The 56,936-nt window shown below is 65.7% G+C and carries 52 protein-coding genes and 4 tRNA genes (2 of these 56 cut by a window edge); 25 read left to right on the top strand and 31 right to left on the bottom strand.

The window, feature by feature from the left end; genetic code table 11:
- The 6 genes from RH857_RS02315 to RH857_RS02340 all read right to left on the bottom strand — a co-directional run.
- Positions 1-1,241: the 5' end (the start) of a lamin tail domain-containing protein gene (locus tag RH857_RS02315; RefSeq protein WP_310536365.1), read on the bottom strand. Its footprint begins 4,480 nt before the window's first position; 1,241 of the gene's 5,721 nt are visible here — the first part of the coding sequence; the start codon lies at positions 1,239-1,241; its stop codon lies off the left edge, out of view.
- 238 nt (positions 1,242-1,479) lie between these two features.
- On the bottom strand, positions 1,480-3,699 hold the full coding sequence (locus tag RH857_RS02320; protein WP_310536366.1) for an NADP-dependent isocitrate dehydrogenase: 2,220 nt from the start codon (positions 3,697-3,699) through the stop codon (positions 1,480-1,482).
- A gap of 108 nt (positions 3,700-3,807) precedes the next feature.
- Positions 3,808-5,142, bottom strand: a complete 1,335-nt coding sequence (mgtE, locus tag RH857_RS02325) for a magnesium transporter (protein ID WP_310536367.1) — start codon at positions 5,140-5,142, stop codon at positions 3,808-3,810.
- Between the two features lie 256 nt (positions 5,143-5,398).
- Entirely contained in the window at positions 5,399-7,033 is a 1,635-nt protein-coding gene (purH, locus tag RH857_RS02330) for a bifunctional phosphoribosylaminoimidazolecarboxamide formyltransferase/IMP cyclohydrolase (RefSeq protein ID WP_310536368.1), read from the bottom strand.
- 75 nt (positions 7,034-7,108) lie between these two features.
- On the bottom strand, positions 7,109-7,789 hold the full coding sequence (locus tag RH857_RS02335) for a response regulator (protein WP_310536369.1): 681 nt from the start codon (positions 7,787-7,789) through the stop codon (positions 7,109-7,111).
- Positions 7,786-8,994, bottom strand: coding sequence for a sensor histidine kinase (locus RH857_RS02340; RefSeq protein ID WP_310536370.1), 1,209 nt, complete (start codon positions 8,992-8,994; stop codon positions 7,786-7,788). The genes RH857_RS02335 and RH857_RS02340 overlap by 4 nt, the downstream gene beginning before the upstream one ends.
- Before the next feature lie 167 nt (positions 8,995-9,161).
- On the opposite strand from RH857_RS02340, the gene phoU reads away from it, so the two are divergent.
- Positions 9,162-9,818, top strand: a complete 657-nt coding sequence (gene phoU / locus RH857_RS02345; RefSeq protein ID WP_310536371.1) for a phosphate signaling complex protein PhoU — start codon at positions 9,162-9,164, stop codon at positions 9,816-9,818.
- 126 nt (positions 9,819-9,944) lie between these two features.
- Here the strand turns inward: phoU and RH857_RS02350 are convergent, their stop codons facing one another.
- The 3 genes from RH857_RS02350 to RH857_RS02360 form a co-directional block, all read right to left on the bottom strand.
- A complete protein-coding gene (locus RH857_RS02350; RefSeq protein WP_310536372.1) occupies positions 9,945-10,931 on the bottom strand; it encodes a hypothetical protein in 987 nt (328 codons plus the stop codon).
- A 252-nt stretch (positions 10,932-11,183) separates the two neighbouring features.
- Positions 11,184-11,930, bottom strand: coding sequence for a phosphoglyceromutase (locus RH857_RS02355; protein WP_310536373.1), 747 nt, complete (start codon positions 11,928-11,930; stop codon positions 11,184-11,186).
- Positions 11,931-12,008: 78 nt separating this feature from the next.
- Positions 12,009-12,338, bottom strand: a complete 330-nt coding sequence (locus tag RH857_RS02360) for a DUF2516 family protein (protein WP_310536374.1) — start codon at positions 12,336-12,338, stop codon at positions 12,009-12,011.
- Positions 12,339-12,386: 48 nt separating this feature from the next.
- On the opposite strand from RH857_RS02360, the gene tmk reads away from it, so the two are divergent.
- The 5 genes from tmk (at position 12,387) to RH857_RS02385 (ending at position 17,179) form a co-directional block, all read left to right on the top strand.
- Positions 12,387-13,028 carry a dTMP kinase gene (gene tmk, locus RH857_RS02365; protein ID WP_310536375.1) on the top strand — a complete coding sequence of 214 codons (642 nt, stop codon included), beginning with the start codon at positions 12,387-12,389 and terminating at the stop codon, positions 13,026-13,028.
- Positions 13,025-14,197, top strand: coding sequence for a DNA polymerase III subunit delta' (locus RH857_RS02370; protein ID WP_310536376.1), 1,173 nt, complete (start codon positions 13,025-13,027; stop codon positions 14,195-14,197). Before tmk ends, RH857_RS02370 begins: the two co-directional genes overlap by 4 nt.
- Positions 14,187-15,794 carry an alpha/beta hydrolase gene (locus RH857_RS02375; RefSeq protein WP_310536377.1) on the top strand — a complete coding sequence of 536 codons (1,608 nt, stop codon included), beginning with the start codon at positions 14,187-14,189 and terminating at the stop codon, positions 15,792-15,794. The genes RH857_RS02370 and RH857_RS02375 overlap by 11 nt, the downstream gene beginning before the upstream one ends.
- Positions 15,795-15,935: 141 nt before the next feature.
- Positions 15,936-16,991, top strand: coding sequence for a universal stress protein (locus RH857_RS02380; protein ID WP_310536378.1), 1,056 nt, complete (start codon positions 15,936-15,938; stop codon positions 16,989-16,991).
- A gap of 115 nt (positions 16,992-17,106) precedes the next feature.
- Positions 17,107-17,179: transfer RNA gene (locus tag RH857_RS02385), tRNA-Thr, on the top strand.
- A gap of 7 nt (positions 17,180-17,186) precedes the next feature.
- On the opposite strand, the gene RH857_RS02390 is transcribed toward RH857_RS02385, so the two are convergent.
- Positions 17,187-17,621, bottom strand: a complete 435-nt coding sequence (locus tag RH857_RS02390) for a hypothetical protein (protein WP_310536379.1) — start codon at positions 17,619-17,621, stop codon at positions 17,187-17,189.
- A 12-nt stretch (positions 17,622-17,633) separates the two neighbouring features.
- Entirely contained in the window at positions 17,634-18,620 is a 987-nt protein-coding gene (locus RH857_RS02395) for an NAD(P)H-quinone oxidoreductase (RefSeq protein WP_310536380.1), read from the bottom strand.
- A 66-nt stretch (positions 18,621-18,686) separates the two neighbouring features.
- Between RH857_RS02395 and RH857_RS02400 the strand changes: the two genes are divergently transcribed.
- Positions 18,687-18,772: transfer RNA gene (locus tag RH857_RS02400), tRNA-Ser, on the top strand.
- A gap of 131 nt (positions 18,773-18,903) precedes the next feature.
- Here the strand turns inward: RH857_RS02400 and RH857_RS13650 are convergent.
- The 4 genes from RH857_RS13650 to RH857_RS02415 form a co-directional block, all read right to left on the bottom strand.
- A complete protein-coding gene (locus tag RH857_RS13650) occupies positions 18,904-19,254 on the bottom strand; it encodes a DUF2752 domain-containing protein (protein ID WP_374761104.1) in 351 nt (116 codons plus the stop codon).
- A 69-nt stretch (positions 19,255-19,323) separates the two neighbouring features.
- Positions 19,324-19,509 (bottom strand): hypothetical protein, encoded by a 186-nt coding sequence (locus tag RH857_RS02405; RefSeq protein WP_310536381.1) that lies wholly within the window; start codon positions 19,507-19,509, stop codon positions 19,324-19,326.
- A 639-nt stretch (positions 19,510-20,148) separates the two neighbouring features.
- Positions 20,149-21,528, bottom strand: a complete 1,380-nt coding sequence (locus RH857_RS02410) for a hypothetical protein (RefSeq protein ID WP_310536382.1) — start codon at positions 21,526-21,528, stop codon at positions 20,149-20,151.
- 126 nt (positions 21,529-21,654) lie between these two features.
- The gene (locus RH857_RS02415) at positions 21,655-22,212 is read right to left on the bottom strand and encodes an acyl-CoA thioesterase (protein WP_310536383.1); all 558 of its coding nucleotides are present in this window, start codon (positions 22,210-22,212) and stop codon (positions 21,655-21,657) included.
- Positions 22,213-22,306: 94 nt separating this feature from the next.
- Here RH857_RS02415 and RH857_RS02420 point away from each other — a divergent pair, with 94 nt between their 5' ends.
- Positions 22,307-22,885, top strand: coding sequence for a cysteine hydrolase family protein (locus RH857_RS02420; protein ID WP_310536384.1), 579 nt, complete (start codon positions 22,307-22,309; stop codon positions 22,883-22,885).
- Between the two features lie 32 nt (positions 22,886-22,917).
- On the opposite strand, the gene RH857_RS02425 is transcribed toward RH857_RS02420, so the two are convergent.
- Positions 22,918-23,592, bottom strand: coding sequence for an HAD family hydrolase (locus RH857_RS02425; RefSeq protein WP_310536385.1), 675 nt, complete (start codon positions 23,590-23,592; stop codon positions 22,918-22,920).
- A gap of 2 nt (positions 23,593-23,594) precedes the next feature.
- Positions 23,595-24,086, bottom strand: coding sequence for an NUDIX hydrolase (locus RH857_RS02430; RefSeq protein WP_310536386.1), 492 nt, complete (start codon positions 24,084-24,086; stop codon positions 23,595-23,597).
- 48 nt (positions 24,087-24,134) lie between these two features.
- On the opposite strand from RH857_RS02430, the gene RH857_RS02435 reads away from it, so the two are divergent.
- The gene (locus tag RH857_RS02435; protein WP_310536387.1) at positions 24,135-24,617 is read left to right on the top strand and encodes a VOC family protein; all 483 of its coding nucleotides are present in this window, start codon (positions 24,135-24,137) and stop codon (positions 24,615-24,617) included.
- Between the two features lie 9 nt (positions 24,618-24,626).
- Here the strand turns inward: RH857_RS02435 and RH857_RS02440 are convergent, their stop codons facing one another.
- Both RH857_RS02440 and RH857_RS02445 read right to left on the bottom strand, forming a co-directional pair.
- Positions 24,627-25,076, bottom strand: coding sequence for an NUDIX hydrolase (locus RH857_RS02440; RefSeq protein ID WP_310536388.1), 450 nt, complete (start codon positions 25,074-25,076; stop codon positions 24,627-24,629).
- Complete coding sequence (locus RH857_RS02445; protein WP_310536389.1) at positions 25,066-25,512, bottom strand: RidA family protein; 447 nt, start codon at positions 25,510-25,512, stop codon at positions 25,066-25,068. Before RH857_RS02445 ends, RH857_RS02440 begins: the two co-directional genes overlap by 11 nt.
- 220 nt (positions 25,513-25,732) lie before the next feature.
- On the opposite strand from RH857_RS02445, the gene RH857_RS02450 reads away from it, so the two are divergent.
- Positions 25,733-26,122 (top strand): hypothetical protein, encoded by a 390-nt coding sequence (locus RH857_RS02450; RefSeq protein ID WP_310536390.1) that lies wholly within the window; start codon positions 25,733-25,735, stop codon positions 26,120-26,122.
- On the opposite strand, the gene RH857_RS02455 is transcribed toward RH857_RS02450, so the two are convergent.
- Positions 26,106-26,936, bottom strand: a complete 831-nt coding sequence (locus RH857_RS02455; protein WP_310536391.1) for a hypothetical protein — start codon at positions 26,934-26,936, stop codon at positions 26,106-26,108. The two genes, RH857_RS02450 and RH857_RS02455, sit on opposite strands and share 17 nt — an antisense overlap.
- Positions 26,937-26,979: 43 nt before the next feature.
- Between RH857_RS02455 and RH857_RS02460 the strand changes: the two genes are divergently transcribed.
- Positions 26,980-28,380, top strand: coding sequence for a phosphomannomutase/phosphoglucomutase (locus tag RH857_RS02460; RefSeq protein ID WP_310536392.1), 1,401 nt, complete (start codon positions 26,980-26,982; stop codon positions 28,378-28,380).
- A 104-nt stretch (positions 28,381-28,484) separates the two neighbouring features.
- Here RH857_RS02460 and RH857_RS02465 read toward each other — a convergent pair whose 3' ends face one another.
- From RH857_RS02465 to RH857_RS02495, 7 genes are all read right to left on the bottom strand, one after another.
- On the bottom strand, positions 28,485-29,846 hold the full coding sequence (locus RH857_RS02465) for a GntP family permease (RefSeq protein ID WP_310536393.1): 1,362 nt from the start codon (positions 29,844-29,846) through the stop codon (positions 28,485-28,487).
- A gap of 66 nt (positions 29,847-29,912) precedes the next feature.
- Positions 29,913-31,127 (bottom strand): glycerate kinase, encoded by a 1,215-nt coding sequence (locus tag RH857_RS02470; RefSeq protein WP_310536394.1) that lies wholly within the window; start codon positions 31,125-31,127, stop codon positions 29,913-29,915.
- Between the two features lie 93 nt (positions 31,128-31,220).
- Positions 31,221-32,330 (bottom strand): CdaR family transcriptional regulator, encoded by a 1,110-nt coding sequence (locus RH857_RS02475; RefSeq protein ID WP_310536395.1) that lies wholly within the window; start codon positions 32,328-32,330, stop codon positions 31,221-31,223.
- Positions 32,331-32,504: 174 nt separating this feature from the next.
- On the bottom strand, positions 32,505-34,391 hold the full coding sequence (locus tag RH857_RS02480; protein WP_374761105.1) for a phosphoenolpyruvate carboxykinase (GTP): 1,887 nt from the start codon (positions 34,389-34,391) through the stop codon (positions 32,505-32,507).
- A gap of 364 nt (positions 34,392-34,755) precedes the next feature.
- Positions 34,756-34,829, bottom strand: a tRNA-Arg gene (locus RH857_RS02485).
- Between the two features lie 103 nt (positions 34,830-34,932).
- Positions 34,933-35,460: an adenine phosphoribosyltransferase gene (locus tag RH857_RS02490; RefSeq protein ID WP_310536397.1), complete on the bottom strand. Its 528-nt coding sequence runs from the start codon at positions 35,458-35,460 to the stop codon at positions 34,933-34,935.
- A gap of 28 nt (positions 35,461-35,488) precedes the next feature.
- Positions 35,489-35,977, bottom strand: coding sequence for a nucleoside deaminase (locus RH857_RS02495; RefSeq protein WP_310536398.1), 489 nt, complete (start codon positions 35,975-35,977; stop codon positions 35,489-35,491).
- Positions 35,978-36,033: 56 nt separating this feature from the next.
- Between RH857_RS02495 and upp the strand changes: the two genes are divergently transcribed.
- The 3 genes from upp to RH857_RS02510 all read left to right on the top strand — a co-directional run bounded on the left by upp (position 36,034) and on the right by RH857_RS02510 (position 38,129).
- Positions 36,034-36,669, top strand: a complete 636-nt coding sequence (gene upp / locus RH857_RS02500; protein ID WP_310536399.1) for a uracil phosphoribosyltransferase — start codon at positions 36,034-36,036, stop codon at positions 36,667-36,669.
- A 139-nt stretch (positions 36,670-36,808) separates the two neighbouring features.
- Positions 36,809-37,612 (top strand): winged helix-turn-helix domain-containing protein, encoded by an 804-nt coding sequence (locus RH857_RS02505; RefSeq protein WP_310536400.1) that lies wholly within the window; start codon positions 36,809-36,811, stop codon positions 37,610-37,612.
- A 7-nt stretch (positions 37,613-37,619) separates the two neighbouring features.
- Entirely contained in the window at positions 37,620-38,129 is a 510-nt protein-coding gene (locus RH857_RS02510) for a SixA phosphatase family protein (protein WP_310536401.1), read from the top strand.
- Positions 38,130-38,140: 11 nt separating this feature from the next.
- On the opposite strand, the gene RH857_RS02515 is transcribed toward RH857_RS02510, so the two are convergent.
- Positions 38,141-38,686: an MFS transporter gene (locus RH857_RS02515; RefSeq protein ID WP_310536402.1), complete on the bottom strand. Its 546-nt coding sequence runs from the start codon at positions 38,684-38,686 to the stop codon at positions 38,141-38,143.
- A 222-nt stretch (positions 38,687-38,908) separates the two neighbouring features.
- On the opposite strand from RH857_RS02515, the gene RH857_RS02520 reads away from it, so the two are divergent.
- The 10 genes from RH857_RS02520 (at position 38,909) to RH857_RS02565 (ending at position 50,882) form a co-directional block, all read left to right on the top strand.
- Positions 38,909-38,996 (top strand) — tRNA-Ser (locus RH857_RS02520).
- A gap of 17 nt (positions 38,997-39,013) precedes the next feature.
- Positions 39,014-39,517 (top strand): 23S rRNA (pseudouridine(1915)-N(3))-methyltransferase RlmH, encoded by a 504-nt coding sequence (locus tag RH857_RS02525; protein ID WP_374761107.1) that lies wholly within the window; start codon positions 39,014-39,016, stop codon positions 39,515-39,517.
- Positions 39,510-40,196 carry an NADPH-dependent F420 reductase gene (locus RH857_RS02530; protein WP_310536403.1) on the top strand — a complete coding sequence of 229 codons (687 nt, stop codon included), beginning with the start codon at positions 39,510-39,512 and terminating at the stop codon, positions 40,194-40,196. Before RH857_RS02525 ends, RH857_RS02530 begins: the two co-directional genes overlap by 8 nt.
- 57 nt (positions 40,197-40,253) lie before the next feature.
- Complete coding sequence (locus RH857_RS02535; RefSeq protein WP_374761106.1) at positions 40,254-45,122, top strand: ATP-dependent helicase; 4,869 nt, start codon at positions 40,254-40,256, stop codon at positions 45,120-45,122.
- A 105-nt stretch (positions 45,123-45,227) separates the two neighbouring features.
- Positions 45,228-45,791, top strand: coding sequence for a VOC family protein (locus RH857_RS02540; RefSeq protein WP_310536405.1), 564 nt, complete (start codon positions 45,228-45,230; stop codon positions 45,789-45,791).
- A gap of 133 nt (positions 45,792-45,924) precedes the next feature.
- Positions 45,925-47,019: a pseudouridine synthase gene (locus tag RH857_RS02545; RefSeq protein WP_310536406.1), complete on the top strand. Its 1,095-nt coding sequence runs from the start codon at positions 45,925-45,927 to the stop codon at positions 47,017-47,019.
- A complete protein-coding gene (locus tag RH857_RS02550; RefSeq protein WP_310536407.1) occupies positions 47,000-47,596 on the top strand; it encodes a DedA family protein in 597 nt (198 codons plus the stop codon). The genes RH857_RS02545 and RH857_RS02550 overlap by 20 nt, the downstream gene beginning before the upstream one ends.
- Positions 47,597-47,663: 67 nt before the next feature.
- A complete protein-coding gene (locus RH857_RS02555) occupies positions 47,664-49,724 on the top strand; it encodes a TspO-related membrane protein (protein ID WP_310536408.1) in 2,061 nt (686 codons plus the stop codon).
- Between the two features lie 139 nt (positions 49,725-49,863).
- The gene (locus tag RH857_RS02560) at positions 49,864-50,403 is read left to right on the top strand and encodes an NUDIX hydrolase family protein (RefSeq protein ID WP_310536409.1); all 540 of its coding nucleotides are present in this window, start codon (positions 49,864-49,866) and stop codon (positions 50,401-50,403) included.
- Entirely contained in the window at positions 50,400-50,882 is a 483-nt protein-coding gene (locus RH857_RS02565) for a hypothetical protein (protein WP_310536410.1), read from the top strand. The genes RH857_RS02560 and RH857_RS02565 overlap by 4 nt, the downstream gene beginning before the upstream one ends.
- Before the next feature lie 255 nt (positions 50,883-51,137).
- Here the strand turns inward: RH857_RS02565 and RH857_RS02570 are convergent, their stop codons facing one another.
- Positions 51,138-52,316 carry a sensor histidine kinase gene (locus tag RH857_RS02570; RefSeq protein ID WP_310536411.1) on the bottom strand — a complete coding sequence of 393 codons (1,179 nt, stop codon included), beginning with the start codon at positions 52,314-52,316 and terminating at the stop codon, positions 51,138-51,140.
- A 117-nt stretch (positions 52,317-52,433) separates the two neighbouring features.
- Here RH857_RS02570 and RH857_RS02575 point away from each other — a divergent pair, with 117 nt between their 5' ends.
- Positions 52,434-53,150, top strand: coding sequence for a response regulator (locus tag RH857_RS02575; protein WP_310536412.1), 717 nt, complete (start codon positions 52,434-52,436; stop codon positions 53,148-53,150).
- An 82-nt stretch (positions 53,151-53,232) separates the two neighbouring features.
- Here the strand turns inward: RH857_RS02575 and gcvT are convergent, their stop codons facing one another.
- Together gcvT and gcvP are read right to left on the bottom strand one after the other, a co-directional pair.
- Positions 53,233-54,357, bottom strand: a complete 1,125-nt coding sequence (gene gcvT / locus RH857_RS02580; RefSeq protein WP_310536413.1) for a glycine cleavage system aminomethyltransferase GcvT — start codon at positions 54,355-54,357, stop codon at positions 53,233-53,235.
- Positions 54,358-54,482: 125 nt separating this feature from the next.
- A protein-coding gene (gene gcvP, locus RH857_RS02585) for an aminomethyl-transferring glycine dehydrogenase (protein WP_310536414.1) crosses the window boundary here: on the bottom strand, positions 54,483-56,936 show its 3' portion. 405 nt of this gene lie beyond the right edge of the window; 2,454 of the gene's 2,859 nt are visible here — the last part of the coding sequence; the start codon falls outside the window, past its right edge; the stop codon is at positions 54,483-54,485.

A 56,936-nucleotide genomic window follows, 5' to 3' on the forward strand; every position in this document is an offset into this window, starting at 1 on the left:
ACGAACGCTTCGGTGTTTTCGCCTTCGGCCGCGATGCGCTGATAGCTGTGCCCCGCGGAGACATCAAGGGTGTAGTGAGGCAGCGGCGCGCCGATCGCGCAGGCGCTGTGCTCGTTATCGGCCCAGGCGACGCCGTCCACGAGCTGGTCATCACCGTTGCGCAGCATCACGCCGGCATTGTTGCGGGACGTCACGAAGCCTTGGCTGGTCTCGACTACGTACGCTTCGCCGGGTTCGAGGTTCGCAGGGAGATCCCCGGAGAGCAGGTCCGCCGAGAAGCGCTGGCCCCATTCGTTGCACCGCCAGAGCTCCCACCCCTCGAGGTTGGCTGGCTCAGTGCCGTAGTTTCCGATCTCGACGAGGTGGTCGGCGTCGCCGTCAGCTCCTGCGTGCGCTACCTCGGAGATCAGGATCTCACCGCCCAGGGGCGCGGGTGAGGGCTCTTGGGCGTTGGGCTCCCCGGGGGTACGGGGGGCCTTCACAAAGTCAGCGAGGTTGTCGTCAGTGTCCGAGACGCGCTGCCAGCTTTCTCCACCCAGGGAGTCTGTGTCATTGGGCAGCGGCGTCCCCTCCACGCATGCGGCACCGGCGACGTTGGGGAACTTGGCACCGGCTCGATCCACGATCTCGCCGTCCGCGTCGCGGATGATGACGCCGTAGGACTCGTTGGCGAACGAGGTGCCGTAGCGATAGTCGACGATGTCGTTGCCGAGCTGCGACTGTGCATGCTGCCGGGCCAGGAGAATGTGCTCACCTGGCTCAAGGGTGCCTTCCAAGGTGGCCTGAGGATTCCCTCCGGCTTGGTTGCCGGCGCCGGTACAGCGATACACCGTCCAGCCGGTGACGTCCTGGGCGGCGTCGCCCCAGTTGGCGAGTTCGATGAAGTTGTCGTGATAGCCGCCCGGGCCGCCGTTGTTGAACTCGGAGACCACCACACGGGGTTCCCCCGCCTCGCCGGAAGACTCATCCTCATGCGCCGTGCTGCCCAGGTCCGCCGGGTCAGCGGGCCGGTCCCCGGGTGCCTCCTCGACGTCGTCGTCGGGCTGTGCGGCAGGGGTCTCGTCGACGTCGTCGGGACTCTCCTGCTCAGGAAGTTCGTGGGTGTCCTCTACCTCAGCAGAGGGTTCGGGTGATGGGGTCGCGGTCTCGACGGCCCACGCTGGTGGCAATGTGCTTCCCACCAGCGTGACCCCGAGCAGCGCAGACAGGCCCAACCGGGCGCTGTGCGGTATTCGTGGCACGAGTGATCCTTCCAGAGTGATTTCAGGCTCTGCGAGACAAGCACAGAAAAACTTCTGGATCGGCTCACCCTCGTGAACTCCCGGTGAACGAAGCAGTTCACCCTCTCGGGACTTTCCGCGTCTTCCCTGAGATGCATCGCTGCTGCATCGCTCCAGGTCAGAAACGCGCGGAACAGAAAAGTCCCCGGGAAGACTCGCTTCCCGGGGACTTTTCTAGGTCTGTCTCGTCAGAAGACCATTACTTCTTCAGGCCGTCGATCACGGCGTTGAAGGTCGGCGAGGGCCGCATGACGGCAGCAGTCTTGGCCTCATCGGGGCGGTAATAGCCGTCGATGTCCGCCTCGCTGCCCTGAACTGCCAGCAGTTCCTCGACAATCTTCTCCTCGTGGGAGGTCAGTGCCTCGGCAACGGGAGCGAAGGTGGAAGCCAGCTCGGTGTCCTCGGTCTGCTGGGCAAGTTCCTGCGCCCAGTACAGCGCCAGGTAGAAGTGCGAGCCCCGGTTATCGATGGTGCCCAGCTTGCGCCCCGGGGAGCGGTTCTCCATGAGGAACGTGGCGGTAGCACGGTCCAGCGCGCTGGCCAGGACCTTTGCCTTGGGCGCATCAGCCTGTTCAGCGTACTTCTGCAGGGAGGGCACCAGGGCGAAGAACTCACCCAGGGAGTCCCAGCGCAGATAGTTCTCGCTGACCAGCTGCTGTACGTGCTTAGGGGCGGATCCGCCGGCACCGGTCTCGAAGAGGCCGCCGCCCGCCATCAGCGGCACGATGGAGAGCATCTTGGCGGAGGTGCCCAGCTCCAGGATCGGGAAGAGGTCGGTGAGGTAGTCGCGCAGCACGTTACCGGTCACCGAGATGGTGTCCTCGCCGCGTCGGATGCGCTCGACCGAGTACTTGGTGGCCTCGACCGGGTTGAGGATCTCAATGGTCAGGCCCTCAGTGTTGTGGTCGGCCAGGTAGGTCTTGACCTTGGAGATGAGGTTCGCGTCATGGGCACGGTTCTCATCCAGCCAGAAGACTGCAGGCGCACCGGTCTCCCGGGCGCGGGTCACAGCCAGCTTGACCCAGTCCTGGATCGGGGCGTCCTTGGTCTGGCAGGCGCGCCAGATGTCGCCCGGCTCAACAGTGTGCTCAATGAGGACGTCACCGGCGGTGTTGATCACCTGCACGGTGCCGGCAGCGTCAATTTCGAAGGTCTTGTCGTGGGAGCCGTACTCCTCAGCCTTCTGCGCCATGAGTCCCACGTTGGGGACGGTGCCCATGGTGGTGGGGTCGAAGGCACCGTTGGCCTTGCAGTCGTCGATGACGGCCTGGTAGACGCCGGCGTAGCTGGAATCCGGAATCACGGCCAGGGTGTCATCGGTTTCACCGCTGGGGCCCCAGACTTTGCCGCCGTTGCGGATCATGGCGGGCATGGAGGCGTCCACGATGACGTCGGAGGGCACGTGAAGGTTGGTGATGCCCTTGGCGTCGTCGACCATGGACATGCGCGGGCCCTCTTCCAGAGCCTTCTTGTACTCAGCCTTGATGGCCTCGCCGGTCTCACCGAGCTTCTCAGCGCCGGTGAGGATGGAGGCCAGACCGTCGTTGGCAGAGAGGCCTGCCTCAGCCAGCTGGTCGCCGAACTTCTCGAACAGGGTGGGGAAGAAAGCCTTGACGATGTGACCGAAGATGATGGGGTCTGAGACCTTCATCATGGTGGCCTTCAGGTGTGCGGAGAACAGTACGTCGTTGTCCTTGGCGCGCTGGACCTGCTCGGCCAGGAAGCCGTCCAGGGCAGCGGCCCGCATCACGGTGCCGTCCACCACTTCACCGGCCTGGACCTTCAGCCCCTCCTTCAGGGCGGTGACCGTACCGTCAGCCGCCACGTGCTGGATGGTCAGGGTGTCCTCGGCCTCGAGGATCACCGACTGCTCGTTGGAGGCGAAGTCATCGGCACCCATGGTCGCGACCTCGGTCTTGGAGTCTGCACTCCACTCACCCATACGGTGGGGGTTGGCCCGGACGTAGGACTTGATGGACTCCGGCGCACGGCGGTCGGAGTTGCCCTCGCGCAGCACCGGGTTCACAGCGGAGCCCTTGACCTTGTCGTAGCGGGCGCGAATCTCGCGCTCCTCGTCAGTGGAGGGCGACTCGGGGTAGTCGGGCAGCGCGTAGCCCTTGGCCTGCAGCTCGGCCACGGCGGCCTTCAGCTGCGGCACGGAGGCGGAGATGTTAGGCAGCTTGATGATGTTGGCCTCGGGGGTCTTGGCCAGCTCACCCAGTTCGGCGAGGGCATCAGCCTCGCGCTGGTCCTCGGTGAGGTACTCCGGGAACTGGGAGATGATGCGCCCTGCCAGGGAGATGTCGCGAGTCTCCACCTCGACGCCGGCGGTGGAGGCGAAGGCTTCAACGATCGGCTTCAGCGAGAAGGTCGCCAGCATGGGTGCTTCATCGGTGTTGGTGTAGATGATTTTTGCCATTAGATTCAGGCATCTCCCTCGAGGTCGATGTGGTCGTTCAACAGAAGTTCTCTTGGTCCAAACCTATCAACGTTTGGTCCTGGGCCAGGAAGCGCTCCCCTGCCGGCATCAGAGTCCCAGCACCGCCCGGGCGATCATGAAGTAGACGATGAGTCCCGTGGCGTCCACGAACGTGGAGATGAAGGGGTTGGCGAAGACGGCGGGATCGGCACCCAGCTTCTTGCCCAGAATCGGCATCATGCCGCCCGCGGAGGCCGCGAGGGTACAGATGGCCACCAGCGTCAGCCCGATGACGGCTCCGGTGGGCCAGTCCCACCGCCACCCCACCAGCAGCAGACCCAGCACTCCGAGGGCAGAGCCTAGAGTGATGCCCACCCGCACCTCACGCCAGAGGACTTTGAAAACGTCTCGGGTCTGCACGTCGCCCAAGGCAAGAGCGCGGGTCACCGTGGTGGCGGCCTGGTTTCCGGTGTTACCGCCGGTACCAATCAGCAGCGGCACGAACAGCGCAAGCACCACCGCCTCCTCCAGGGTGGCCTCGAAGCTGTCGAGCACCTGTACGGTCAGGGTCGCGCCCAGCGCCAGGACCATGAGCCACACAATGCGGGAGCGCATAATCGTCAGCACCGGAGTGGAGAGGTAGGGGCGGTTCAGCGGCTCCGCGCCACCATGGCGGGCGGCGTCCTCGTTCTCAGCGCGCTCGATGATGTCCAGGGCGTCGTCGACCGTGAAGATGCCCACCACGCGATGCTCCTTGTCGGTGACCGGCATCGCCAGGTGCTTACGATCCGCGCACATACGGGCTGCATCTTCGGCGTCGTGGTCGGCGTCGACTGAGTCGGCTTCCATCATCAGCTCGGAGATCGCGGTGTGGCCTTCGGAGCTGACCAGATCGCGCAGAGACACCACGCCTTTGAGCAGACGCTGCCGGTCCACGACGGGCAGGGTGTAGATGGTCTCGGCGTCTACTCCGGCACGGCGGACCTTCTCCATGGCCTGCTCCACCGACCAGTGCTCGGGAATCGCCACAAACTCCGGGCTCATCTCGCGCCCGATGGTGCCCGAGGGGTAGCCCAGGACGATGTTGGTCAGCGACCGTTCGCGCGGATCCAGGTGGCGCAGCATCTTGCGCGCCACCGAGGCCGGCATCTCATCCATCAGACGGACTCGGTCATCCGGGTCCAGGGACTCGAAGAAGTGGGCGACGTCGGAGTCCTTCAGCCCCTCGATGATCTCGTGCTGCAGTGACTGGTCCAGCATGTCGAAGACTTCGACAGCGGTGTCCTTGGGCAGCAGCCTGAAGGCCACGGCACGGTCCTTGACCCCGAGGCGCTCGAGGAAGTCGACGATGTCGCCCGTATTGAGCTCATCAAGGGCCACGCGCAAGTCGCGAAGGCGCTCATTGCGGATCAGATCTGCCAGGTCGTCGAGCTGTTCGGTCATCGAACACCACCCCTAGGTATGGAAGGTCGAGGTCTGCGGCGGTCATGCGGTGCCCCATGCGGCACCGTGACCTGGACAGGCCTGCGCCGCGGGGCTAGGTACTCGAGCGACTCATACGGTTTAACCTACCCCAATTCTTCAGGTGTGGTGGCCCGCGCCGGCTGACCGGGAGCCGCGAGGTCAGGGACCCGGGCAGCTGCAGGTGTGCGGGCCACCTCGTGGAGAGCGTGGCGCGGTTTCCCGGCCACGAACCAGCTCAGTGGAAGAAGTGACGGGCTCCGGTGAGATACATGGTCAGGCCGGCCTCCGAGGCTGCCGCTACGACTTCCTCGTCCCGCTGGGATCCCCCGGGCTGGACGACTGCTCGCACGCCGGCGGCGATCAGGCTCTGCAGCCCGTCGGCGAAGGGGAAGAACGCGTCCGACGCCGCCACGGATCCTCGTGCGCGCTCCACACCGTCACCGGCCAGGGTGTTGGCTCGCTGCACAGCCAGCCGGCAGGAGTCCAGGCGGTTGACCTGCCCCATGCCGATGCCCACGGTGGCACCCTGGTGGGCCAGCAGGATGGCATTGGACTTCACTGAGCGGACTGCTCGCCAGGCGAACTCGAGATCAGCCAGGGTCTGCTCGTCCGCGGGAGTACCTGCGGCGAGCTTCCAGTGCGCGGGGCTGTCGCCCTCTGCGGAGATCGCATCGGAGGCCTGCAGCAGCATGCCGCCGGAGATCTGCTTGTACTCCACGGCGTCGCGGCTGTGGCCCTCAGCCAGCTGCAGCAGGCGGATGTTCTTCTTCTTGGTGAGGATCTCCAGGGCCTCCGGTGCAAAGCTGGGCGCCGCGATGACCTCGGTGAAGATCTCTGAGACGGTCTGTGCCATCTCGGCGGAGACCTCACGGTTGGTCGCGATGACGCCGCCGAAAGCCGACAGCGGATCGCAGGCGTGGGCGGCGCAATGGGCCTGCGCAATGGTCTCCCCCACGGCCACACCGCACGGGTTGGCGTGTTTGATGATCGCCACTGCGGGCTGGGCGAAGTCGTAGGCGGTGCGCACAGCGGCGTCAGCATCCACGTAGTTGTTGTAGCTCATCGCTTTGCCGTGCAGGACCTGAGCCTGGGCGATGCCGGGAGCCGCACCGTCCTCGGCGTACAGGGCCGCCGGCTGGTGGGAGTTCTCGCCGTAGCGCAGTGTGGAAACCCGCTCCAGGGCCAGTCCGGCATACGGCGGGAAGTGCAGCTTGGCCCGGCGTCCCGGGGCAGGCGCGGTGCTGGGCACATCAGTGGCGGAGTCGGCGTCGAACTCGGTGGAGGTCCAGCGGGCCACCGCGGTGTCGTAGGCGGCGGTGTGGGCGAAGGCCAGAGCAGCCAGGCGCTTGCGCTGGCTCAGGGTGAAGCCGCCCTCCTTGGCGGCAGCCACAGTCTCGCTGTAGCGCAGCGGGTCGACGACGACGGCGACCGAGGCATGGTTCTTCGCCGCGGCACGCACCATGGAAGGTCCGCCGATGTCGATCTTCTCGATGATCTCCTCCTCCGAGGCTCCGGAGGCGACCGTCTCGGCGAAGGGGTAGAGGTTCACGACCACCAGGTCGAAGGGCTGCACCTCGAGCTCCTCGAGCTGGGCGCGGTGGTCCTCACGGCGGCGATCAGCCAGAATGCCGGCATGCACGCGGGGGTGCAGAGTCTTCACGCGACCGTCGAGGCACTCGGGGAACCCGGTGATCTCCGAGACCTCGGTGACCGGCACACCGGCCGCTGCAATGCGTGAGGCGGTGGAGCCGGTGGAAACCAGTTCGACGCCGGCCTCGTGCAGTCCGCGGGCCAGATCCTCCAGCCCGGTCTTGTCATAGACGGAGACGAGAGCTCGTGTGATGGGCTGGGTGGACTCTGCGCTGGTCATACGCGCTCCTTCGTCATTCTCCGGTTCGGGCCACCGACCAGTCTACGGTGCTGCTCCAGGCGGTGGGGCGCAGTCTCAGGCGTCGAACTTATAGCCCAGGCCTCGTACGGTGACGAGCAGCTTGGGTTTGGCCGGGTCGTTTTCAATCTTGGTGCGCAGACGCTTGACGTGCACATCCAGGGTCTTGGTGTCTCCGACGTAGTCCGATCCCCACACCCGGTCGATGATCTGGCCGCGCGTGAGCACGCGCCCGGCGTTGCGCATGAGGATCTCCAGGAGCTCGAACTCCTTCAGGGGCAGGTTCACCTTGCGTCCGCCCACCTCCACAATGTGGCGCTCGATGTCCATACGAACCGGTCCGGCGTAGATGGTCGCCGCATCCTCGGACTCGGGTTCAATGTGCCGGCGCAGCACGGCGCGCACGCGGGCGAGCAGTTCTCGTGAGGAGTAGGGCTTGGTGACGTAGTCGTCGGCGCCGAGCTCCAGGCCCACCACCTTGTCGATCTCCGAGTCCTTGGCGGTGAGCATGATCACGGGCACATTGGAGCGGGCCCTGATCTGGCGGCACACCTCGGTGCCGGGCTGGCCTGGAAGCATGAGGTCCAGCAGCACCAGGTCTGCGCCTTCCTTGTCGAAGACCTCGAGAGCCTCGACGCCGTCCTCGGCGACGGTGACCTCGTACCCCTCCTTCTGCAGGGTGTACGAGAGCGCCTCGGAGAAGGAGGCCTCGTCTTCGACGATGAGAATCCTGGTCACGCGTTTCCTCCGATGTCATCAGTTCTTGTCAGGGTGCGGGTGAGACCCTCGGCAGAGGACAGGCCGGTGAGATCATCCAGGCCCTCCTCCAACTCCGGGAGACGGACGGTGAACGTCGAGCCCCGTCCGGGCTGGGACCACAGCGCCACCTCGCCGCCGTGGTTGGTGATGACGTGCTTGACGATGCTCAGCCCCAGACCGGTGCCCCCGGTCTGACGTGAGCGGGCGGCGTCGACTCGGTAGAAGCGCTCAAAGATGCGCTCCTGGTTCTCCGGGGCGATGCCGATGCCCTGGTCCGTGATGGTGACCTGGGCGATGCCGTCGCGGCTGGAGAGCCCGACCCCCACGCGGGTGTTCTCCGGGGAGTACCGGACGGCGTTGTCGATGAGGTTGCGGAACGCCATCGTGAGCTGGTCGTGGTCGCCGTGGACCCGCCGCGGCAGCCGTCCGCCGACTTTCAGGTCGATGTTCTTGGCCTCAGCGGGAAGCCTGGAGCGATCCACTGCCTCGGCGATCACATGGTTTAAGTCCACAGGGCGTCCTGCGTGCACCACGTTCTTGCCCTGCACGCGGGAGAGCTCGATGATGTCCTGAACCAGGGCGGCGAGCCGGTTGGACTCCTTGTGCAGACGCTGGGAGAAGCGGGAGACGGCCTCGGGGTCGTCGGCGGCGTCCTCGATCGTCTCGGCCAGCAGCGAGATCGCGCCCACCGGCGTTTTCAGCTCGTGAGAGACGTTGGCGACGAAGTCGTTGCGAACTGCCTCGGTCCGGGAGACCTCGGTGCGGTCATCGGCCAGCACCAGGATGTACTCGTCGCCCAGGGGCGCCACGCGCAGATGCACCACCATCGAGGTCTCCCCCTGCAGACCGCGGGGAAGCTCCAGCTGCTGGTCGATGATGACCCCGTCGGCCCGTACCTTCGCGGTGAGCTCAAGAATGGGCGAATGGACCACGGTGTGCCCCCGCACCAGTCCGAACGCATAGGCGGCTGGATTGGCTCTCACCACTCCGTCCACGGTGTCGACCACGATGTAGGCCAGACCCAGGGAGGCCAGGACCTCGGTCGCGCCTTCCGGCATGGTGGGTTCGTCCACGTCGATGCCCATCGCGCGCTGCTTTTCGCTGACACGAAAGGCGTGCATGCCGAGCACTCCGACGGCGAGGCCGACGACGCCGGCGAGGGCGGCAGTGAGCAAAGGGTCCACGACTGTCTAGCTTAGGGCGCCGTTCACCTTTCGGTTGCCAATTGGACGATATGACGTCGAGCGTTCAACTACAGTTCACCTTCCCGTTGCTTGTCCTATCAGCCGGCGTTCACCTGAAACAACAAGGATGGGAGGGCAAACTGTGCGTACCGGAAAGGACCCTCAACGTGCGCAAGCTCTTCCAAGAAGACCTTCACAACCTCGGTGATCAGCTGACCGAGATCGCTTCCCTGGTCGGGGAGGCGATGGACAAGGCCTATACCGCCTTCGAGACCGCGGATGTACAGCTGGCTGATGAGGTGATCGCCGCGGATGTGCGCATCGACAACCTGCAGCATGACCTCGACGAGAAGGCCATCGAGCTGCTGGCCCTCCAGGGTCCCGTGGCCGGTGACCTGCGACTGATCGTCGGCGCTCTGCGCATGTCCACCTCGCTCGAGCGCATGGGCGACCTGGCCCGGCACATCGCTCAGCTGGTGCGTCTGCGCTATCCCGATCACGTCGCGCCCGAGACCCTGAAGGACGTCTACGCGAAGCTGGCCGGAAACGGCCTGCAGATCGCCCGCAAGCTGGTGCAGCTGCTGGAGACTCGTGACCTGGAGCTGGTGCATGAGATTCACGCCCTGAACGAGCAGATCAACGCTCTGCACGCGGGAGTCTTCACCACCATCGCCGCCAACGAGTGGACGCAGTCGGCAGCCACCACCGCTGACTGCACACTGGCCAGCCGCTACTTCGAGCGCTTCGGCGACCACGGCGTCTCCGTGGCTAAGAAGGTGCACTACCTGGTGACCGGCGAGTGGGAAGTCGCTACCGACGCCTGAGCCTCCCCGGCGGAGACTCGTCGGTTCAGAAAGTGTGCCGAAACTGCAGCAACTCCGGGCCGCAGAGCCGGGAAGACGCGGTTTCGGCACACTTTTTGCGTGCGCGCTAGGCAGCACTGCAGGGAACTACGTGCTGCGAGACAGATGCTCCTTGATCCGTCGGATCATCGGTTGGAACTTCTGGTTCAGATCCACTCGGTTGGCCAGCACCACGCGCCATCCGGCTGACTCGAATGCCGCGTTTCTGCGCTGATCCCGGGCCTGCTGCTCGGCGTTGAAGTGCCCCTCGCCGTCGTACTGGATCACCAGTTTCGAACCCGGGTAGCCGGCGTCGCCCGTGGGAGAGAAGCGGTCGGCCGGGTTCAGCAGAATGTGCAGGTGGGGCTCGGGCAGGCCTGCATCGATCAACGCTAAACGCATCAGATTCTCCGGCGGCGAATCCGAGCCCACGCGCACCCTCTCCAGGGCCATGCGGGCCCGACCGATCCCTCTCCGGCCTCGCTGGGCGGTCACGTCAGCATGCAGGGCCGGCAGGGTGATGTGGGGCTCGGTCCGGTGCTCCCATTGCGGATAGGGCTCACGCACCAGCTGATCCCCCAGACACACCAGCTCCCTCAGGCTGAGGTAGCGCGCCGTGTCAACGAACAGCTGACCTGGGGTCGAGACCGGAATGCCGCGGATCCCGTGAAGGGCGGGCATGCTCTTGACCCGGTGCAGCCGCACCCTTGAGTCGGTGCCGAAGCAGTGATGGAGAGCGGTGAGATCGATCAGGGGCTGCGACAGCCGGTGTGGCAGCTGCAGGCCGTAGAGCCACGCGGCGGTGACATGACTGACCCACACTGCAGTACTTCTCCTACACAGGACCCGCAGAAGGTCCCAGTCAGGTGCCCCGATATTCGCATCAGCACCCAAAGAGAGGCTCATCACCGGGAGCGCGTCGCCCCGTCGCACTGTTCCCGGCTGAGCGGCGGGCACATGCTGGTAAGTGGCTCTGGCGAGACGTACGACGTCGGGCGCCTTCGGCCGCGCATCAGCCACACCGAGCGCCACAGCCTGGGCTCGGGTGAACAACCGACCCTGCAGCGCTTGGGGCAGCGGACGAAGACGGGGCATATCTCCACTTTGTCCGTCCGGGCATCCCGTGGCCTCTGACGGCTCACACTGGCCCACACTGCCGCGCGTCGTTCCTCGGAAACCACCCGCTGGGGAAAGGACCCGAACCGCCGCAGCGCCCCTCCCCGAAAAGAAGTGTGCCGAAACTGCAGCAACTCCGGGCAGCAGAGCCCAGTTGCCGCATTTTCGGCACACTATTCCTCAGCGCACGCCGCTGCTAGCAGTGCGTCAGGCCGCCTCTCGGGCGAGACGCTACTTCTTGCCCTGGTTGGCCACCGCCTCGATCGCGTCCTTGGCCGCCTCGGGGTCCAGGTAGGTGCCACCGGGGTTCAGGGGCTTGAAGTTTTCATCCAGTGTGTAGTGCAGCGGAATGCCGGTGGGGATGTTCAGCCCGGCGATGTCCTCATCCGAAATGCCGTCGAGGTGCTTCACCAGAGCGCGAAGCGAGTTACCGTGAGCGGCCAGCAGCACGGTCTTGCCGGAGGTCAGATCAGCCTGGACCTCGGACTCGAAGTAGGGCACAAAGCGCTCGACGACGTCCTTCAGGCACTCAGTCTGCGGCGCGGCATCGCCGAGGTCCGCATAGCGGGGATCGCCAGCCTGGGAGTACTCGTCGTCGGCGTCGATGGCCGGCGGCGGAGTGTCGTAGGACCGGCGCCAGGTCATGAACTGCTCGTCACCGTAGGTCTCGCGCACCTGGGTCTTGTCCTTACCCTGGAGTGCACCGTAGTGACGCTCGTTCAAGCGCCAGTCGCGCTTGACCGGGATCCACAGGCGGTCAGCGGCCTCCAGCGCCAGATGTGCGGTGGTGATGGCGCGCTGCAGCAGCGAGGTGTGGACGACGTCGGGCAGCAGGTTGTGCTCCTTGAGCAGCTCACCACCGCGAGCAGCCTCGGCACGCCCCTGCTCGGTCAGCTGGACGTCCACCCATCCGGTGAAGAGGTTCTTCTGGTTCCAGTCGCTCTGTCCGTGGCGGAGCAGAATCAGGTCATAGGCCATGGGAGGTCCCTTTCATCGTCAGGGGTATTCGGTCGGGCAAGTCAGGAGCTGGACAGCGTCTTCAGGAGGCTTGCGTCTTCAGGAGACTTCGGGGTCCACGTCGGTGAGGTAGACCAGGGCCATGCAGGCGGCGGCCACAGGGAACAGCAGGCCAAAGGGACCGGCTCCCAGGAATCCGAACAGCGCCAGCACGCAGGCACCACCGGTCATGCCCAGCCAGAAGCCCTTGGTGCGCTTGAAGGCGACGTCAAAGCGCTCAGCCCTCTTGGGCAGGCACTTGACCAGAGCAACCACCGCCAGGATCAGACACACCAGCGAGAAGGCGCTCATCAGGAGCCCCTCGGTGAGCCGGACCGCATTCCAGAGCGGACTTGAGGCAAGGGTCGTAATCACAGACGCTGTTCCCATGTGCACCACTTTACTGCCCGTGTCCCCCACCCCCGGTAGGCTGGTCGGGTGACTGAGCAGATAAGCCGAACCCCGGGAGTGTTCATCGCCCTTGAGGGCGGTGACGGGTCCGGAAAGACCACGCAGCTCGGCATACTCCACCAGTGGCTCAGCGAATCCGGGCGCACCGTGGTGCGCACTCGCGAACCCGGCGGCACCCAGATCGGCGAGCGCATCCGCAGCCTGCTGCTGGAGCACGACCAAGGAGAGGTCGACCCGCGCACCGAGGCGCTGCTCTTTGCGGCCTCGCGCGCCGCTCACGTCACCCAGACCATTCGCCCAGCCCTCCAGGCCGGCAGCGTCGTCCTCTGTGATCGATACATCGACTCCTCCGTGGCCTACCAGGGCGCCGGCCGCGGACTGGGCACCGAGGACATCGCCCAGCTGAACGACTGGGCCACCGAGGGCCTGCAACCGGACCTGACCGTGGTGCTGGATGTGGACCCCGAGCGGGCTCGGGCTCGGCGGGCCGGGCGCACCGGCGGCGAGGACCGCATCGAGTCCTCTGACGCCGACTTCCACGCCCGGCTGCGCGAGGCTTTCCTGGCGCGCGCAGCCGCCGAGCCACAGCGCTACCTGATCCTGGACGCCGAGGACTCGGTCGAGGCCATTCACTCCTTGATCCGCGAGCGCGTGGAGGCTCTGCTGTGACCGCCGTGAGCCAAGACGTCTTCTCCGAACTGGTGGGGCAGGATGCCCAGGTCCAGCAGCTGCGCACGGCGGCGTCGTCGTCGACCCCCACTCACGCCTGGCTGTTCACCGGTCCGCCGGGCTCCGGACGCTCCAATGCGGCCCGGGCCTTTGCCGCCGCGCTGAATTGTGAGCGCGCTCCCGAGGCGCCCGGCTGCGGCCAGTGCCGCTCGTGCTCCCTGGTGGCTGCCGGTTCCCACCCGGCGGTCTCGCTGGTCTCCACCGAGAACGTCAGCTACCGGATTGAGGATGTCCGCGAGCTCGTCACCACCGCCCAGGACCGCCCCCAGGGCGCCCGCTGGCGCGTGATCGTGATGGAGGACGCCGACCGCATGACCGAACGCGCCACGAATGTGCTCCTGAAGGCCATCGAAGAACCACCGCCGCAGACCATCTGGGTGCTCTGCGCGCCCTCCCCGGCAGATGTGCTGGTGACCATTCGCTCCAGGTGCCGGCACGTGAGCCTGCGCATTCCACCCGCCGACGCGGTGGCCCAGCTGCTGGTCGCCCGGGACGGGCTCAACGAGCAGCAGGCTGCCTTTGCCGCACGCGTCTCACAGAGCCACATTGGGGTGGCCCGCAGGCTGGCCCGGGATGAAGAAGCGCGACGACGCCGGGAGCAGGTGGTCTCCCTTCCCCTGAAGGTCCGCTCGGCCTCCGCCGCGGTGCTCGCGGCCGGTGAGCTGGTCGCCAATGCCCAGGCTGACGCCGAGGCGGAGTCCGAGGCTCGCCTGGCCCAGGAGCAGGCCGGGCTCCGCCGTTCCCTGGGGCTGGAGCCCGAGGAGAAGATCCCGCCGAAGCTGCGCGCTCAGTTCAAGCGGCTGGAGGAGGAGAGCGCCCGGCGGGCCAAACGTGCGGTGACCGATGCGCTCGATCGGACCCTGATCGACCTGACCGCAGTCTACCGGGACGTGCTCAGCCTGAAGCTGGAGGCCGGCGTCGAGCTGGTCAACGAACACCTGCGCCAGGAGCTGAGTGAGTATGCCGACCTGCTCAGCGCCGAGCAGGCCCTGGGCTGCTTGGATGCGCTGAGCACCGCGCGCGTGCGCATCGGACAGAACGTTCCGCCGCTGCTGGCGGTTGAGGCACTGATGATGACCCTGATCCCGAGGAGAAGCCGTGCTGCCTGATTCCACCCGTCCCGCCCTGGGGGCCGCCCTCGCCGCTGCGCTGCTGCTCAGCGCCTGCGGCACCGGAGAGGACACCGAGCCTCAGCCGGAGGGAACGCTCTCCCCAGAAACTGGTCACGGGACGGCTGAGCCGGAGGCTGGAGCGCAGGGGCACGACGACGTCGACGCACCCCCGGCAGATGAGCCTCCCTCTCCGGAGCTTCAGGAGTTCTATGACCAGCAGGTGGACTGGCAGGAATGCGACGACGCCGAGCACTGCGCCACTGTCCGGGTCCCGCTGGACTATGACGATCCCGAGGGTGGAGAGATCGAGATCGAGCTGGTCGCGGACTCCGTGGAACAGGATCAGCCGTACCTGCTGACCAACCCGGGTGGTCCGGGCGAGTCCGGCGTGGACATCGTGGCGGACTACGCCTCCGCAATGTTCACCGACGAGCTGCGCGAGAGCTACAACCTGGTGGGCTTTGATCCCCGAGGCGTCTACCGCTCCGAGGGTCTGACCTGTATGAGCGATGAGGAGATGGATCAGTACCGTCAGCAGGTCACGGAGGAGGACCTCGACGACGACGCCGCCTACGCCGAAGCCCAGGAACAGGCCCGCGAGCTCGGCGAGCAGTGTGCCCAGCGCAGCGGTGAGATCCTTGCCCACGTAGATACGTTCTCTGCCGCTCGTGACATGGACATCCTCCGCGCCGCCCTGGGCGAGCAGCAGCTGCACTACCTGGGCTTCTCCTACGGGACCAAGCTCGGGCTGGCCTACGCCCAGGAGCACCCCGAGCGGGTAGGCCGCTTTGTGCTGGACTCCATGGTGGATGTGACCGTACCGGCCCATGAGCTGTCCCTGGCACAGGCCGTGGGATTCGAGACGGCACTGGAGGGCTTCTCCGAGTGGTGCGTGGAGCAGGAAAGCTGCCCCGCAGCATCTCCTGATGAGGTTGTCAGCACCGTTCAGGGTCTTTTTGAGCAGATCAGCGAGGAACCGGTGACGGCCCCGGACGGCCGCACCATGAATGTCTCCACCCTGGTCAGCGGCTTCATCACGCCGATGTATGTCCCGGAGGGTTGGCCCATCCTGCTGCAGGCGCTCAACGCCGCTCTCGAAGAGCAGGACTACTACGCCTTCCAATTCCTGGCCGACCAGCAGGCCGGACGGGGCAGCGATGGCACTTACGACTGGATCAACACCTGGGCCTTCCGAGGGGTCATGTGCCTGGATTACCCCATGGCCGAGACGCAGGAGCAGATCGAGGCGGAGTACGAAGAGATGGTTGACGCCGCTCCCACCTTCGGTCCGTACCTGGGGCACAGCGGTGTGCTGTGCGCCGAGTGGCCCCACGAGCCGGTCAACGAACCGTGGGAGCCTGAGCTTGACGGGGTTGACGAGGTCCTGTTCATCGGCACCACGGGAGACCCGGCCACCCCCGTGCAGTGGGCTGAGCACATGCACGAACTGGTTCCCGAATCCTCCCTGCTGATCTTCGAGGGCGAGGGGCACATTGCCTACCGGCCCGGCCACGACTGCGTGGTAGAGCGCGTGGAGGACTACCTGCTTCACGGCGAGCTCTTCTCCGGCGCCCAGCAGTGCTCAGCGTCATGACGCGTAGCTCGAGACGCCGCGCTCGGGACTGAATTCGATCTAACCCGCAGATCAAACCTGTACTGTGACGTGAGCCACTGCTAGCCTGCCCTTACCGGGAGACAACGGGGTCTTCCGGTCACTCACCTTTGGGAGGTTCGCGTGGCCACAGACACGGCACACAATCCTTCGGCTTCGGCCAGCACACGATCACTTGGGGTCCTCGTGGGCTTCGACGGCTCTGACCATGCCCGGCGCGCCCTGCACTGGGCGGCGGTGGAGGCCCAGCGTCGAGGACTTCCACTGAGCATCATCACTGCATTCACCGTGCCACCAGCGGTCTCCGGCTGGGGAGATCCCGGCGCTGAGATCACCGGGGACACCCTGGCCCGCCGCGGAGCGGAGGATGTGCTTGAGCAGGCGCGGGACTATCTGGAGGGTTATTCCGGAGACGTGAGCTACCGGGTGGAGTACGGGGACGCCGCGGGGGTGCTGGTGGCCCACTCCTCCAACGCAGAGATGGCCGCGGTGGGCGCGCGAGGACGTGGCGGCTTTATCGGTCGGGTCCTCGGCTCGGTGTCCTCTGCCCTCCCCGCCCACGCCGAATGCCCCACGGTGGTGGTGGACCGTTCCTACCACCCCAAGGAGGGCACCGGCGCCGAGAGGTTCCAGGTCGAGGACGACCGTCCGGTCGTGGTGGGAATCGACGGATCCACCGGCTCCCGCGTTGCGGCGCTGAAGGCGGCCGAGGCCGCGGTCTCGCGTGGTGTGGCGCTGCGGGTCGTGATGGCCGTTCCGCCGCTGGATGCGGCGCTGCTGTGGTACCCGGAGCTGGGACCCCGGGATGACTGGGAGGTGACCGTACGGCGTCGTCGGGAGCTGGAGGACCGGCTGGAGGTCCAGGTGCGGTGGCTTTCGCGGCACTTTGACCATCTGGTCATCACCGCCAGCGTGACGGACGGGCTGCCCATCGAGGTGCTGCGCGAAGAGACCAAAGGTGCTCAGCTGACCGTGGTCGGCACACGCGGACGCGGCGCCATTGCGGCCACGCTGCTGGGGTCGACCTCATCAGGTGTTCTGCTGCACGCCTCAGGCCCGGTCATGGTGGTCCCCTCATCGGAGGATCCGCGGCTGGAAAGCGACGGAGCGGCGCGCGAGGCCGGACGTAGCGCACCCGTTCCGGTGGAGCCGGCCTCCGCGGAGAGCCAGAACAGCTGACCGCGCGGGCAGTGACCGCGGTGCGGATGGGACGCGCCGCGGTCAACTAGCGCGGGAGCCGGGCGGAGCGGTAAAGTAGCTGATTGCGCCGAGAGGATGCTTCCGCACGGCGCAGGCCACCTTAGCTCAGTCGGTAGAGCAATTCACTCGTAATGAATAGGTCGCCGGTTCGATTCCGGCAGGTGGCTCCGTTATCTACTCCCCTGCCAGGGCCGCTTCCGCGTCCTGCAGGCAGCTCATTACCTGATCCGCGCGTCGCCGCACTGCTTCCACCGTGCCGTGCTGCAGGCGAGCCATGGCTGCCGCCTCGGCGGTGGTGGCCAGGTGGTTGGCCGCACGGGACAGGCAGGAGTGAAGCCGGTTCGCGGCACCGCCGGGAACCTGCATTCCCTCGGCCGGGTACACCTCATGCGCCGTGCGGCAGAGGTCATAAACCGTGGGCAGCTGTTCGGCGAGCTCATCTCCGATGAGCACCAGCTGATTGTGCAGCTGGTCATCCTCCACACCCTCAAGAATCTGATGGTAGCGGTCCAGCCCTCGCACATAGCGGTCATGGGCCTGCCGCCAGAGTCCGGTGCCAAGCTCCTTCTCCATCCGGCGGGCACGACGACGGCGTGTGAACAGCTTCATGATCACCAGAGTTTACAGCCGCAGCAGGACTTTGCCGGTGTGTTCTCCGGAGTCGAAGTACTCCTGGGCCGCGCGCGCCTCATCAAAGCCGAAGACCTTGTTCGTCTGAATGCTGATCTGGCCGTTCTCGATCAGCGGCCAGATCTCCTCCCCCACGCCGCGCACAATCTCAGCTTTGGCGTCGGCACCGCGGGACCGCAGGGTAGTGGCAATGATCCGCAGGCGCTTGGCCAGCATCAGCCCCAGATCGGCCTCAGCCTTGCGGCCACCCATCAGGCCAATGATCACCAGGCGCCCATCCGGTGCCAGGGACTTCAGGTTGGCCTGAAGATACTTGGCTCCGACGACGTCGAAGATGACATCGACTCCGCGGCCATCGGTGAGCTCTTTGACCCGTGAGACGAGGTCTTCCTCGCGGTAGTTGATGGCGTGCGCGGCTCCGAGCTGCTCGGCAAGCTGGGCCTTCTCGGCGTTGCCTACTGTCGTGAGAGCCGTTGCGCCTAGTGCCGAGAGGTACTGCAGCGCAAAAGTGCCGATGCCTCCGGTGCCGCCGTGAACAAGCACCGTCTCCCTTGGCGCCACCTTGGCCTCACCGCGCAGATTGGAGTGCACGGTGGCTGCGACTTCGATGAGGCCTGCGGCGTCCACCAGGTCCACTCCCGCAGGAACCGGAAGTACGTGCCGGGCGTCGACGGAGACTTTCTCGGCGTAGGCGCCTCCTGCCAGCAGAGCCACCACCTGCTTGCCCTTCAGCTCCTGCACCCAGGCGTCGCTGCCCTCTCCCACGGCGGCCACCACTCCGGAGACTTCCAGTCCGGGGATGTTCGTGACGCCTTTCGGCGGCGGATAGACGCCGATGCGCTGCATGACATCAGCTCGGTTGAGGCCCACGCCGGCCACCTCGATCAGCACTTCGCCCGCGCCGGGCACGGGGTCCGGCACTTCGGTGAGGTCCAGCACTTCGGGACCTCCTGCCCCGTTGTAGAGGTAGGCGCGCATCGGTTCACTCTCCTGGGCTCGGGGACGTCTATGAAGTTGATACCATGTCAGGGCGCTTCATGCGCTGGTGCGGTGACCGAGCGGCCGAAGGTGACGGTCTTGAAAACCGTTGTAGGCAACCCCTACCGTGGGTTCGAATCCCACCCGCACCGCCGTTGGGCCCCGCTGGGTGATGACTAATTATGGTACGCCCGGCTCTGAAGCGGGGGTATTAAGCGATGAGGCAACTTTATCCGTCCCTCCTGCCAGATGCACCGTGCATGGCACCTCCCCCCTGAGGTCCTCAGAGCGACGACAGCAGATGGGCGTTCCGAACGAAAGTTAAGGGGACGGGAGTCAGGATAAGGACTAGGAGCACACGCAGGTCCACCGCATCGAGCCGCAGCCTTGCCGTGGGGCCGGCCCATATTCGGAACGCTGGACTACAAAGGAGCCAGATCGCTCCAAGAACCAGCAATACGACCCAAATGTTGCTTTGAACCGCAGCAAAGACGTTGCCGCTAGACAATGCTTGGACCGCACGACTCCCACCGCATCCAGGACATAGGACCCCGTAGCTCTCGTAAATCCCGCACGGGGGAATGAGACTAAGCATGTCCGAGCGGGAAAACAGGTAGAGACCGCCGATTCCCATACCGAGGACTCCGGCTCTCCACGAGATACTCCAGCTCAACCTGATGCCCGCACCTGAGCTCAAGACTTCTCACCCCATAATCTCGGCCTGCGGGTCGAGCCTACGAATCTCGTCCTCGATGGCAGCGAATACTTTGAGGCCGACGGGAGCCGCCGTATTCACCATCCCAGCGTGTCTTTCGGTAGTGGGATACCCCTGGCCCACCACAAAGCCGTCATTGATCTGAAGGTCCAGCCGGATCTGACCATTACTCAAGAGGCGCGATCCAATAGTGATTACCACTCCGAGCCGACTTCGACTGGTGATTCGCGCTCGCGACACTCGCCCCACCGCACGTTGGATTGCCACCAATACAGTGTCAACGTCGGCGTGCGTCACGAACTCGAGGTGTTTCGCAGCGTACTCGCTGTTGCGTCTCGCCACAGTCAAAACAGCCCAGAGCCACACGACCAAGAGAACAACCACGAAAACACACAGGCAGAGGAGAAAAGACTCAGGTTCCACGCGTACCTTGACTTTCTGTCTTGAGAGATATCAGACGGGCGATCCGCTTATATGGCGACCACAGACAGTTCTGCGACCGGCGCTCTGAACCTAAGCCGCCGCCTGACATTCCGGTAACTGGAACGTGCGGAGAAACTCTCGGAACGTGCCCCCGAACGCTCGTCGGTGCCACGTAGGAGCCAAGACGCAGCCTTCAGCGAAGGCTGCACCCACACAGAAAAAACCTGAGGAGCGCCTTTTCAACGGAGTTCTCGAGTGATTTCCTACCTCCGGACGGAACTCCGACCTAGCGTTTCGAGTCCCGGAAACGCACACGGAATATCCACAGGAAAAGAGTCTCCAAAAGCGGCGCATACGCACTGCTCTCGAGCAACCTCCACACCAGGCGAGCTATTGCTCCAGATTCTCCAGCTGAGCGGTGATGACCTGATCCATCTCGTCTTCGCTGATGCCTATGCCCACGACGTGCAGCGTGGTGTGGCCGAATTCGAAGTAGGCGGCATAGGACGTAAGCTCCTCACCGTTCTCCCTCTCCCCTCGGGCATAGAATCCCTGCCCGCCGTAGGGAGCGTACTCCTCCACGAGTGTGGTGCCGCGTTCGTGCTCGAACTGGCCCGCGCAGCCCTCGAGGAAGTCCTTCCAGAGCTGCTGGGTGTCATGGGCGGCCACTTCTTCGGAATAGGACTGCAGCAGTACCGCTGCACCTGCCGGCGAATCGCTGCCAGTGCGCAGTTCAGGTTTCGTCGCGAAGAACAGGGCGGCGGCATCGGCGGCCGGCCCTTCGAACATGGTCTCAAGGTCCTCTTCCCAGTGCGGTCGGCACTGTGCGGGGATCTCGTCCTGCCTCGAGGTCGCGGCGGGGGCGATGGCGCCCATGAGCACGAAGTGCCAGGTGGGATACTCCGCCTCCCATATCTCCTCGCCGCTTTCCCGGTAGACGCGCTCGGAAATCGGCAGAGGGAAATGGGTTTCGTCGAGAACGGCCCCGGTGAGCTCCTCCTGACTGAGCGGACCGTCGGGCAGATGGCGGTCAGCGTCCGCCTCGTCGTCGTCCTCATCCTGGGTCTCCGGGCCAGCGTGCAGCAGATCAAGCTGCTCGCTGAGAACCGTCACCACGGTCTCCTCATCGAAGCTGTTGGCGGTCACGCTGATGACATGGCGGCCCTGGGCCGAGGAAAGAACATATCCGGTGTCGCGATGGTTTTCCTCATCCTCGTCCCACTCCCAGTGGACGATGAACCCTCGGAACTCGCCCAGGTCGGCAGCTTCCAGGGTGATTTGCTGATTGCGCTCATCCAGCTCTCCCGCCTCGATGGTCTCGCCGTCGCAGCGCTCATGGAGCTCATCCCAGCTCGCATCCACCGAGGTCTCGACCTGGTAGGAGGCGACCCGCACCCGCAGCGTCGGAGAGGGATCCTCCGGGTCGCTCGGTGGTTGAAGTCCAGCCCAGCGTTCGCCAGAGGCGACGGGCTGGTTCTCGCCGTCAATCCCGCCCATGCTGTCGAGCGCCTCGACGCATTCGCCGCCGCCGAAGTACTCGGCCATCCCGAGCCACTGATCATCGCCGTCGGGATCCCAGGGGCTCTCGCCGAAATGCTCCTCATAGACCTCAACCTCGCCGGGGAAGTCCGCCAGAGGAAGCAGCACCTGGTTGATCTGTTCCTGGGTCATGGGCTCATCCACCGGATCGGGGTCGCCTGAGCCACAAGCGGTGAGGATCAGCGCTGCTGCGCTGAGGATTGGGAGAGTGAGAGTCTGCGCCCGAGTCATGTGTCCGCTTCCGGCTCTTCCAGGGTCAGGTTCTACAGACCGAGACTACCGGAGCCGGCTTCTGCGCCAAGCAACAGGGCCATGGTGATCAGAGAGCGACCCTGCCGCGCTCAGTGACCCTGTTCCTCAGTCCCAGTCATGCGGAACTGCGCGGCGCGACGACGGCAGGGCAAAGTCCTCCCGCCAGCGCCGCAGCTTCTCCGGGACCTCGAAGTTCTCCGGCGCCGGATCCCCGATCTCGGCAGCCAGGTTCAGGATCTCTTCCATAGGCACGGGTCCCTGCGGGCCGATAAGCCGCCCCGCCACGTAGGCTCGGACGGCGATCTCCCCGCCCACCACCACCCGATGCTCGATGTAGAAGCACCGGTCATCCACCCCGATGATCCGGGTCGCCAGCCGGAACCGCTGCCACAGATTCACGGAACGGCGAAAGGTGACCTGCTCAGCCTGCACCACGGCATACCAGCCCCGGCGGCGGCATGCGTCCCAGAACCCAGAGCGCACCATGAGGTCGTAACGGCCCAGATCAAAGAGCGAGAAGTACTGTCCGTTGTTGATGTGCCGCAGCAGATCGACGTCGGTCAGCATCGCCCGCAGGGTAATCTCGGTGGGCTCCCAGAGGGAGGCGGGCGGACGGCGTCGTGCCTTGATCAGGATCAGCAGTGTCCTCAGGATCAGGTGCATGTCCACATGCTACTGCCGCGTCACCAGTGGGTCTCCCCCGCGTCCCACAGCATGACTCACACGTCCAGGAGGACCACCCTGTACTGTGTGCGACATGACGGCAGCCGAGGTGGTTCTGAGCGCACGTGCAGCGCTGGTGGTCGTGGACGTGCAACAGGCATTCCATGACGCGGAGTACTGGGGAGGGCGCAACAACTCCGCATGCGAAGAGAACATTGGGACTCTGATCGAGCACTGGAGGAACACGAATCGTCCCGTGGTGTTCGTTCGCCACGACTCCGCAGATCCGGACTCACCCCTTCACCCGGACCGGCCGGGCAACCAGTTCCAGAACGTCGTCACCGGAACTCCTGATCTGCTGGTGATCAAGGCCGTGAATTCCTGCTTCCACGGCACACCCAACCTTCATACGTGGCTGCAGCAGGAAGGTATCGAGGAGCTGGTGATCTGCGGAATCACCACCAATCACTGCTGTGAGACCACGGCCCGCGTGGGAGGCAACTTGGGGTATCGCGTCTTCTTCGCCCTGGACGCGACCCATACGTTCGATCGCACCTCGCCCGATGGTGAGCTCATTACCGCCGACGCCCTCGCCAAGATCACCGCCACCAATCTGCACGGCGAGTTCGCCACCGTCACCAGCACCCACGCAGTGGTGAACGCTGCGCAGTGAACTCTCGGCGGCGGGAGCTGGACTGGCGTCCGCTACCGCGGAGACTCTGCCTCCAGCAGACCGGCCACCTCACTGAGGGATGTCACGACGACGTCGGCGCCGGCCTCCTTCAGCCCATCAGCGCTGACGGTCGCCGCCAGGCCGATCACCCAGCCTCCTGCTGCTTTTCCGGCACGGACGCCCGACGGGGAATCCTCAAGGACCAGCGGCCTAGAGCTGGGCGGTTCGAAGGACGATGCTGCAGCGAGATAGACCGCCGGGGAGGGTTTCTCCGGACCCGTTTCTGCCGCACTGAAGATACGCCCCTGAAACGGCGCCAGCAGTCCGGTCTTATCCAATTGAAGTTCGATCTTCGCCCGGTCAGAGTTCGAGGCGCACGCAATCCGACCTTCGAATGCCTCCTCCGCCGCGGCTACCAGTCCCGCCGCTCCCGGGACCGGCCGCAGTCCAGCGCGCAGTGCGTCATCCCGATGCTGGACGAACTCCACGACCCACACATCGCCCACCGGCCTGCCGAGGTGCTGCTCAATCCGTTCACGCACTCCCTCCAACGACGCACCCACGAAGGTCTGCACGCACTCACTCACCGTCATCTCCCAGCCCAGCGCTGCCACGTCATCGCGCAACACTTGGTTGACGATCGGCTCGGAGTCCACCAGGACGCCATCACAGTCGAAGACCATGGCGTCGAACTGATCACGCCACACCGTTAAACCTCTTTCAGGTGCGCCTGCGCGAAACTCCGCACGCTGTCCGGAGTGAGCAGCCCGTCCAGAACCTCCGCCTGGCTGAACCACCGGGCGTCATCGACCTCGGTCTCCAAGACGGTCAGGGACGTGCCCTCATCGGCTACCAAGAAGTACATCAGGTCCATGTGAATGTGCTCGACGTCTTTGTGTGACTCCGGAATCAGCTGCGCGGCCATGGCAAACGGCGTCGGCAGCTGGGTCTCGGTAGTGTCGTTGACCCCCAGATCCAGCAGGTGCTCCCCGGCATGGTGTGCGGTGAGCCCAGTTTCTTCCTTCACCTCACGCAGCACGGTGTCGTTGGGGAACTCATCCGGATCCACGTGTCCTCCGGGCGGAAGCCAGCGCTGGAGCCCGCGGTGGAAGATCATCAGCATCCTGGTGCGGTCTTCATTGACCACGTACCCGGTGGCCGTGAACTGCTTCTTCATTCCCGCCGCGTACTCCGTCAGCACCGTTTCTCCTGCCCTTCGTCGCATTCAGTCCGTGTAGCGTAGCTGGCGATGAATATTGCTCAGCTCTATGACACGTACCTCCCCCAGGCCGAGGCGCTGATCGACTCATTGGGCGTCCGTGAGGAACTCGTGCAGAACGACACGCTGTGCCTGCAGGTCCCCAGCAACGAACGCTACGACCAGGTCAAGGCGGAACTCACGGCCGTGGGGACGCTCATCTCCGAGAGCGAGATCAACGGTCGCCTCATCGCGGTGTTCGAACTGCACACTCCCCTGTCAGGACCGGGTTGGAGCGTCAGCTTCGTGGAACTGCCCCAGCCCAAGAGCGGCGCTGCGAAGGAGGGGGTGCGGCACCTGCAGTTCGTCACGCGCACCAGCAGCGACAGCTTCCGGGCTAAGTTCCCGCACCTCACCTTCGACGAGCGCGGCAATGCTCGTAACCGCCTTCTAGAGGTCGTGCGGGACGGCGTCGCGGTACGCTTCCACGACAAGTCCATGGGCGCCGTCGTCGCCCTGGAGCAGGCAGAGTAAACCTGAGCCTCAGGAGGCGTGCCACCTGAACCAGCGGCGTAGCACCTGCTGGGTCTCCGGTGTTGCGCGGGATGAGTCCACCTCACGGGCCTGAATCCAGCGCGACGACGTGTGCTCCTCCGAGAGCTTCACGGCGCGTCCCGCAAGCGGTACCGACACCGTGAACTGTCGGGTCATGCGGCCAGACCGCGACCGGTAGTCAAACTCCGCGAGGAAACCGCGATCAATGGTCGCAGGGGCGAAGCCGACCTCTTCCTCCAGCTCGCGCTCAAGAGCCTGCTGCAGAGACTCGCCCGCGTCCACACCGCCGGAGGGCACCTCCTCCAGTCCGGGGAGGAAATCATCCTCGAGGCTGCGGGTCACCAGCAGCACTTGGTCGTCATCGTGGATCACCGCACCGACCACGAACTTCTGGATGCCTTGGGCTTCTGCTGCTGCGCGTAGGTCCTCAGTCAGCACCGGGCGCCTCCGCAGCTGCGGTGAACGCGGCCAGTCCTTCGATCTCCACCAGCTGGTGGTCATAGCCCAGGGCTGCCACGCCCAGCAGCGTACTCGGCGGACGATGCGGAGCCAGAGCATCACGGATCACTTCCCACGCAGCGACCAGGTCCTCTTGGCGGGTGGATGCCACGTAGACAGTGGTCTTGATGAGGTGCTCGAGGCTCGCACCAGCGGCTTCCAGGGACTGCTGCAGGTTCTGCACGCAGACCTGCGCCTGACCGCGCACATTCTCGGGGAAAAGTGGCACGCCGTTCGCATCGAGGGGGCAGGCGCCGGCGACCTGCACCAGGGAAGCGCCCGGCGGCACGATCGCCGCATAGGCGTACTCGGCAACGTCAGACAGGGGCGGTGCATCTCCTACGGCGGTGTCAGCAGCTTCAAGAAAGGTGACCATCTCTTCACCCTAGATGGTTCGTCCGGCGAGATTCCGCTGTCCACCCTCCACTCAATCGCTCCGTAGCTCGGTAGAAGCCCTGGGGAGGAATTGTTAGGGTGGCGCTATGCAGGAGCCCGATCACGGGCCACAGGCCCACACGCCACCGTCGCTCTCCAGAGGATTCCCGGAGGAGCCCGGAAAGCCTGCGCTGGGAGCGCCGCATGACGGTTACTCGGCCGTGGTGCTGGCCATCGTTCTAGGGTTCGTTTACTTCGGCTTCGGCACCAGCCGTCTTCTCATGAACTCTCAGGAGAATTTCGGCTGGCTGGCGCTATTAATGCTGGCAGTGTGCGTACTGGTGTGCGTGCCCGCCTGGAAATACTTCGCCCGGGCCCACGGGATCAAAGAGCGCGGTGCCCCACCGCTGCTGCCAATGCTCGCGTTCTACTTTGCGCTGATGGGTCTGACGCTGTTCGTCCTGCCAGTGCTGGTCTCAGCGTTTGAGAACTGGTGGAGCTTTGCCTTCGCCTGTCTCATTCTGGCGACGCTGAACGTGGCGCCGGTCCGCATAAGTCTTCTCAGGAGCCCCGATGAGGCGCCTGAATCGCGGATCAGCTCTGGTTCTTGAAGACCACGAGGAAACGATGGGCTTCTTCAGTGGTCAGCGGGGAATGATCCGAGAGCAGCTGAGCGGCTTCATCCACGTGGTCATCACGCAGCAGCGCGTAGAGCTGATCGTGGACCCAGGGCTCAAGATCCTCATGAGAGAGCGTGATCTTCTCTTCCCCGCGCTGAACCTCCAGGTGGAACCCGGCGAGCTCCTCGGCCTGCTCGGCGGCCCATTCCTCAGGAATGGTCAGTTCCTGGTCCGGGTCGAAGCCAGATTCACGCAGCAGCTCGCGAGCCCGCTCATCGACCTCGTCATCGTCTGCCGCGGCGGGGCGCTCCCCGCCGGGGATATCCGGGATGTCCGCCTTGTTCTCCCCGAGGATCTCCCCGGTGTTCGGATCCGCCTCGGCGAGCGGGCCGGAATCATCCTGCAGGTCTTCGCGCACCTGGTCGATGGCGTCCTCCAACGATTCGTCCTCGACCTGGTCGCCGTCGTCGTCGTTGAGGTTGAATCCCTCTTCGAAGCGGATCTCCGACGGCGATTGCTGGGGGTATCGGTACAGGGCCTGAACCGCGATGATCGAATCCGCAATGGAGGCCCCTGTGGCCTGGCGGAAGAGCGCCACGGCGCGACGCCCATCCTCTGCCGCGATAGTGCGGTAGAGCTCCCGGTGCTGCTCGTCAGTCAGCAGCAGGGCAGCTTTGCGTGCGTTCTCCGGGGTGACCTTCTCATGGATGTTCTGTCCCATGCGGCGAGCCTGCCGCTGGACGAACATGCGCACGAGCATGACCACCACAACCACCAGAACGACGAGGGCCAGAATCTCGGGCATGGGCTCAGTCTAGGCCACGAGTCTGGATAGATAGTATGTGAGCGTGACTATAGATCTCTCGGAATCCTTCAAGGCCTACGACGTGCGCGGGCTCGTCGGTGAGACCATCTCGGCCGCCTCAGTCGAAGCGGTAGGCGCCGCATTCGTTGATGTGCTCGGACTCGCCGGCAAGCAGGTGCTAGTGGGCGGGGATATGCGCCCCTCCTCAGCCGAGTTCGCCGATGCGTTCACCGCGGGCGCAGTGGCCCGCGGCGCGAACGTGCTGCAGCTGGGCCTGGTCTCCACCGACATGCTCTACTTCGCCTCGGGCAAACTGAAGGCCCCGGGCGTCGTCTTCACCGCAAGTCACAACCCCGCCGAGTACAACGGCATGAAGATGTCACGCGCCGGCGCCGTGCCGCTCAGCGCTGACACAGGTCTCATCGACATTCGCGACGCCGCCCAGGCGTATCTGGACGCAGGCGAGATCCCGACCCACCCCTCCCCCGGCGCCATCACCGCGGACAACATGCTGCGTCCCTATGCCGAGTACCTCCGCTCCCTGGTGGATCTGAGCGGCGGCCGCCGTCTGAAGGTGGTCGTTGACGCAGCCAACGGCATGGCGGGCATGACCACCCCGGCGGTGCTGGGTGATGAGAAACTCGAGGCTCTGCCGCTGGAGATTGAGCCGCTCTACTTTGAACTGGACGGCACCTTCCCCAACCATCCGGCAAACCCGCTGGAAAGTGAGAACCTGCGCGACTTGCAGGCCGCTGTGACCACTCGCGGGGCCGACATAGGCCTGGCCTTCGACGGCGACGCCGACCGCTGCTTTGTGATCGATGAGCTGGGACAGCCTGTCTCTCCTTCCGCGGTGACCGCACTGGTGGCCCGCCGGGAGATTGCGCGAGTGCGCGCCGCCGGCGAGGAGACCCCGGTGATCATCCACAATCTCATTACCTCCCGCGCTGTTCCGGAGCTGGTGGAGCGCGAGGGCGGACGGGCCGTAGAGACCCGGGTGGGCCATTCCTTCATCAAGGCCGTCATGGCCGAGGAGCAGGCGGTGTTCGGCGGCGAGCATTCCGCTCACTACTACTTCCGCGACTTCTTCAATGCGGACACCGGCATGCTGGCCGCCATGCACGTGCTGGCCGCCCTCAGTGAGCAGGACCTTCCGCTCTCCGAGCTGGCCGCGGAGTACAACCCCTACTTCGCCTCGGGCGAGATCAACTCGGAGGTTCAGGACAAGACCAGCGCCATGGAGAAGGTCCAGTCAGCCTTTGAGAGCCGCGACGTCGTCGTCGACCACCTGGATGGTCTGCGCGTCCAGGCGGCTGACGGCACCTGGTGGTTCAACCTGCGCCCCTCCAACACCGAACCGTTCCTGCGGTTCAACGGTGAGGCCCACACGGCCGAGCAGATGGAAGCCGTGCGGGACGAGGTGCTCGCGCTCGTACGCGGCTGACCTCAGACCACCGCAGGCACGACGACGGCGAAAGGCCGGGTGAGAGGCACATCAACTGCCTCATCACCCGGCCTTTTCTGCTCAGCGCGAGGAAGGTGCGAGTCTCACAGCATCACGAGGCTGAGCAGCAGGATTACCGCGAACGCGGTGACACCCTGGACTGCCGTGGCAACGGTCAGTGTGCGGTAGGCGGTGGCGACCGGGATGCGGGAGAGCTGGGACACGACCCAGAAGAACGAGTCGTTGGCGTGGGAGACCACCATGGCCCCAGCCCCGATGGCCAGCACAGCCAGGACAGAGCCCGTGGTGGAGTCCAGGCCAAGGCTGCCCAGCAGCGGTGCGACCAGCGCGGCGGTGGTCACGATCGCCACCGTGGAGGACCCCTGCGCGGTCTTCAGCGCCGCAGCGATGAGGAACGGCACCGCCAGGCCCAACCCCATGCCGGCGATGTTGTCCGCCAGGAAGTCGGTCAACGGCGAGGCGTTGAGCACCGCGCCAAAGGCAGCGCCGGCGCCGGTGATCAGCAGGATCGGCGCGGCCACGCGAATTGACTCGATGATGTCCTCATTGAACTGTCCCAGCTTGCCGTCACCGGAGATCAGCAGCACCGCGGCGGCCAGACCCAGGATCAGTGCAATCACCGGGGTGCCCAGGAAGATCAGAGCCTCCGCAAGCACGCCCGCACCCAGCGGCTCACCGGGAAGCTTCGCGATCGAGCCCAGGCAGATCAGCACCAGCGGCAGGCTGATGGGAAGGAAAGCCATGAACGGGTGCGGCAGCTTGCCGTAGGAGGCACGCAGCTGCTCGTAGTCCTGGACCTCCAGGTCATCCTCCCTCTCCGCCGGCAGCGCCGCGAACTCCTTGTGGGAGAGGCGGGAGGCGAAGAGCAGCGCCGCCAGCGCGGACACAAGGGAGACCACCAGGCCCAGCCCGATGAGCAGCCCCAGGTCGCTGGTGACGTTGAGCTCCTCGGCGGCGGCCAGTGGCCCCGGGGTGGGCGGCACCAGGTTGTGGGTAGCGAAGAGGCCGGTCATCAGGGCGGTGGAGGTCGCCAGTGCGGAGATGCCCGCACGGGCCGTAATGGCCTTGCGAAGAGAATTAAGGATCACATAGCCGGAGTCGCAGAAGACCGGAATCGAGACGATGTAGCCGATCAGGGTCATCGTCAGGTTCGGGAACCGCTTGCCCAGGACCTTGATGAGCGCATCGGCCATCGAGATCGCCGCGCCGGAGCGCTCCAGAATGACTCCGATCATGGTGCCGAAGATGATCACCAGACCGATGTTGCCCAGGGTGTTACCGAAGGCCTGGGTGACCGTGGGGACGCTTTCGGCTAAGGGGATGCGGTACAGGAAAGTAGCCAACAGGGCCGCGCCGAGCAGTGCCAGGAAGGGACTGATCTTCCAGCGCGCAGTAACCAGGACAATAGCGGCGACGAGGCCGAGCAGGATCAGCAGATCGATCATCGGTGGCCTCCGGGGGCGTGAGGTGCAGAAGACATCATCGGCTTCTCTTTCTTCTTATGTGGTGGTTCAGCGAATGGGTGGATGCAGGACGGTCCGGCTGCGGCCGGCGAGATACACGGTGAAGATCTGTTCCGCAGCCTCGGCCACCCGCTCGGCGGCACGGGCTTGGAGCTCTGCGAGTGTTTGGGGGCCGGGGGCGATGGAGAACGCGGCAGTGATACCGGCCTCGCGCTGCTGGTCAGGGGTGATGTCCACGGAGCCGGCGAGGACCACGAGCGGGGTTCGTCGCGGGGTGATGCTGCGGACGGTGTCGACGACCTTGCCGTGCAGGGACTGCTGGTCCAAGCGTCCCTCGCCGGTCAGCACCAGGTCCGCGGTCTCGCTCAGCCGCCGGGCCTCAAGCGTTTCGGCCACGAGCGCCCCGCCCGGGAGGATCTCGGCGTCGAACAGGCTCATCAGGACAACAGGCATTCCCCCGGCTGCTCCCGTGCCCGGCTCACGGCGAACGTCGCGCCCGGTCTGGGAGGTGAGCACGTCGACAAGGCGGGTCAGGGCAGCGTCAAGAACCGCGACGTCGTCCTCGTCGGCACCTTTTTGGGGTCCGAACACCGCGGCGGCCCCCTCCGGACCCAGCAGGGGGTTCGTGACGTCGCAGGCGATGCGCCAACGGACCTTCAGGGAGCGGGGGTCCAGGCCGGCGAGGTCAATGCGGTGCAGCTGGGCCAGCGCGGCACCCCCGGGACCCAGGTCGTGGCCGTGCTCATCCAGGAGTCGGGCACCGAGTGCCTGGGCGAGACCGGCTCCGCCGTCAGTAGTGGCCGAGCCGCCGATGCATAGCAGGATCTCCTCGGCGCCTGCATCCAGTGCGGCGGTCACCAGCGCTCCGACGCCGTAGGTGGTCGCCTCCAGGGGGCGCGGGGGAACGTCGCTGACCTGGGGCAAGCCGTTAGCTTCGGCTGCTTCGATGACCCCGATGCGGTGGCCTGTCGCGTTCGGCTCGGAGACGGCGTAGCGGCCGCGGGCGGCTCTTCCGAGCGCATCAGTGACCTCTGCGGTGCGCGGCTGGACTCCCCAGGCGCTGCAGATCGCATCCAGGGTTCCTTCTCCCCCGTCGGCAAAGGGCAGGGTCTGAATATGGACCTCAACGTCGAGAACCGCAGCGGCACGGCGGACACCGGCAGCCATCGCCTCAGCGACCTCGGAGGCCGTGGCGCTTCCTTTGAAGGAATCGGGAATCACGGCAACCCTCAGGGCGGACGACGACGTCGATGTCAGTGGCATGGATCACATGCTACGTGCAGATCGACGCCCACCAACACGTCATTCAGCCCAGAATAAGAGGGAGATCAGGCGCAGTTATATGTGCACTTTGCCCTACTCATGGATCGTGTCACGTGCGAGGACCGACAGAGTGAGGAGCGTCGCCTGATCTGAGCGCCGCAGATCCAGCCCCGTCAGATTCCGGATCCGCTCCACCCGTTGGAGAAGGGTGTTGCGGTGCAGGTAGAGCATGCGAGCTCCTTCCGCCAGAGATCCGGCGTACGCCACCGCGCGGACCGTCTCGTGCTGAGCCTGCGTGAGCGGGCTCGTCAGATCAGCGACGCGGCGCATCGTATGCTGCGGCAGATGCGCCAGGGCAATGGCCAGTTCCGCAGGCACGGGCGCCGCCTCCGTCCCGGTGGGGAGCAGCCCGACCGCGCGTGCCAGCGCCGCCATATCCTGCGCCCAGGAGCGCAGGTCCTCGAGGGTCGCCACACCGGAGGTCACCAGACGCCGGGACCGCTCCTCTCCCAGTGACTCATCGAGCCTGGCCGCACCGGAGACCACCCAGAGCAGTCCCCGCCACACCACAGCACGGGCGGTCGGCCGTCCGGATGGGCTGCGCCCCTCGTTGATCTCCATGACGATGTTCTCGGCCTGGTGCGGTGGCTGAGCCGAGCCGTCCTGACGCGGCTCCGGTGCCGCCCAGACCCCGAGGGACCAAGGCCCCTCCCCCAGACCCTCCGCGCGGAGGAGCTCGCCGACTTTCAGCAGGGACTGGCCGTCAGAGACGAGGGCTGCGACGATCTCACGTGCCCGGCTGCGTGCCACCATGGAGGTGTGGTGCTCCCGCTCCTGCTCGATGAGCAACTCCACCGTCAGCACCACCACATGGGCCAGTGGCTCCACCGCCTCCGGTTCGCCGGTGACCCCGATGACGCCGGTGAGATGACCATCAATGATGAGCGGCAGGTTGATGCCGGGCCGGTCCGGAATCCCGTCCCGGGGCTCCCGAACGACGACGGCCTGGCCCGTCTCTAGCACCTGGAGCGCCGCCCGGTGCTCGGCACCGATGCGCTCGGGGTCGGTGGAGGCCACGATGATGCCGGAGGAGTTCATGAGGTTGATGTTCTGGCGCACCACCGGGGCAAGCACGTCCACGATGCGCTGGGCGAGTCCCCCGCCGTCGCCTCGGCTGACGGCGTCCCACCACGAGGTCTGCATGGAGCTGATCCTATCCACACGCTTCACGCCCCCCCTGTTCGCACGACCCGCCGTTGTTTCATTGACCACCGTCAAAGCCCCGCACATGAAACATTGCCGGGACGCGAATCAGGTTTCCCCGCCCACGCCCCGGCAATGTTTCAGATTCAGATGTTTGAGGCCTCAGGCCTCCTGTCAGGGGTTCACGCGCTGGCGCAGCTGATGAAGCTCGGCCTGAATGGAGGCCGGCAGAGACTCTCCGAAGCGGGCGAACCACTCTTCAATGTCAGCAAGCTCTGCAGCCCACTCCTGCCGGTCAACCTTCAGCGAATCCTCAATGTCCTCTGCAGAGACATCGAGCCCGGTCAGGTCCAGAGCCTCCGGGGTCGGAGTGAATCCGATGGGGGTCTCCACTGCCTGGCCCTCCCCTTCAATACGCTCCACGATCCACTTCAGCACACGGGTGTTCTCCGCGAAGCCGGGCCAGGCGAAGCCGCCGTTGCGGTTACGCCGGAACCAGTTGACCAAGAAGATCTTGGGCAGCTTCTCCGGGTCGGCCTTGGAGGAGACCTCGACCCAGTGCTTGAGGTAGTCACCGGCGTCGTAGCCGATGAAGGGCAGCATCGCCATCGGATCACGCCGCACGGTGCCGACCGCACCCTCCGCCGCGGCGGTGGTCTCGGAGCTCAGCGTCGCGCCGAAGAAGATGCCGTGGTTCCAGTCCCGCGCCTCAGTCACCAGCGGGACGGTGGTCTTGCGGCGCCCGCCGAAGAGGATGGCGTCCAGCTTCACACCGTTGGGCTCGAAGTACTCATCGGCCAGCATGTCAGTCTGATCGATCGGGGTGCAGAACCGCGCGTTGGGGTGCGCGGCGGGCCTGTCGGCGTCGGGCGTCCAGTCGTTGCCCCGCCAGTCGGTCAGGTGCGCCGGAGGCTCCTCGGTCATGCCTTCCCACCACACGCCGCCGTCGTCGGTCAGGGCGCAGTTGGTGAAGATCGAGTTGCCCTTGGCGATGGCGCGCATGGCATTGGCATTAGTGTGCCAGCCCGTGCCCGGTGCCACGCCGAAGTAGCCGGACTCGGGGTTGACCACCCGGAACTCGCCGTCCTTGCCGGGGCGAATCCAGGTGATGTCGTCGCCCAGAGTCTCGGCCTTCCACCCCTCGAGGGTGGGGTCGATGAGGGCCAGGTTGGTCTTGCCGCAGGCCGAGGGGAAGGCGGCGGAGATGTGGTAGCTCTTGCCCTGCGGGGAGGTCAGCTTCAGGATGAGCATGTGCTCAGCCAGCCAGCCTTCGTCGCGGGCCATCACGGAGGCGATGCGCAGCGCGTAGCACTTCTTGCCCAGCAGCGCGTTGCCACCGTAGCCGGAGCCGTAGGACCAGATTTCCCGCGTTTCGGGGAAGTGGACGATGTACTTCTCATCGTTGCAGGGCCACGGCACATCCTCCTGTCCGGGCTCCAGGGGTGCACCCACGGAGTGGACGGCAGGGACGAAGAAGGCCTTCTCCGGGGCCGATTCGGCAAGCTCCTCGATCTTGCGCAGCACATCAGTGCCGATGCGCGCCATGATGCGCATGCTGGCCACGACGTAGGCGGAGTCGGTGATCTCCACACCGAACTTGGGGTCATCGGCCTCAAGGTGCCCCATGACGAACGGAATCACGTACATGGTCCGTCCGCGCATGGCCCCGTCGAAGACGCCGTTGAGCGTGGAGCGCATCTCGGAGGGCTCGACCCAGTTGTTGGTGAAGCCGGCGTCGCGCTCCTTCTCGGAGCAGATGAAGGTCCGGGACTCTACGCGCGCCACGTCCGCGGGGTCGGAGAATGCTGCGAAGGAGTTCGGGAAGTCCGGGCTGGTCAGTCGGGTGAGGGTTCCGGCCTCGACGAGCTCGTCGGTCAGGCGGGTGTACTCCTCGTCGGAGCCGTCCACCCAGTAGACCTCATCGGGCTGTGTGAGTGCGGCGGTCTGAGCGACAAAGTCGATCAGCTTCTGGTGCGATGTGGGAGCTTCTGCGGCGATCTGTTCCGCAGTTATCTCTTCACCGGGCGCCTTTGCAACGGTGGTCACTGTCTTTCCCTCCATTGGGTACAGAGTTGGTGTCGCTGCTCTCTGCGGAGACCCGGTCTCGAGGGGCGTGGTGCTTCATCACACCGGGGTACGCACTGCATTGGACGCACCGACCCGCTCTCCACTGGTGTTGTCACCGCATGAAGCAGATGCTCCCACTGTAACGGCCGCACATCTCAGCCACGTGAATTCCTGCTGGATTGTGACTGAATTCTCATTGGACGGAAGAAAAATGTTCGACGACGCCGTCTCGTGCAAGCGCCTCTCGTATCCCCTCAGACACAGCGCTGGCCAGCTCCCAGCCGCGGTACGGGAGGGGACACGAAGAAGGCCCGGAATCTCTCGGGGAGATTTCCGGGCCTTCTTACTGTGTTTTCGGTGCGCCCAAAGGGATTCGAACCCCTGACCTTCGGTTCCGTAGACCGACGCTCTATCCAGCTGAGCTATAGGCGCATCGCCCTGATCCGCGGCTTTTCTCCGCGTTTCGGACTTAGAAGACTATACACGGGTTTCTGGGGTCGGGCAAACTCGCCCCCTTGTCTTCTACGTCACACGTTCAGGCGTTGAAGAGGGCGTGGACCTCACCCGCCACCTCACGCCCACCCAGGCCTTCGAGCTCGAGGACGACGGCGGCGCCTGCCACCTCTGCGCCCAGCTGCTGGACTAGGGTGCGGGAGGCCGCCAGAGTTCCTCCGGTGGCCAGCACGTCATCAACCAGGAGCACGCGCTGCCCCGGCTTCAGCACTCCGGGGGCTTCAATCGCTGCCGTGCCGTACTCCAGGGCGTACTCTACGTAACCGGCCGGATCTGGCAACTTGCCCGCCTTGCGCACAGGCAGCACCCCGGACCCGCAGACTCCGGCCATTACCCCTGCGAGCACAAAGCCGCGGGCCTCAATGCCTGCGATGATGTCGAACTGTCCCGAGAAGGGGTGAATGAGCGCCTCCGCAGTGGTGCGCAGCGCCTTGGGGTCAGCGAGCATGGGAGAGATATCGCGAAACAGCACTCCCGGTTCCGGGAAGTCCGGAGTCAGGGCAAAGAGGGACTCGGCGTAGGCCATCTCGGCCTCAGAGGGTGCGGGCATGAGGCCCAGGGTAGCAACGGGCTCTCCGTCAGCGAGAGTCACCGCTGCGGAACCGCTCGAAGAACTCGCGCAGCTGCGCCGCACACTCCTCGGCCCGCACACCGGGATGCACCTCGACCCAGTGATTCAGTCGGGGCTCGCGCAGCACGTCGAAGACGCTTCCTGCAGCCCCGGCTTTCTCGTCCCAGGCTCCGAAGATCACCTGCGCGATTCGGGCCTGACTGATGGCCCCCGCACACATCGGGCAGGGCTCGAGGGTGACGGCTAGGACACATCCATCCAATCGCCACGTCCCCCTTGTGCGAGCCGCCGCTCGCAGTGCGTTGACCTCCGCATGACCCGAGGGGTCGTCGTCGCGCTCTCGTGTATTGAAACCCTCCCCCAGCAGCCGACCTTCAGGATCGACGACGAGCGCCCCCACCGGCACGTCCCCAGTCTTCGGGGCCTGCGAAGCCAGCTCCAAGCATCGGCCAAGGAGGCTGTGCTGCTGCGCCGGGTCGCGCGGAGAGAAGGCCATGTGAACCAGACTACTGACCAGCGCCGGGCCCAGTTCGCACTGGTAGTTTTAGTGGCATGCGCGTACAGGTTGTTGACCACCCCCTGGTGGCCCATAAACTCACTCAGCTCCGTCGAGTGGAGACCCCCTCCAACAGGTTCCGTGAACTCACCAAGGAGCTGGTGATGCTGCTCTCCTACGAGGCCAGCGAGACCATGGCCACCGAGCCGGTGGAGATTCAGACCCCAGTCACCGCCACTACCGGCACCCAGCTGGCCGGACCGAAACCTCTGGTGGTCCCGATTCTGCGCGCAGGCCTGGGAATGCTCGACGGCATGACGGCCATGATCCCCACCGCAGAGGTCGGGTTCCTGGGCATGGCGCGCGATGAAGAGACCCTGAACATCATTACCTACGCCGAGCGACTGCCCGATGACCTCACCGGGCGCCACGTGTTTGTCCTGGACCCCATGCTCGCCACCGGCGGGACCCTGGCCGAGGCCGTGCGCTTCCTCAAGCGCGCCGGGGCCGCAAAGGTCACATGCATCTGCCTTCTGGCGGCCCCCGAAGGAATTGAGCGGCTGCGCTCCGAGGTCAGCGACTTGGAGATCGAGCTGTTCCTCGGATCCATCGACGAGAAGCTCAATGAGAAGGCCTACATTGTGCCGGGACTGGGCGACGCCGGCGATCGCCTGTACGGCCTCGCCGACTAGATTTATGTGACTCACATCACACATCAGTCCGGGAATCTCATTATCTGGAAGAACCGGGCTTATGTTACTTGCCAAAATCAAATATTACGGACAGGCTGAGAGAGCCAACCACCCGGCCACAAGCCAGGAAGAGACAATAATGTCCGCACCTCTCAGCCAGGCCCAGAACCCAGGCTACGTTCACGTCTCCGTGCGTAACGCAGCGCGTCGAGCCGAGATTGCGCGGCGAATGCGCAACGGTGCGGGCGCTTCCCGGGTCAGCGGCGGCACGGAACCCACTCCGCGCACCGCCCCGGTTCCCGTGGTCAACGCCAACGGCGGCGGCCCTCAGCTGGTCTCTCCCGACGTCGTCGCCCGCGGTTTTGTTCTCTATGTGGGCCTTGATGAGGACACCGCCTCCGCGGCAGGCACCTCACTGCACAAGATCGCGACCGAGCTGCGCGACTATGTGGAGCACATTGCCCCGGAGTCCCAGGTGCATATCGCCATGGCGATGGCGTCAGCTGCCACCGAGGGCTCAGACCTCGAGGTGGTGCGCCAGGCACTCGGCGACCCCACAGTCGGCAATGCTCGTCCCCTGGACACGCCCATCAGCGCTCCGCCGGCGCCGAGCAACGCCGGTGTTCTTATTGACCTGGCCCGGCGCGAGGTCAAGCTCGACGGTGAGAACCTCAATCTCACCTACAAGGAGTTCGAGCTGCTGAACTACCTGGTGGACAACTCCACGCGCACCGTGGCCCGTGATGAGCTGCTGAAGACTCTGTGGCGCAACGTGGATGAGTCCCAGATGCCCAACGAGCGCACCATCGATGTGCACATCCGGCGCCTCCGCTCCAAGCTGGGGCGCTTGGCGAACACCGTGCGCACGGTGCGAGGCCAGGGCTACCGGTTCTACGAGCACCCTGAAGTGACCGTCTGGGCCGCCCCCGAGTACTCCATCTGAGGCGGCCGTGGCCAAATCCCTGCTGGTCCTGCGGCATGCCGAGGCCGGGCACTACTCCGGCGACGACCATGCACGAACCTTGACGTCCCGCGGCCAGGAGCAGGCCCGCGGCGTGGGTCGCTGGCTGCTGGACTCCTCCCTGTGGCCGGAGATGACCGTGGTCTCCGACGCGATGCGCACCCGTCAGACCTGCATCTGGGTGGGCTCGGAACTCGGAGACAAGGCTGCGACGCCGTCCCTGGACCCCCGCTTGTATCAGGCCAGTGCCCGTCAGCTTCTCTCTGTCGTCAACGAAACCCCCGAGTCCGTGGAGTCCCTGCTGGTGGTAGCCCACATGCCCGGTGTCCAAGATCTGAGCATGGAACTCGCCAGTGTGCACTCTGATGAGCAGGTGGTCTTCACCATGGCTGAGCATTGGCCTCCAGGCGGTCTGGCGATCTTCCAGGTGGACAAGCCCTGGGCCGAACTGGACGGCCGGGACGCTGTTTTGACGCAGTTTCGTACTCCTGCGGAGTGAGAAAAGGCGGCCTATCCGCCCGAGGAGTTCCGGCGGCTGATCGCCATCAGCATCGCGAGAAAACCGAGGATCAGGATGCTGCTGAGCACCAGCATCCCGCCCGGGTACCCCCACCGGGAATCCGCTAACCAACCCACCGATGCCGGGCCTGCGGCACGTCCCAGAGCAATGCCGACCGCTTGGATGCCCATCAGGACTCCGAACCGCGGGCCCGCGAACCAGTCGCTCATCACTACGGCCCGCAGCGGCATGTGGTGCGCCAGCGAAAGGCTGAGGAATCCCAGCGCCACGCAGGCGCCGCCCCAGGCCGTCAGACCGCGCACTCCGTGGCGATCCGCATGGCGCCCCACGGGCACAGCCAGAAGGGCGCCGGTCAGAATCGAGCCGGAGAATGCGCTGGAGAGCAGAGACACCGAGAATTCGGCACCGGCGGCGTTCGAGGTGATGAGCACGGAGGTGCCGAACAGGATGGCGCCGAAGCTCACACCGATGCTCAGCGCCAGCGAGTACACCAGACGCCGGAAATGATCCGAGGGGTCGTTGAGGACACGGGACATGGTCTACCTCCGGAAGCGGGCATCATAGGATGCCGACTCCACTCCTGAAGGTTTCTATCCCTTGAGATCCATCCCGCACGCGCGAGATACTGTGGCGCTTGAACCAGACTCGGCGCCTACACGCCGACGGAACCCTGCCACCAGTGCCGGTCGGTGCTCCCAGGGTAGCCCACCCGACCCCCGGCAGAGCTGGTAGCATGGGCAGGCGCGTTTTTGCGCACTGGTGACGTGTCCGAGCGGCCGAAGGTGCAGCACTCGAAATGCTGTGTACGGTAACCCCGTACCGTGGGTTCAAATCCCACCGTCACCGCGTTGATGACGGCCCCGATGAGTTCGCTCTCGGGGCCGTTTCCGCACTCAGGGGAGGGCATCGTGGGCATCACCGCCATCACTGTCGGCAAGAAGCATGAGAGCTGGGTCGCCGAAGGTATCGACCGCTACACCAAGCGGCTGCGCAAACCTTTTGACCTCACCTGGAAGCTCCTGCCCCACTCTTCCAAGGAGCACGACGCCGCCCGTGAGGAGGAGTCAGCCCGCATCCTCGCCTCCCTGAAAGGCAATGATCACGTCATCCTGCTGGATGAGCGCGGCAAGAACATCTCCTCACCTCAGCTGGCCCAGCACCTGCAGGGGCAGTTCGATGCCGGAAGCGCCGTCGTCGTCGTGATCGGTGGAGCCTATGGCGTCAACGCCGAACTCAGCGCGCGGGCCAACTTCACCTGGTCGCTGAGCAAGCTCGTGTTTCCGCATCAGCTGGTGCGCCTAGTGCTGGCCGAGCAGGTCTACCGCGCCCAGGAGATCAGCGCCGGAAGGTCCTATCACCATGTCTGAGTCCCCGGCGGCGGAGTCCAGCTCGCCTGAGAGGCCCGTGGTCGGCATCCTCGGGGCCGGACGGGCGGGCACCGCGTTCGCCCGTACTCTGCTGGCTGCAGGTGTCGACGTCGACATCTGCTCCACCCGTTCGCCCAGGGCCCTGCAGCACCACCTGAAGATCTACGCTCCGGGTACCGCCCCGGTGTGGCCCGAGGAGATCGCGGTCAGGACGCGGCAGGTCGGTCCCGGTATCGTCATCCTCGCCATTCCCCAGGAGGAGCTCGATGACGTGGACCCGCAGTGGGTCAGCGGCACTGTACTGGTCGACGCCACCAATACCTGGCAGGACGAGCTGCTGCCGGGATGGCTGGAGGCGGCGATTGCTGAGCAGCTGCCCACTTCCATGGCCATTGCAGGACATTTCGGCCGGGCGCGTGTGGTCAAAGCCCTCAACCATATCTCCCACCACGACGTCGACAAGGAGGCGCAACCGGATATGCCGCTGAGCCAGCGTCGGGCCGTAGCGGTGGCCGCTGATGATGAGGAGGCCCGAGGGTTGGTGATGGGACTCCTGGTGCGCATGGGATTTGATCCTGTCTCGGTGGGCGCGCTCGCCGCCGGACGCATTATGGAACCGGATGGACCGCTCTTCAACCGCCCACTGCGGCGCGACGATATCCTCCGCTACGCCCGGTGAGCCACTCCCACCGCAGGCCCGGGAGGCCCACGATGTCGGTACATGTGTGGCGGCAGCATGTGGGACCGGACTGCGGGCGTGTCCCCGCTCCGTTCTAGAGTGGAGGACGTGACGGCGCTGGAGCGATTCACCGAGGCAACGCGGACGTGGTTCTCCGCTTCCTTCGGCGCGCCTACTCCTGCTCAGGCCGGCGCCTGGGATTCCGTCTCCCGCGGCCGTAACGCGCTGGTGGTGGCCCCCACCGGTTCCGGTAAGACCCTCTCAGCGTTCCTGTGGTCCATCGACCGTCTGGTCGCAGCCGCCGCCGAATCCTCCGATCCCACGCCCCCTGCCGGCTCCGCCGCTCCTTCACCTTCCGTTGTGGAGGGCGGGGCCTCCGGGAGCCGGGCCGGATCTTCCCGTGCCCGTACCCGCGTTCTCTACATCTCTCCGCTGAAGGCCCTCGGGGTGGACATTGAGCGCAATCTCCGCAGCCCGCTGGTGGGCATCGCTCACACAGCCCGGCGGCTGGGCCTCCAGCCTCCGGAGATCACCGTGGGTGTGCGCACCGGTGATACCACCTCCAAAGAGCGCCGGGATCTGGTCCGCAATCCCCCGGACATCCTCATCACCACGCCCGAATCGCTCTACCTCATGCTCACCTCCCAGGCCCGTCAGACACTCACGGGAGTCGAGACCGTGATTGTTGATGAGATCCATGCTCTTGCCGGCACCAAGCGGGGAGCACACCTAGCACTGTCCCTGGAGCGCCTCGACGCCCTCCTGACGGGTGCGGGATCGAAACCGGCCCAGCGCATCGGGCTTTCGGCCACAGTGGAGCCGCGCAGCGAGGTGGCGCGGTTCCTCGGCGGCCGGCGCGAGGTCGACGTCGTGGCTCCGCCGTCGAACAAGCAGTGGGACATCACCGTCTCCGTGCCGGTCCCGGACCTCTCCGCCCCCGAGGTCCAGCACGACGACGGCTCGCAACCCCTGCAGCCCTCCATCTGGCCCCACGTTGAGCACAAAGTGGTGGAGCTGGTGGCTGCCAACCGCTCCACCATCGTCTTCGTCAACTCACGCCGACTGGCGGAGAAGCTCACCGGACGCATCAACGAGATCTGGGCAGAGAAGCACGCTGGCCCCGACGCTGAAGAACCTCCGGTCCCCGAACTGGCGAAAGCCCACCACGGCTCGGTCTCCAAGGAACAGCGCAAGCTCATCGAGGAGGATCTGAAGTCCGGACGCCTGAAGTGTGTGGTCGCCACCAGCTCGCTGGAACTGGGCATCGATATGGGCGCGGTCGACCTTGTCATCCAAGTGGAGGCACCCCACGCCGTCTCAGCCGGTCTGCAGCGCATCGGCCGCGCCGGGCACCAGGTCGGAGAGGTGTCGGTGGGATGGTTCTTTCCCAAGCACCGCGGGGATCTGGTGAGCACAGCCGTCGTCGTCGAGCGGATGCTCTCCGGCACCATCGAGGCGCTGCACATCCCCAAGAATCCCCTAGACATTCTCGCCCAGCAGACCATTGCCGCCTCTGCGATGGACACCCTCGAGGTCGAGGTATGGTTCGAGACTGTGCGGCGCGCAGCACCCTTCGCCAGTCTCCCGCGCTCGGCCTTCGAAGCCACCCTGGACCTGCTGGCGGGCAAGTACCCCTCCGACAGGTTCGCTGATCTTCGTCCTCGCATTGTCTGGGACCGCGACGCCGGCACCATCACCGGACGCCCCGGCGCCCAGAGACTGGCGGTCACCTCAGGCGGCACCATCCCCGACCGCGGACTCTTCGGCGTCTACCTGGTCGGATCCGAAACGGAGAAGGCCGGTGCCGGGTCCCGCACCGGCGGCCGGCGGGTAGGGGAACTGGATGAGGAGATGGTCTATGAGTCCCGGGTCGGAGACGTCTTCGCTCTGGGCGCCACCAGCTGGCGGATTGAGGAGATCACGTTCGACCGTGTGCTGGTCTCGCCTGCCTTCGGCCAACCCGCCAGCCTCCCGTTCTGGCGCGGCGACGGCATCGGACGCCCCGCAGAGCTCGGCGAGGCCCTGGGCGCCTTCACCCGAGAGATGCACGAAAGCGACGCGTCGGAGGCCACGGCCAGGCTAGCCGCGCTTGGCCTGGATACCTGGGCCCAGGAGAACCTGCTGCGCTATCTCCACGACCAGCAGACCGCCGCAGGAGCCGTTCCCAGCGACAAGACCCTGGTGGTCGAACGCACTCGCGATGAGCTCGGCGACTGGCGCATCATCCTTCACTCCCCCTACGGCATGCAGGTGCACGCCCCCTGGGCGCTGGCCGTCGGGGAACGCCTGCATGAGCGCTACGGACTCGATGGAGCCGCATTCGCCTCCGATGACGGCATTGTGCTGCGGGTGCCCATGATGGACGAGGATCCCCCGGGAGCTGAGCTGTTCCGGTTCGAGCTGGAGGAACTCGAAGAGCTCGTCATCCGCCAGGTGAGCTCCTCGGCGCTGTTCGCCGGCCGGTTCCGAGAGGCCGCGGCCCGGGCCCTGCTGCTGCCGCGGCAGAATCCGGGCAAACGCACCCCCCTGTGGCAGCAGCGCCAGCGTTCCAGCCAGCTGCTGGAGGTCGCCCACGCCTACCCCGACTTCCCCATCATCATGGAGTCCATGCGGGAGGTCCTTCAGGATGTCTACGACCTCCCAGCCCTGGACGGGCTGATCCGGCGGATCTCCCAGCGCAGGGTCCGGCTCTGGGAGACAACCACCTCCCAGCCCTCGCCCTTCGCCCAGTCCATCCTCTTCGGCTATATCGCCCAATACCTGTACGAGGGAGATTCCCCGCTGGCGGAGCGCCGCGCCGCTGCACTCAGCGTGGATCCCCAGCTCCTCAACGAACTGCTGGGACGTGTCGAGCTCCGCGAGTTCCTTGACACCGGGGTCATCACAGAAGCCGAGGCTCATGCCCAGCGCCTTGCCCCCGCCCGACGGCTGCCGACCTCCGAGGGCCGCGGCCCCGAAAGCGTTGCTGATCTGCTGCGCCTGCTCGGCCCGTTGACCACGGCACAGCTGGCTCTGCGCCTGCGATCTGCGTCTGAGGCACCGGACCCCGAATCCCCCGAGGACACCGCCCCCGCACAGAGCGTCTCAACTGAGGAGGCGGCGCTCTTCGCCGAACAGCTGATCGCCACGCAGCGGGCGTTCCGCCTGCACTGGCGCGGTGAGGAGCGGATCGCCGCGGTGGAGGACGCTGCCCGTCTGCGCGACGGGCTCGGAGCCCCCATTCCCCCCGGCATACCCCAGACCTTCCTGGATCCCGTAGAGGATCCCCTCGGAGATCTGATCGGCCGCTATGCACGCACACACGGCCCCTTCACCTCCGATGAGGTGAGTGACGCTCTCGGTTTGCCGGGCGGCATCGTCGTGGAGGTCCTGCGCCGTCTCGTTGAGGAGCAGCGCGTGGTGGAAGGACTCTTCCGACCCGACCGCGAGCCCGCCGCGGAGATCGAGTATGTCGACGCCGAGATGCTGCGGCGGATTCGACGCCGTTCCCTGGCCGCCCTGCGCGCCCAGGTGGAGCCCGTACCTCCCAGGGCCTACGCCCAGTTCCTCACCCAGTGGCAGTCGGTGACCGTCGAACACCGGTTGGAGGGTGCGGCGGGCGTCGCCGAAGTCCTGGCCCAGCTGTCGGGACTGCCGGCACCGGCGAGCGCATGGGAGTCCTTCATACTGCCGGCCCGGGTGCCCGATTATCAGCCGGCAATGCTTGACGAGCTGCTTTCCTCCGGGGAAGTGCTCGCCGCTGGACGGGGACCCTTAAGCGGACACGACGGGTGGGTCGCGTTCTACCCCCGGGAGGATGCCCACCTCATCGCTGCCTGGGCTGCCTCCCCTGGTTCTGCCCCGGGGACACGGGAGACTCCCGCTTCTGCTCTGCCGCAGCGGATCCTGCAGGTGCTCTCCCGGGGCGGAGCCTGGTTCCCCGACGCCGTGCGCGATCAGCTCATCCGTGCTGAGCAACCCATCGAGGTGGACGGCATGAACGAAGAGGAGCCGTCGTCGTCCCGGGAGGATCAGGAGTCCCCCGCCCCGGTGACCTCGGAGACTGTCAAAGAGGCACTGTGGGATCTCTTCTGGTCCGGGCGCGTGCTGCCCGACAGCTTCGCCGCCGTCCGGGAACGCCTGTTGGGAGGACGCACCGCGCACAAGCAGCAGACCCGACCCTCCCGCTCTCGGCACAGCTCGCGGCGGACCGCCCTGCGCCGGGCCGTTCAGGAGCACCGGCAGCAGCTGGCGGCAGGGCCCTCGGGAGCGCGTTGGGCGCTGGTGCCCGACTCCTCCGCTTCGCCCACCGAGATCGCTCACACCCGCGCGGAGATCCTGCTGGACCGCTACGGTGTGGTCACCCGGGGCTCAGTGACCACCGAACAGACACCCGGTGGGTTCGCCGGAGTGTATAAGGTGCTGGCTGCCGCTGAGGAGGCCGGCCAAGTCCGTCGCGGCTACTTCATCGAACATCTGGGAGCGGCTCAGTTCACCACCTCCGCCACCGTAGATCGGCTGCGCGAGACGGCGGATGCTCTGGCCGACAGGCTTGAGCAGCCTGACCGACATCCTCCCGACCCCATAGTTCTCGCAGCCACCGACCCTGCTAACCCCTATGGTGCCGCCCTCGACTGGCCTGCCGCGGGTGAGGAGGCGCCCAAGGCGCGTCCGGGTCGCAAGGCGGGTGCCGTGGTCGTCCTGCATGAAGGCGAACTGGTGCTCTACATGGAACGTGGCGGCCGTACCCTGCTGCTCTACGCAGAGCAAGCCGAGGTGCTGGCTGCTTCGGCTTCAGCCCTGGTCCGCGCGCTGCGACGAGCCCAGAGCGGACGGATTGCCGTGGAGAAGGTCAACGGCGCGTCCGTGCTGAACCATCCGATCGCCGAACACCTGCGCGCCGCGGGCTTCCACTCCTCCCCCTCCGGTTTGCGGCTGGCTCCCTGAGGCCTGCCTCCTGAGCGCGCCCCAGCCGGTTCCCGTCAGGGGATGTTGTCTCGCGGTGAGCGGACAGTCAGCGACTATTCAGGCATTTCGGGCTACCCTAAAGCCATGATTCTCTGCCTGCCGTTTCTGATGTTCCAGGGCCGGGCCCAAGAAGCCATTGACCACTACCTCGAGGCTTTTCCCGACGCCGAGCTCCTGGAGATCCTCCATCACCCGGAGGGAACAGAGATCTACGATCCTGAAGCTGACGCGGATCAAGACCGCCCCGGATCCGCCCACCAGACCGAGGCCTCCGAAGAGGAAGCACTGGACGATACCGCCTCCATGGAGGCCGTGGTTGACCTGGAGCAGACCCTGGTGGCCAGTGCTCAGCTGAAGATCGGCGGACAGGTCCTGATGATCCAGGACTCGTTGGTCAAGCATCACTTCGACTTCACCCCCTCCACCTCCATCGCCGTGGTGGTGGACACCGAGGACGAATTCCGCCGGATCACCGACCACCTCTCCGAGGGCGGAGAGTTCCTCATGGAACCCGGCGATTACGACTTCGCAAAGAACTTCACATGGGTCAAGGACCGCTTCGGAGTCTCCTGGCAGATCAATCAGCCGCTGGGCGCACCTGACCCGGACGTCGCGCCGGCTCGTGCCCCGGAGTGGACCCAGAGCTGAGCTCACCCGCCGCCCGACCGACAGCAGACTGACCTCTCCACCCTCCAGCTGAGCGCCCTGGCCGCAGCCAGCACGCGCACATCAGTCTCTGGGAGGATCACCGCTGCCCTGACCTGCTTGTAGGCTGAAACGCATGTCCATCCCGGCCCCTCTCCCCGTGCGCGACGGCGTCAACGCCACCCGCCTGAAGGTTCCGGAGACCGGACCATGGCCCACCGTCCACGACTACGTGCTGGAGACCTTCGGTCATATTGACCCGGCCGGCATTACGCAGCGGTTCCAGGACGGGGAGGTAGTCGACGCCGCGGGCAGACCGGTCAGCACCAGCACCCCGCTGGGCACTGTGGACTTCCTCTGGTACTACCGCTCCCTGCCCGAAGAGACGCCCCTTCCGGTGACAGAAGAGGTCCTGTACGAGGACGAACACCTCCTGGCCGTGGACAAACCACATTTTCTGCCCACGACCCCGGCGGGCAAGTATGTGCAGGAGTCCCTGCTGGTACGTCTTCGCAACCGACTGGACCTCCCCGATCTCATCCCCATCCACCGCCTGGACCGTGGAACCGCCGGAGTTGTCCTCTTCTCCAAACAGCCCGACACGCGCGGTGCCTACCAAGTGCTCTTCGAGCACCGGCGGGTCGCCAAGCAGTACGAGTGCATCAGTGCCTGGACGGACGGAACGGACATTGCTGGGCGTTTTCCGCTCACCGTGCGGAACAGGATCGAAAAGACCAAGGGTGTTGTGGTCAGCGAGCTGAAGCCCTACGGCGTCGCGCATTCGGGAGTCAAGCCGCACGAGCGTCGTCCAGCCAAGGGACGCCGCCGCACCGAGGTGGTGCCCGGACCCAATGCGGAGTCCAGGGTGGAGCTGCTGAAGACCGGAGTGAACAGGCGAGGTCTGGACGTCGGGCTCTTCCGTCTGACCCCGCACACCGGCAAGACCCACCAGCTGCGCATCCACATGGCGCTGTTGGGACTGGGCATCATGCACGACCGCTTCTACCCGGAGCTGGCACCCGATACTCCCGACGACTTCGACGCCCCGCTGCAGCTGCTGGCCCGGGAGATCGCCTTCACCGACCCGATCACCCGCGCACCGCGCCGCTTCGTTTCAAACCGTAGACTCATCGAATCACCGACTGACACAACCAGCCAGGGGCCTGGACACGGCATCCCGCAGCAGCACGCACAGCAGAACAGGGGGCCGGATGGTCGAGCAGCTCATTGAGGACTGGGGGCTCTGGTTTCTGCTCATCCAAGCGCTGGCGGTGGCAGTGACCGCGTTCGTGCCACCCTTCCCCTCCGAGATCATGGTGATCGCCTCCGGCGCGATGTCGGCCGACGGGTACATGCCGCTGTGGCTGGTGCTGCTGGCTACGTTCCTGGGCTGCCTGGTGGGCGACGTCGGCCTCTACCTGATGTTCCGGTACCAGTTCATCCGTGTGCTGTATCGCTGGAAATGGGGCCGGCGGATCCACCGCGCCATGGTGCGCGCCTCCATTCGCGCAGGCGGCGCGAATACATGGATCGGCCTGGCGCTCATCCGCTGGATCCCCGGCGGACGCGCCGCCTCCATGGCTACGGCAGGCATGATGCGCCTGTCCTGGAACGCGCTCACAGCCCTCGCTCTGCTCGGTGCTGTGACCTGGACCGCCTGGCTGGTCGGTTTAGGTTACATTACGGGAACAACTACCGGGATGCCCCCGTGGGCAAGCACTGTCACGGCCATTGTCATAGGTACAGTTGTGGGGTTGGCCATTGCGGTGATGGTAGCCCGACGGCGTCGGGCGTCTACTCAGGTTTGAGTGGCAAGATGCTGCACCGTGCGGGCCACGGTTGGACCATGACAGACGGCATCCCGGGAGGCAAGAGTTGACTGAGCAGTCGCGTACTGACTCTGAGCCCTCCCCTGCCGCCGAGACCGACGAGCAGTCACCTGAAACCACCGGACAGGTCCTGACCGAGACCCCCGCGCCCGAGGATCCTCTCGGCGAGGATCTGCCGGAGACCGACCCCGCAGACTCCGACGCTGATGAGCACCCTGCGCTCGCTGACGCCGCCGCCTCGGCCAGCGGCTCGGAAATCCCTGAGCCGAGCCACGACTCGGACCAGGAGAGTTCAGCGCAGAGCGGTCAGTCTGCTGCACTGGCCCGGCTGAAGGCCAAGGCACCACACGCCTCCCCCGACCTCTCCGGCACCGGTAACGAGACCCCTGCTGACTCCGCGAGCGCTGAAGCATCAGACCGTGGAGTTGAGCAGAGCCGCGGTACGCCTCAGGACGACGTCGCCTCGCACCCCGGCACGGCGAAGGACAGCCCCGCTCCGTCCGCGGAGCCCGCCTCTGCTGTGGCTGGGACCCCACAGGACATCTCCTCCTCCGGCGCTACCGACGAGGAGACCGAATCCCAGAACACCTCGCGCCAGGACACCTCCTCGCTGGGGCTCAGCGGGTTCCTCGACTCTTTGGATGAACGTGCCAGAGACTGGTGGAAGAACCGCAAGCAGCGCAGGGCACAACGCCAGGCGGATAAGGACGCCGCGGCCCAGCAGCACGATGCCGACGCTCCTGCGCCGCAGGTCGATGAGACCCCGGCCGGATCCCAGCCGGCTGCCGAGGAGCCCGCGGGTGAACGGCCGTCGTGGTCCTCCGGCCCCGGGGGCTTCCCCATCGCCGGTGTGCCCTCGCGCCACACGGACACCTCGGCCCCCCATGCGCAGAGTCCGTCCTCGGCCCCGTCGAAGAACGCGCTTCCGGAGGTACCCTCCGAGGATGCGACGCAGGTGCTGCCGCCTATTCGGGACCTTACGGGTCCCATCTCGCTGCCCCGCCCTCCGGCGGAAACTCGCGCCCCCGCGCGTCCCCGAGCCCCGCATGCGCCGTCGGCCGGCTCACCGATGGGCCCGCCTCGGGTCCGTCGCGCCCTGGACGATCAGCGCCGCCGTGATGTGATCCTCGAGAAGGCCGCTGCCATCGAGGCAGCCACTGCGGGCAATCACCGTCCTCCGGCCTACGAGTTCGCCGACGATGAAGAAGACCTCTACACCTACATCCCCCCGTACAACCTGCCCTCACGGGATCCCGACCCGGAGCCGACCCAGATCGACTTCTACCGCCGGATCTTTGTCAGCGTCGGCGCTGCCGCCGCGCTGGCCTCGCTGCTGTGGATGCTCGGTCTCTTCGGAACCAGCCCCGCGGTGCTGACCGGCAACGGTCTTGAGGAGCACTCCGACGGCTGGTTCTCCGGGGAATACGCCCTTCTCAGCCCCGACCACAATATGTACTGGTTGTGGCCGGTGCTGGTAGTGGGGCTGGTGGCCCATGCCGTCTTCCAGTGGATGCCCACACAGCAGTCAACGCCGCGCCAGCAGCGTTCGGGCTGGCTCGTCGGGGCCTCCTCGCTGCTGATGCTGGTGGTCACCGCCGCAGTGCACTTCGGGCTGTTCACCCTGAACCTGTTGGCCTCCATGGCCGTGGCGCTGGCATTGGTGGATGCCATCCGGCAGTTCAATCTCTACACCGCGCGCACCACCCTCGAACGTCGCCTGACCGATGCGATCGTCGGCGCGTTCTTCGGCTTTGCGCTGGTGCAGGCCATGTCCGCACTGTCGGTGTGGCTGACCTACTACGGCTGGCACATCCCGGGAATCCCCGCGCTGCTGTGGGCACTGCTGGGGCTCTTCATCTGCGTGTGGACCGCCGCGTTCTACTCCATGACCGAACGGGGCCGCATCACTATCTCCCTGGCGCTGGGCTGGGGTATGTTCTGGCTGATCTTCCCGCGCCTGCTCGCGGAGGTCACCAGCGTGTGGGTGGCGATCGGTGCCGCTATGGGTGCCTTCATCGTGATCCTCTCGACCCAGTCCCGCCGGCACCGCATCAACCACGCTGAGCGTCGCGCCGCCATGGGCCGGCCCCTGGAAGACATCATCTAGAACGGTCCTCACGCAGGGAAGAGGGCGTGCGTTTCCTGGCCCGGCCGTGCCTTTCTCCCACCAGGATCAGCGCAGACCTTCACGGGTATAGCGTCCGGTCCGCGGGCGGGCACACCCCGCCGCGTGAGACCATGGGGACATGTCCGTGCGAACACCCGATCCCAACCCCGGCTGGCTCAGTGAAGAGGACCTCTACGAAGCCCGTCGGCGTCTTCCCATCGTCTACGTGGAGGCCCTGCCCGTCCGACTGGACTCCCTGGGCTACGTCACCGAGGTCGGACTGCTTTACACCGCCGACGACGACGGCCAGTTCTACCGCAGCGTGGTCTCGGGCCGCGTGATGTACCGCGAGACCATTCGCGCCGCGCTCATCCGGCATATCGAAAAAGACCTCGGCTCCCTGGCACTGCCGCAGCTGCCGCCCTCCCCCGCGCCCTTCACCGTGGCGGAGTACTTCCCGTATCCCTCGGAGACGGGGCTCGTCGATGATCGTCAGCATGCAGTGTCCCTGGCCTACATCGTTCCGGTGACCGGCGAGTGCGAGCCCCGCCAGGATGCCTTGGAGGTTTCCTGGCTGAGTCCCGAACAGGCGCTCTCCCCAGAGGTGCAGGCCGAGTTCACTGGCGGGCGGGAGAAGCTCGTCCAGCAAGCACTGGCCCACGTAGGAATGGCCCGATGACGACCCCGGCTCCCGAGAAGACTTCTGCACGACGCCGCCCCCGCTCTTCTGCACCCGCCGGGCCTCGTCCCCGCCTGCGGCTGGGTCTGGCCGGATGGGCTGTGGCGTGGCTGATTCCCACGATGATTATGGGAGCGGTCCTGCTGGGACTGTCCTTTGTTCCTGGTCTCGACGGCGACGGATACCTGACGCCCCTGATCCCGCTCATCGGCGCCGCCGCTGTGGTGGTCGGCATCCCAGGCACCCTCCTGGTGAACTGGATTTACCGCCACCACCTGAATCCCGTGGTGCATGTGCTCGGCTATGTGGTGGTGGGCCTGCTCTACGGCCCGGTCATCCTCTTCGGCGGCGTAGGCGGACTGATGCCGATGCTGATCCCGGTGATCGGATTCCCGGCCGGAGTGCTGCTGGGCCTGGGACGCTGGGTGGCCCAGCCCATGGCCCGCATCGAGGATCCCGCCGCGGAAGCAGCGGATTGACGTTGAGGGCTCGGGCGGTGCCGTTCTCACCGCCCGAGCCACAGGTCGGTCGAGCACTGATCGCAGAAGCCGTTGCACCGAAACTCCCGCGGGCTCACACCCACCTGCAAGGTGTAAGTGCACCGTTTCTGCACTTGCACCCGTAAATTCTTCACCCTGCGAGGGGCCGCGACTAGTCGACTTTTGTCTAGAATCCCCGTAGAAAACGCGGGGATGCGGCCTACGGCGCGTGTGGTTGGTCACACGAGTTCGCGCTCAGGCCCGGCGCATGTTTCTGACGTCCACCAGCCAGCGCCCCTGATCATCCATGCCGGCGCTCACTGTCCCGCCGAAGGCGCCAGCACGGTCCCGCACGCCCTGAAGCCCCGCACCGGAGCTCGACCATGACTCACCCTCCTGCTGCGCACCGGCGACGGCGTTAGCCACCTGCAGATGCACACAGTCGTCCTCCACCCGCAGCGCAATGGTGCATTGAGCGCCCCCTGCGGCGTACTTCGCGATATTCGTGGTGCACTCCTGCAGGATCCTGTAGAGCGCCGAGGAGACCGACGGCGAGACGGCCTGAAGGTCCCCCTCCACCTCCACACTTACCCGGAATCCCAGCAGACGCAGTCGCTGGGCGAAGACGTCACACCCCGTGGCGATGCTGAGCTCATCCTCAGAGCCGCCCGCGGTGTCGTCGTCGTCCTCCTGCAGGAGAGCGAGCATACGCCGCAGGTCCTTCAGCGCCACGCGGGATGAGTCACCTATGGCCTGAATTGCCTGCTCATAGGCGCCGAGCGTTCCCTTGAGCTGGGCTGCACGCGACTGCATAGCTATCAAAGTGATGTCGTGAGCAACGATGTCGTGGAGGTCCCGCGCGATGGCCCGTCGCTCGGCCGTGACTGCCTCGCGGTGCCTGTTCTCAGCCTCCTGCAGGTCACGACGAGACTGCAGCCGTGCGGTGGTCACGTGACGGAACGCGCCGCCGATGCCGTAGGCGCCCAGCAGCAGCACGGTCACCCCCAGGAAGGTCAGGGTCCCGGTCAGCGGATCCTCCATGGAGAGCCCCATGAGACCGGCCCAGAGAACCATGGCTGCCAGGGTGGAGAGACGGAAGGTGCGCGTCGCGGCCTGCGCCGTCAGCCCGGTCACCAGCAGCGCCAGGCTCACCGAGTAGGCCACCCCGTCCACAAACAGCGCCACGATGAGTGCGACGACGGCAGCAACGGCCGCATAGGTGACACAGACCCACAGGAGCACAATGCACACCGTCGAGAAGAGCCCTGCCGCGGCCAGGCTCACCGGGAACTCATCATCCGAGATGATCTCGTAGAGAATGTCCGCGCCCAGGGCGATCCCGAAGCCGAGGGTGACGGCTACAAGCACCCAGGTGTTGACGCCTCGGCAGGACCAGAAACCTCCTGCCTCGAACTCCTGCGCCACGTGTGTCATCCCCTAAGCGTAACGAGCGCTGTGCGTTGTCCCGATCACCCGGAGACTCCTGCAACATCCGGTGACCTACCAGGGAGTATCCAGGGAACAGTGCCGCGTACCCCCTAGGATGGCACCATGACCGTAAACGATGAACACCCTGACACGGCCGCGACGGCTGGCGGTGTCATACGCGTGCTCATCGCTGAAGATCATCCGGTGATGTCATCAGCGCTGCGGACCTACGTGGATTCCAGCGACGGAATGGAATGCGTGGGCGAAGCGCGCGACGGCGAGTCTGCCGTTCAGCTAGCGGAGACGCTGGAGCCACACGTGGTGGTGATGGATCTGCACATGCCCGCCATGGACGGGATCGAGGCCACCCGGCACATTCAGCGAGGCCACCCCGAGATCGCCGTACTGGCCGTCACCACCTTCTCTACTGAACGCTACGTGATTCCTGCGCTGCGCGCCGGGGCCGGAGGCTACATCGTCAAAGACGCCGAACCTGAGGAGATCATCGACGCGATCCGGCAGGTCCACGAGGGCCTCTCGCCCTTCTCCCCCGCCGTAGCCCACCAGCTGATGGTCTCGGTACGGAACAACCCAGCCCAAGTGGCCTCCGCCCTGGAGCGGTTCCCTCAACCGCCACAGATCCCCGACCGGGAGCGGGAAGGGCTGAAGCTGCTGGCCCGCGGCTGCTCCAACGCGGAGATCGCCGCGCAGATGTCTGTCTCGGAGGCCACGGTGAAGGTTTATATGGGCCGCCTCATGCAGCGGCTGGCCGTTCGTGACCGCGTGCAGCTGCTCATCCGCGCCACGGAGCTGGGACTCGTCGAACCAGCCCTCGACTGAGCTGGTTCCGGGCGCGGGGAAAACCCCGCCGCCGTCTCGGCGAGCTCACGCTCGCCATCACACCTCTAGAGCTGGTTCCAGCTCAGCCGCGGGTGTAGAAGGGCAGCTCCACCACCTCAAAGGGCAGAACTTTTCCGCGGACATCGACCAGCAGGGACGTGCCGGGTTGCGCATAGGCGACATCAACATAGGCCATCGCGATCGCATACCCCAACGTGGGACTCGGCGCCCCGGAGGTCACCTCGCCGATGCTGTCTCCGGCGGGACTCAGCACAGCGTATCCGCTGCGGGCTGCGCGCTTACTCTGCGCCGTCAGCCCCACCAGCCGCTGCCCGGACGTGCGTCCCAGACCCGCGCTGCGGGCCTCCTCCAGTGCGGCCCGTCCTACGAAGTCCTCCGGCTTGGAGAATGCCACCACTCGAAGCCCGGCCTCCTGAGGGGTCCGCCGGGTTGAGAGCTCGTGGCCGTAGAGGGGCATCCCGGCCTCCAGGCGGAGCGAGTCCCGGCAGGCCAAACCGCATGGAAGCAGTCCGAAGTCCTCACCGCCCTGCCTCAGGTTCCGCCACAGCGCCCCCGCGCGGTCCTCCGGAATGAAGAGTTCAAAACCATCCTCGCCGGTGTAACCGGTGCGGGCCAGCAGCACCTCGTCGCCGCCGATGGTGACCGTGGTCTGGGCGTAGTAGTCCAGGCCCTCCACCAGATAGGTCTCATCCAGCCGAACCACCGAGGAGATGATCTGCTCAGCGGCCGGACCTTGGACGGCGATCAGCGCGATGCCCTCGGTCTCGTCCCAGATCTCCACGTCGCCGAAATCCTCGGCGTGCCGGAGCAGCTCTCCGACCACGGTTTCTCGATTGCCGGCGTTGGGAACCACCAGGTACTGGTGCTCCTCCAGCCGATAGATGATCAGGTCATCGATGATGCCGCCGTCGTCGTCGCACATCACCGAATACTTGGCGCGCCCCGGGGCCAGGGCTGTCAGGTTGCCCACCAGCGCGGTATTGAGGAACGTGGACGCATTCTCCCCCACCACGCGGACCTCGCCCATGTGAGAGAGGTCGAAGAGCCCAGCCGCGCTGCGTACAGCCTGGTGCTCGGCAAGCTCGGAGGTGTACTTCAGGGGCATGCGCCATCCCCCAAAATCGGTGAAGCTCGCACCGAGCGCCTCATGCTCGGCCGCCAGCGCACTCTCTCTGAGTTCGGTCATGGTCACCTTTTCCTGGGTCGCCAGCGAGCGAGCCCAATTGAGCTGAGAGCGGTGAGGAGGCTGTTCTCCTCACCGCTGAGCGATTGAGGGGCCGGGCTTGTCCTCCGGAGGAAGCTGAGAGCTCGTCAGAGTTCGAAAGCTTCCGGAGGAGGACAAGAGCAGACCAGATGCCGGTCACCGTGGGCACCGTCGATCCGGCTCACCGGAGGGAAGTACTTATCCTGCTGCAGCCCGCTCACCGGGAAGGCAGCCTCCTCACGAGAGTAGGCGCGGTCCCAGTCATCGGCGATTACGACGACGGCTGGGTGGGGTGCGTGCCGCAGCGGAGATTCGTGAGCTTCCAGCTTGCCGTCGATGACTTCCTGGATCTCTGCGCGGATGGCGACCATCGCCTCGATGAACCGTTCGATCTCCACCAGGTCCTCGGACTCGGTGGGCTCGACCATGAGGGTTCCGGCTACCGGGAACGCCAAAGTGGGGGCGTGGAACCCATAGTCAATGAGGCGCTTGCAGACATCCTCGGCAGTGATGCCGGATTCCTTGGTCAGCTCGCGCAGATCCAGAATGCACTCGTGGGCGACGAGACCGTTCTCTCCGGTGTAGAGGGTCGGAAAGTGCTCGGCGAGGCGTCGGGAGATGTAGTTGGCGCCCAGCAGGGCATGGGCGGTGGCTTTGGTCAGACCCTCCGCACCCATCAGGGCCAGGTAGGCCCAGGAGATGGGGAGCACCCCCGCTGACCCGTAGGGCGCACCCGCCACGGGCGCCGCCCCGGTGAGTCCGGAGTCCTCCGTGGGCAGGAAATCCACCAGGTGCTCGGCGACAGCAACAGGTCCTACGCCCGGACCGCCGCCGCCGTGGGGGATGCAGAAGGTCTTGTGCAGATTCAGGTGGCTCACGTCGCCGCCGAACTCCCCCGGCTGGGCCAGGCCCACCAGGGCGTTGAGGTTGGCACCGTCGATGTAGACCTGCCCGCCGGCTTCGTGCACCCGGTGGCAGACCTCTCGCACATCAGACTCGTAGACGCCGTGGGTGGAGGGGTAGGTGATCATGATGGCCGCGATCTGGTCCGGATGGGCGGCGATCTTCTCGTCGAGATCCTCGAGGTCGATCGTGCCGTCCTCAGCGGTGGCCACAACCACCACCTGCAGCCCGGCCAGCACCGCTGATGAAGCGTTGGTGCCGTGGGCGGAGGCGGGGATGAGGCAGACGGTGCGGGCGTCGTCGCCACGACTGAGGTGGTACTGGCGGATTGCCAGAAGTCCCGCGTACTCCCCCTGTGAGCCGGCGTTGGGCTGGACGGAGACCGCCACGTAGCCGGTAATCTCTGCCAGCCGGTCCTCCAGGTCCACAATCAGCTCGCGCCACCCCTGAGTCTGGTGCTCCGGCGCGTACGGGTGGATGCTGGCAAACTCGGGCCAGCTGATGGCCTGCATCTCCGTGGCGGCGTTGAGCTTCATGGTGCAGGAGCCCAGGGGGATCATGGTGCGGTCCAGCGCCAGATCCCGGTCTGCCAGTCGGCGCAGGTAGCGCATCATCTGCGTCTCGGAACGCACGGTGTGGAAGATGGGATGCGTCATGTACTCGCTGGTGCGCGCCAGGGAGTCGGGATAGGCGAAGTCACCGTCGAGAATGACCTCGTCAAAGAGCTCCGGAGCCCGGCTGGGTCGATCCACCAGGCCCAGGGCGTAGGCCACCAGGTACAGCTCACGGGACGTGGTGGTCTCATCAGTGCTGATCCCCACGGTGGTCTCGTCCACCCTGCGCAGGTTCACACCGACGGCTTCCGCCCCCGCGATGATGCGCTCGGCCTCCTCGAAGGTCTCCAACCGCATCTGCACGGTGTCGAAGAAGGACTCGGTGACCAGGGTGCCCCCGGCCGCCTTGATGGCTTCAGCGAGGCCGCGGGCCTGAGTGTGAACGCGCTCGGCGATTCTGCGCAGGCCCTCGGGGCCGTGGTAGACCCCGTACATGCCGGCCACCACAGCCAGCAGCGCCTGGGCCGTACAGATGTTTGAGGTGGCCCGCTCGCGGCGGATGTGCTGCTCGCGGGTCTGCAGCGCCAGGCGGTAAGCGGTGCGCCCCTCCGCGTCCTGGGAGACGCCCACCAGCCGCCCGGGCAGCTGACGCTGGAGGCCGGAACGCACAGCGATGAAAGCGGCATGCGGCCCGCCGAAGAACAACGGTACGCCGAAGCGCTGCGAGCTGCCCACGGCAATGTCTGCACCCTGTTCACCGGGAGGGGTAATGAGCGTGCAGGCCAGCAGGTCGGTGGCCACGGTGACCAGCGCGCCGCGCTCCTTGGCTTCGCTGATGAGACCAGAATGGTCGACGACGGCACCCGAGTTGCCAGGCTGCTGGAGCACGAGTCCGCAGATCTCACCTTCGGGGAGACCCTGGGCGGCGTCGAAGAACTCCAGAGCGATGCCGGCCGCTTCGGCTCGTCCGGCCAGCACCAGCCGGGTCTGGGGGAAAATGTCGGCGTCGACCAAGATTCTGGCTCCGGTCTGCGCTTTGTTGGCCCGCCGCATCAGCAGCACCGCTTCGGCCACGGCGGAGGGCTCATCCAGCAGAGAGGCGTT

Origin of the sequence: Nesterenkonia flava (genome assembly GCF_031432335.1) — a bacterium.
Lineage (GTDB): Bacteria > Actinomycetota > Actinomycetes > Actinomycetales > Micrococcaceae > Nesterenkonia > Nesterenkonia flava.

Coding starts and splice junctions, on each gene's coding strand:
- RH857_RS02470 (WP_310536394.1), bottom strand. CDS start 31,127: ATGCCACTGACATCGACGTCGTCGTCCGCCCTGAGGGTTGCCGTGATT.
- RH857_RS02395 (WP_310536380.1), bottom strand. CDS start 18,620: ATGCGCGCCTACCTCTACAACGGGGCAGGAGGTCCCGAAGTGCTGGAC.
- purH (WP_310536368.1), bottom strand. CDS start 7,033: ATGACCAGCGCAGAGTCCACCCAGCCCATCACACGAGCTCTCGTCTCC.
- RH857_RS02560 (WP_310536409.1), top strand. CDS start 49,864: ATGTCCGTGCGAACACCCGATCCCAACCCCGGCTGGCTCAGTGAAGAG.
- upp (WP_310536399.1), top strand. CDS start 36,034: ATGCGCGTACAGGTTGTTGACCACCCCCTGGTGGCCCATAAACTCACT.
- RH857_RS02465 (WP_310536393.1), bottom strand. CDS start 29,846: ATGATCGATCTGCTGATCCTGCTCGGCCTCGTCGCCGCTATTGTCCTG.
- RH857_RS02545 (WP_310536406.1), top strand. CDS start 45,925: ATGTCCATCCCGGCCCCTCTCCCCGTGCGCGACGGCGTCAACGCCACC.
- RH857_RS02355 (WP_310536373.1), bottom strand. CDS start 11,930: ATGGCCTATGACCTGATTCTGCTCCGCCACGGACAGAGCGACTGGAAC.
- RH857_RS02540 (WP_310536405.1), top strand. CDS start 45,228: ATGATTCTCTGCCTGCCGTTTCTGATGTTCCAGGGCCGGGCCCAAGAA.
- RH857_RS02550 (WP_310536407.1), top strand. CDS start 47,000: ATGGTCGAGCAGCTCATTGAGGACTGGGGGCTCTGGTTTCTGCTCATC.
- RH857_RS02575 (WP_310536412.1), top strand. CDS start 52,434: ATGACCGTAAACGATGAACACCCTGACACGGCCGCGACGGCTGGCGGT.
- RH857_RS02415 (WP_310536383.1), bottom strand. CDS start 22,212: ATGCACCTGATCCTGAGGACACTGCTGATCCTGATCAAGGCACGACGC.
- RH857_RS02530 (WP_310536403.1), top strand. CDS start 39,510: ATGTCTGAGTCCCCGGCGGCGGAGTCCAGCTCGCCTGAGAGGCCCGTG.
- RH857_RS02570 (WP_310536411.1), bottom strand. CDS start 52,316: ATGACACACGTGGCGCAGGAGTTCGAGGCAGGAGGTTTCTGGTCCTGC.
- RH857_RS02535 (WP_374761106.1), top strand. CDS start 40,254: ATGTGGGACCGGACTGCGGGCGTGTCCCCGCTCCGTTCTAGAGTGGAG.
- RH857_RS02495 (WP_310536398.1), bottom strand. CDS start 35,977: ATGGCCTTCTCTCCGCGCGACCCGGCGCAGCAGCACAGCCTCCTTGGC.
- RH857_RS02475 (WP_310536395.1), bottom strand. CDS start 32,330: ATGCAGACCTCGTGGTGGGACGCCGTCAGCCGAGGCGACGGCGGGGGA.
- RH857_RS02480 (WP_374761105.1), bottom strand. CDS start 34,391: ATGGAGGGAAAGACAGTGACCACCGTTGCAAAGGCGCCCGGTGAAGAG.
- RH857_RS02455 (WP_310536391.1), bottom strand. CDS start 26,936: ATGCCCGAGATTCTGGCCCTCGTCGTTCTGGTGGTTGTGGTGGTCATG.
- RH857_RS02505 (WP_310536400.1), top strand. CDS start 36,809: ATGTCCGCACCTCTCAGCCAGGCCCAGAACCCAGGCTACGTTCACGTC.
- RH857_RS02525 (WP_374761107.1), top strand. CDS start 39,014: ATGAGTTCGCTCTCGGGGCCGTTTCCGCACTCAGGGGAGGGCATCGTG.
- RH857_RS13650 (WP_374761104.1), bottom strand. CDS start 19,254: ATGGGAATCGGCGGTCTCTACCTGTTTTCCCGCTCGGACATGCTTAGT.
- RH857_RS02420 (WP_310536384.1), top strand. CDS start 22,307: ATGACGGCAGCCGAGGTGGTTCTGAGCGCACGTGCAGCGCTGGTGGTC.
- RH857_RS02515 (WP_310536402.1), bottom strand. CDS start 38,686: ATGTCCCGTGTCCTCAACGACCCCTCGGATCATTTCCGGCGTCTGGTG.
- RH857_RS02390 (WP_310536379.1), bottom strand. CDS start 17,621: ATGAAGCTGTTCACACGCCGTCGTCGTGCCCGCCGGATGGAGAAGGAG.
- mgtE (WP_310536367.1), bottom strand. CDS start 5,142: ATGACCGAACAGCTCGACGACCTGGCAGATCTGATCCGCAATGAGCGC.
- RH857_RS02445 (WP_310536389.1), bottom strand. CDS start 25,512: ATGGTCACCTTTCTTGAAGCTGCTGACACCGCCGTAGGAGATGCACCG.
- RH857_RS02565 (WP_310536410.1), top strand. CDS start 50,400: ATGACGACCCCGGCTCCCGAGAAGACTTCTGCACGACGCCGCCCCCGC.
- gcvT (WP_310536413.1), bottom strand. CDS start 54,357: ATGACCGAACTCAGAGAGAGTGCGCTGGCGGCCGAGCATGAGGCGCTC.
- RH857_RS02320 (WP_310536366.1), bottom strand. CDS start 3,699: ATGGCAAAAATCATCTACACCAACACCGATGAAGCACCCATGCTGGCG.
- RH857_RS02360 (WP_310536374.1), bottom strand. CDS start 12,338: ATGGGAACAGCGTCTGTGATTACGACCCTTGCCTCAAGTCCGCTCTGG.
- RH857_RS02435 (WP_310536387.1), top strand. CDS start 24,135: ATGAATATTGCTCAGCTCTATGACACGTACCTCCCCCAGGCCGAGGCG.
- RH857_RS02410 (WP_310536382.1), bottom strand. CDS start 21,528: ATGACTCGGGCGCAGACTCTCACTCTCCCAATCCTCAGCGCAGCAGCG.
- RH857_RS02490 (WP_310536397.1), bottom strand. CDS start 35,460: ATGCCCGCACCCTCTGAGGCCGAGATGGCCTACGCCGAGTCCCTCTTT.
- RH857_RS02350 (WP_310536372.1), bottom strand. CDS start 10,931: ATGCCCCGTCTTCGTCCGCTGCCCCAAGCGCTGCAGGGTCGGTTGTTC.